The sequence below is a fragment of the Nitrosomonas sp. Nm33 genome, from assembly GCF_900107265.1.
Taxonomy (GTDB): Bacteria; Pseudomonadota; Gammaproteobacteria; order Burkholderiales; family Nitrosomonadaceae; genus Nitrosomonas.
The window spans coordinates 1-57671 of the sequence record NZ_FNPJ01000008.1 but is presented as its reverse complement, the minus strand read 5'-3'; the positions used below and the strand labels follow the sequence as shown (position 1 = coordinate 57671).

General features: G+C 45.5%; 50 protein-coding genes, 3 tRNA genes, 1 pseudogene and 1 riboswitch (1 of these 55 running past the window's edge). Of the genes and pseudogenes, 23 read left to right on the top strand and 31 right to left on the bottom strand.

The window, feature by feature from the left end; all coding sequences use genetic code 11:
* Window positions 1–337: the 5' portion of a sensor histidine kinase gene (locus tag BLV54_RS03140; protein WP_256329070.1), read on the bottom strand. 1754 nt of this gene lie to the left of the window's left edge; 337 of the gene's 2091 nt are visible here — the first part of the coding sequence; it begins with the start codon at window positions 335–337; its stop codon lies beyond the left edge, outside the window.
* Between the two features lie 505 nt (window positions 338–842).
* On the opposite strand from BLV54_RS03140, the gene BLV54_RS03135 reads away from it, so the two are divergent.
* Window positions 843–1469, top strand: a complete 627-nt coding sequence (locus tag BLV54_RS03135; RefSeq protein WP_090567649.1) for a hypothetical protein — start codon at window positions 843–845, stop codon at window positions 1467–1469.
* Window positions 1470–1988: 519 nt separating this feature from the next.
* Here BLV54_RS03135 and BLV54_RS16655 read toward each other — a convergent pair.
* Window positions 1989–2120 (bottom strand): hypothetical protein, encoded by a 132-nt coding sequence (locus BLV54_RS16655; protein WP_256329068.1) that lies wholly within the window; start codon window positions 2118–2120, stop codon window positions 1989–1991.
* 294 nt (window positions 2121–2414) lie between these two features.
* Window positions 2415–3311, bottom strand: a complete 897-nt coding sequence (locus BLV54_RS03130) for a lipase family protein (RefSeq protein WP_090567647.1) — start codon at window positions 3309–3311, stop codon at window positions 2415–2417.
* A gap of 375 nt (window positions 3312–3686) precedes the next feature.
* On the opposite strand from BLV54_RS03130, the gene BLV54_RS03125 reads away from it, so the two are divergent.
* On the top strand, window positions 3687–4031 hold the full coding sequence (locus tag BLV54_RS03125; protein WP_176969653.1) for a DUF6398 domain-containing protein: 345 nt from the start codon (window positions 3687–3689) through the stop codon (window positions 4029–4031).
* Between the two features lie 186 nt (window positions 4032–4217).
* On the opposite strand, the gene BLV54_RS03120 is transcribed toward BLV54_RS03125, so the two are convergent.
* From BLV54_RS03120 to BLV54_RS03110, 3 genes are all read right to left on the bottom strand, one after another.
* Window positions 4218–4292 (bottom strand) — tRNA-His (locus BLV54_RS03120).
* Between the two features lie 67 nt (window positions 4293–4359).
* A tRNA-Arg gene (locus BLV54_RS03115) sits at window positions 4360–4436 on the bottom strand.
* 41 nt (window positions 4437–4477) lie between these two features.
* A tRNA-Pro gene (locus BLV54_RS03110) sits at window positions 4478–4554 on the bottom strand.
* A gap of 590 nt (window positions 4555–5144) precedes the next feature.
* A riboswitch (glycine riboswitch) is annotated at window positions 5145–5248 on the top strand.
* Between the two features lie 42 nt (window positions 5249–5290).
* Between BLV54_RS03110 and gcvT the strand changes: the two genes are divergently transcribed.
* The 6 genes from gcvT (at window position 5291) to BLV54_RS03080 (ending at window position 11746) form a co-directional block, all read left to right on the top strand.
* On the top strand, window positions 5291–6382 hold the full coding sequence (gcvT, locus tag BLV54_RS03105; protein ID WP_176969652.1) for a glycine cleavage system aminomethyltransferase GcvT: 1092 nt from the start codon (window positions 5291–5293) through the stop codon (window positions 6380–6382).
* A gap of 41 nt (window positions 6383–6423) precedes the next feature.
* Complete coding sequence (gene gcvH, locus BLV54_RS03100) at window positions 6424–6813, top strand: glycine cleavage system protein GcvH (protein ID WP_090567641.1); 390 nt, start codon at window positions 6424–6426, stop codon at window positions 6811–6813.
* A 56-nt stretch (window positions 6814–6869) separates the two neighbouring features.
* Window positions 6870–8231, top strand: a complete 1362-nt coding sequence (gene gcvPA / locus BLV54_RS03095) for an aminomethyl-transferring glycine dehydrogenase subunit GcvPA (RefSeq protein ID WP_090567638.1) — start codon at window positions 6870–6872, stop codon at window positions 8229–8231.
* A 64-nt stretch (window positions 8232–8295) separates the two neighbouring features.
* On the top strand, window positions 8296–9741 hold the full coding sequence (gene gcvPB / locus BLV54_RS03090; RefSeq protein ID WP_090567635.1) for an aminomethyl-transferring glycine dehydrogenase subunit GcvPB: 1446 nt from the start codon (window positions 8296–8298) through the stop codon (window positions 9739–9741).
* Between the two features lie 123 nt (window positions 9742–9864).
* Window positions 9865–10800, top strand: a complete 936-nt coding sequence (locus BLV54_RS03085; RefSeq protein WP_090567632.1) for a carbohydrate kinase family protein — start codon at window positions 9865–9867, stop codon at window positions 10798–10800.
* 148 nt (window positions 10801–10948) lie between these two features.
* Window positions 10949–11746: a lysophospholipid acyltransferase family protein gene (locus tag BLV54_RS03080; RefSeq protein WP_090567629.1), complete on the top strand. Its 798-nt coding sequence runs from the start codon at window positions 10949–10951 to the stop codon at window positions 11744–11746.
* Here the strand turns inward: BLV54_RS03080 and BLV54_RS03075 are convergent.
* The 3 genes from BLV54_RS03075 to BLV54_RS03065 all read right to left on the bottom strand — a co-directional run bounded on the left by BLV54_RS03075 (window position 11697) and on the right by BLV54_RS03065 (window position 13922).
* Entirely contained in the window at window positions 11697–12500 is an 804-nt protein-coding gene (locus tag BLV54_RS03075) for a symmetrical bis(5'-nucleosyl)-tetraphosphatase (protein ID WP_090567626.1), read from the bottom strand. The two genes, BLV54_RS03080 and BLV54_RS03075, sit on opposite strands and share 50 nt — an antisense overlap.
* A 32-nt stretch (window positions 12501–12532) precedes the next feature.
* Window positions 12533–13339: a 4-hydroxy-tetrahydrodipicolinate reductase gene (dapB, locus tag BLV54_RS03070; RefSeq protein WP_090567623.1), complete on the bottom strand. Its 807-nt coding sequence runs from the start codon at window positions 13337–13339 to the stop codon at window positions 12533–12535.
* A 133-nt stretch (window positions 13340–13472) separates the two neighbouring features.
* Entirely contained in the window at window positions 13473–13922 is a 450-nt protein-coding gene (locus tag BLV54_RS03065; RefSeq protein ID WP_256329067.1) for an outer membrane protein assembly factor BamE, read from the bottom strand.
* A 52-nt stretch (window positions 13923–13974) separates the two neighbouring features.
* On the opposite strand from BLV54_RS03065, the gene fur reads away from it, so the two are divergent.
* Window positions 13975–14418 (top strand): ferric iron uptake transcriptional regulator, encoded by a 444-nt coding sequence (fur, locus tag BLV54_RS03060; protein WP_090567617.1) that lies wholly within the window; start codon window positions 13975–13977, stop codon window positions 14416–14418.
* Window positions 14415–14960 carry a hypothetical protein gene (locus BLV54_RS03055; protein ID WP_090567614.1) on the top strand — a complete coding sequence of 182 codons (546 nt, stop codon included), beginning with the start codon at window positions 14415–14417 and terminating at the stop codon, window positions 14958–14960. Before fur ends, BLV54_RS03055 begins: the two co-directional genes overlap by 4 nt.
* An 87-nt stretch (window positions 14961–15047) precedes the next feature.
* On the opposite strand, the gene BLV54_RS03050 is transcribed toward BLV54_RS03055, so the two are convergent.
* Window positions 15048–15440 (bottom strand): hypothetical protein, encoded by a 393-nt coding sequence (locus BLV54_RS03050; protein WP_090567611.1) that lies wholly within the window; start codon window positions 15438–15440, stop codon window positions 15048–15050.
* Window positions 15441–15784: 344 nt separating this feature from the next.
* Between BLV54_RS03050 and BLV54_RS03045 the strand changes: the two genes are divergently transcribed.
* Window positions 15785–16738 carry a LysR family transcriptional regulator gene (locus BLV54_RS03045; RefSeq protein WP_090567608.1) on the top strand — a complete coding sequence of 318 codons (954 nt, stop codon included), beginning with the start codon at window positions 15785–15787 and terminating at the stop codon, window positions 16736–16738.
* A gap of 9 nt (window positions 16739–16747) precedes the next feature.
* On the opposite strand, the gene lpdA is transcribed toward BLV54_RS03045, so the two are convergent.
* From lpdA to BLV54_RS03015, 6 genes are all read right to left on the bottom strand, one after another.
* Window positions 16748–18496: a dihydrolipoyl dehydrogenase gene (gene lpdA, locus BLV54_RS03040; RefSeq protein ID WP_090567605.1), complete on the bottom strand. Its 1749-nt coding sequence runs from the start codon at window positions 18494–18496 to the stop codon at window positions 16748–16750.
* 51 nt (window positions 18497–18547) lie between these two features.
* Entirely contained in the window at window positions 18548–19813 is a 1266-nt protein-coding gene (locus BLV54_RS03035) for a glutamate-5-semialdehyde dehydrogenase (RefSeq protein ID WP_090567603.1), read from the bottom strand.
* A gap of 148 nt (window positions 19814–19961) precedes the next feature.
* Window positions 19962–20411, bottom strand: coding sequence for a DUF4124 domain-containing protein (locus tag BLV54_RS03030; RefSeq protein ID WP_090567600.1), 450 nt, complete (start codon window positions 20409–20411; stop codon window positions 19962–19964).
* 502 nt (window positions 20412–20913) lie between these two features.
* The gene (locus BLV54_RS03025; protein WP_143032397.1) at window positions 20914–21135 is read right to left on the bottom strand and encodes a hypothetical protein; all 222 of its coding nucleotides are present in this window, start codon (window positions 21133–21135) and stop codon (window positions 20914–20916) included.
* A 315-nt stretch (window positions 21136–21450) separates the two neighbouring features.
* Window positions 21451–22014 (bottom strand): hypothetical protein, encoded by a 564-nt coding sequence (locus BLV54_RS03020; RefSeq protein WP_143032396.1) that lies wholly within the window; start codon window positions 22012–22014, stop codon window positions 21451–21453.
* Window positions 21911–23869: a hypothetical protein gene (locus BLV54_RS03015; protein WP_090567591.1), complete on the bottom strand. Its 1959-nt coding sequence runs from the start codon at window positions 23867–23869 to the stop codon at window positions 21911–21913. Before BLV54_RS03015 ends, BLV54_RS03020 begins: the two co-directional genes overlap by 104 nt.
* 870 nt (window positions 23870–24739) lie before the next feature.
* Between BLV54_RS03015 and BLV54_RS03010 the strand changes: the two genes are divergently transcribed.
* Both BLV54_RS03010 and BLV54_RS03005 read left to right on the top strand, forming a co-directional pair.
* Window positions 24740–25396: a thiopurine S-methyltransferase gene (locus BLV54_RS03010; protein WP_090567588.1), complete on the top strand. Its 657-nt coding sequence runs from the start codon at window positions 24740–24742 to the stop codon at window positions 25394–25396.
* A 471-nt stretch (window positions 25397–25867) separates the two neighbouring features.
* Entirely contained in the window at window positions 25868–26200 is a 333-nt protein-coding gene (locus tag BLV54_RS03005; RefSeq protein ID WP_090567585.1) for a YceK/YidQ family lipoprotein, read from the top strand.
* Between the two features lie 14 nt (window positions 26201–26214).
* On the opposite strand, the gene BLV54_RS03000 is transcribed toward BLV54_RS03005, so the two are convergent.
* From BLV54_RS03000 to BLV54_RS02975, 7 genes are all read right to left on the bottom strand, one after another.
* Window positions 26215–26676: a carboxypeptidase-like regulatory domain-containing protein gene (locus BLV54_RS03000; RefSeq protein WP_090567582.1), complete on the bottom strand. Its 462-nt coding sequence runs from the start codon at window positions 26674–26676 to the stop codon at window positions 26215–26217.
* Between the two features lie 591 nt (window positions 26677–27267).
* Window positions 27268–27954: a M48 family metallopeptidase gene (locus BLV54_RS02995; RefSeq protein WP_218132303.1), complete on the bottom strand. Its 687-nt coding sequence runs from the start codon at window positions 27952–27954 to the stop codon at window positions 27268–27270.
* Window positions 27944–31084, bottom strand: a complete 3141-nt coding sequence (locus tag BLV54_RS02990; RefSeq protein ID WP_218132302.1) for a type I restriction endonuclease subunit R — start codon at window positions 31082–31084, stop codon at window positions 27944–27946. The genes BLV54_RS02995 and BLV54_RS02990 overlap by 11 nt, the downstream gene beginning before the upstream one ends.
* The gene (locus BLV54_RS02985) at window positions 31081–33171 is read right to left on the bottom strand and encodes a DUF262 domain-containing protein (RefSeq protein ID WP_090567579.1); all 2091 of its coding nucleotides are present in this window, start codon (window positions 33169–33171) and stop codon (window positions 31081–31083) included. Before BLV54_RS02985 ends, BLV54_RS02990 begins: the two co-directional genes overlap by 4 nt.
* A gap of 21 nt (window positions 33172–33192) precedes the next feature.
* On the bottom strand, window positions 33193–33369 hold the full coding sequence (locus tag BLV54_RS15930) for a hypothetical protein (RefSeq protein ID WP_176969651.1): 177 nt from the start codon (window positions 33367–33369) through the stop codon (window positions 33193–33195).
* Window positions 33370–33484: 115 nt separating this feature from the next.
* A complete protein-coding gene (locus tag BLV54_RS02980; RefSeq protein ID WP_090567576.1) occupies window positions 33485–34693 on the bottom strand; it encodes a restriction endonuclease subunit S in 1209 nt (402 codons plus the stop codon).
* 5 nt (window positions 34694–34698) lie between these two features.
* On the bottom strand, window positions 34699–37392 hold the full coding sequence (locus BLV54_RS02975; protein WP_090567573.1) for a type I restriction-modification system subunit M: 2694 nt from the start codon (window positions 37390–37392) through the stop codon (window positions 34699–34701).
* A gap of 438 nt (window positions 37393–37830) precedes the next feature.
* On the opposite strand from BLV54_RS02975, the gene BLV54_RS02970 reads away from it, so the two are divergent.
* Complete coding sequence (locus BLV54_RS02970) at window positions 37831–38286, top strand: EVE domain-containing protein (protein WP_090567570.1); 456 nt, start codon at window positions 37831–37833, stop codon at window positions 38284–38286.
* Window positions 38287–38362: 76 nt separating this feature from the next.
* Complete coding sequence (locus tag BLV54_RS02965; protein ID WP_090567566.1) at window positions 38363–39160, top strand: sulfite exporter TauE/SafE family protein; 798 nt, start codon at window positions 38363–38365, stop codon at window positions 39158–39160.
* A 12-nt stretch (window positions 39161–39172) separates the two neighbouring features.
* Here BLV54_RS02965 and BLV54_RS02960 read toward each other — a convergent pair whose 3' ends face one another.
* The 3 genes from BLV54_RS02960 to purE form a co-directional block, all read right to left on the bottom strand.
* A complete protein-coding gene (locus tag BLV54_RS02960; protein WP_090567563.1) occupies window positions 39173–40063 on the bottom strand; it encodes a phosphoribosylaminoimidazolesuccinocarboxamide synthase in 891 nt (296 codons plus the stop codon).
* A 66-nt stretch (window positions 40064–40129) separates the two neighbouring features.
* On the bottom strand, window positions 40130–41260 hold the full coding sequence (locus BLV54_RS02955) for a 5-(carboxyamino)imidazole ribonucleotide synthase (RefSeq protein ID WP_090567561.1): 1131 nt from the start codon (window positions 41258–41260) through the stop codon (window positions 40130–40132).
* On the bottom strand, window positions 41257–41748 hold the full coding sequence (purE, locus tag BLV54_RS02950; protein WP_090567558.1) for a 5-(carboxyamino)imidazole ribonucleotide mutase: 492 nt from the start codon (window positions 41746–41748) through the stop codon (window positions 41257–41259). Before purE ends, BLV54_RS02955 begins: the two co-directional genes overlap by 4 nt.
* 151 nt (window positions 41749–41899) lie before the next feature.
* Between purE and BLV54_RS02945 the strand changes: the two genes are divergently transcribed.
* From BLV54_RS02945 to BLV54_RS02910, 8 genes are all read left to right on the top strand, one after another.
* A complete protein-coding gene (locus tag BLV54_RS02945; RefSeq protein WP_090567555.1) occupies window positions 41900–42334 on the top strand; it encodes an ExbD/TolR family protein in 435 nt (144 codons plus the stop codon).
* 88 nt (window positions 42335–42422) lie between these two features.
* Window positions 42423–43061: a superoxide dismutase gene (locus tag BLV54_RS02940; RefSeq protein WP_090567552.1), complete on the top strand. Its 639-nt coding sequence runs from the start codon at window positions 42423–42425 to the stop codon at window positions 43059–43061.
* A 12-nt stretch (window positions 43062–43073) separates the two neighbouring features.
* The gene (gene hisG / locus BLV54_RS02935; protein ID WP_090567550.1) at window positions 43074–43721 is read left to right on the top strand and encodes an ATP phosphoribosyltransferase; all 648 of its coding nucleotides are present in this window, start codon (window positions 43074–43076) and stop codon (window positions 43719–43721) included.
* Between the two features lie 63 nt (window positions 43722–43784).
* A complete protein-coding gene (gene hisD / locus BLV54_RS02930; RefSeq protein WP_090567547.1) occupies window positions 43785–45083 on the top strand; it encodes a histidinol dehydrogenase in 1299 nt (432 codons plus the stop codon).
* A gap of 25 nt (window positions 45084–45108) precedes the next feature.
* On the top strand, window positions 45109–45702 hold the full coding sequence (gene greB / locus BLV54_RS02925) for a transcription elongation factor GreB (RefSeq protein WP_090567544.1): 594 nt from the start codon (window positions 45109–45111) through the stop codon (window positions 45700–45702).
* 465 nt (window positions 45703–46167) lie between these two features.
* A complete protein-coding gene (locus tag BLV54_RS02920) occupies window positions 46168–48090 on the top strand; it encodes a GGDEF domain-containing response regulator (RefSeq protein ID WP_176969650.1) in 1923 nt (640 codons plus the stop codon).
* Between the two features lie 171 nt (window positions 48091–48261).
* Entirely contained in the window at window positions 48262–49119 is an 858-nt protein-coding gene (locus BLV54_RS02915) for a DUF4231 domain-containing protein (RefSeq protein ID WP_090567542.1), read from the top strand.
* Between the two features lie 335 nt (window positions 49120–49454).
* Window positions 49455–49778: an ATP synthase subunit I gene (locus tag BLV54_RS02910; RefSeq protein ID WP_090567539.1), complete on the top strand. Its 324-nt coding sequence runs from the start codon at window positions 49455–49457 to the stop codon at window positions 49776–49778.
* Between the two features lie 246 nt (window positions 49779–50024).
* On the opposite strand, the gene BLV54_RS02905 is transcribed toward BLV54_RS02910, so the two are convergent.
* From BLV54_RS02905 to BLV54_RS15400, 5 genes and pseudogenes are all read right to left on the bottom strand, one after another.
* Entirely contained in the window at window positions 50025–50468 is a 444-nt protein-coding gene (locus tag BLV54_RS02905; protein ID WP_090567537.1) for a DUF2147 domain-containing protein, read from the bottom strand.
* Between the two features lie 543 nt (window positions 50469–51011).
* A complete protein-coding gene (locus tag BLV54_RS02900) occupies window positions 51012–52808 on the bottom strand; it encodes a copper oxidase (RefSeq protein WP_090567534.1) in 1797 nt (598 codons plus the stop codon).
* 488 nt (window positions 52809–53296) lie between these two features.
* Window positions 53297–55090: a copper oxidase gene (locus BLV54_RS02895; protein WP_090567531.1), complete on the bottom strand. Its 1794-nt coding sequence runs from the start codon at window positions 55088–55090 to the stop codon at window positions 53297–53299.
* Window positions 55091–55662: 572 nt separating this feature from the next.
* A complete protein-coding gene (locus BLV54_RS02890; protein WP_090567527.1) occupies window positions 55663–56577 on the bottom strand; it encodes a DUF5666 domain-containing protein in 915 nt (304 codons plus the stop codon).
* Between the two features lie 966 nt (window positions 56578–57543).
* Window positions 57544–57671, bottom strand: a pseudogene (locus tag BLV54_RS15400) (IS481 family transposase); the annotation flags it as partial.

Below are 57671 nucleotides of genomic sequence, written 5' to 3'. Positions count from 1 at the left end.
CGATGGCTGCCGAGAAGCCGATCTGTGTCAATGAATTAACATTCCGATCAAGGTCGTGCAGTGCATTGACGTTATCCGGTTGAATATTAAGTTGCTGGATTGGCTGAATCATGAAAGGCCGCATGGCTAACGCACGCGTATCAGCAAGACCCTTTTCAATTTGAATTTCAAATAAATACGTTTTACCTTCTAATGCTACATCGAGTCCTCTACCGAGCGCAGATTCAATCTGCTGATGCATCACATCATAAACTGCAATGCCTGTCGTCAGAGTCAATCCTAGCAACAATAGACCGCCAATAATGCTGATTTTTCGGTGTTCGTAAGTTATAGCCAAGTCGCTCGCCTCGTTTTTTATGTTTATTTTAGTTTATATCTCATGTGCTTATATGGAAGATCAACAAATATAGAGTGTTATGGCTATCATGATTAGAATTACAGGTCAATTACCATACAATTCCAGAAAGGAAAGTCAGTTTTAATATTACAAAAAAATTAAAAATTAATGCCAAAAGATTTTTCTTTAAAGTATTTGTTCCCGTAAAAATTTGGGTAATTGAATTAATACGCATGAGTCGCAAAAACCAATTAACAATGAAAGAACCACGAGATATCTTTTGAAAAATATTTTATTTTGTCAGAATAAAATATTATTTTGTGGATATTGCTGCAGACATAATGTTTATTGCCTGAGTTATTCCATTTTCAAATCAAACCTAACTTTGTCGGCTTCACCTTGCCGTATTATTTATACTGTCTGCGGCTCGTCTTCGTGCCATGTTTGATTTAGAAATAGAATTAGATTACAAAGCACACATAGTCTGTGAGGAAAAACAATCAACATGAAAAAAGCTGCACTCGTTATTTTAATGACTGTCCTTGTATTATCTGGCTGCAGCACAATTTATTACCTTGAAGACGCAGAATACGAAGGCAAGAAAAAGTATATCGCAGCGAGAGCTGCAATGCATACCCGCTGTATCGAGAGTACTGAACCGCTCCCCACGCCGCTTATAGAGCGGAAATTGATCGCTTTGATTCCTTCCCAGGAATTCATCTATACAGCTATTCAGAAGAACTTTAAAGATATATCCCCGGATTTTCCTATGTCCAGGGAAGATCTACGTATTGAACCATTATATTCAGGCGCCAATGAAAATTTCAGAATGGTGGTTGAGCTGATAAAAAAGAAAAACCTGTATAGAACAGTTGAAATGATTGAGTATGAAAGTTTATCAATCCCTGAAGCCAGCGCAGATACAGATATATTTCATGTTGTGTTAGCTACCGCAACTAACCGGAATGATAAGTATTACTTGACCAGAGAGAAAAGAGGAAAGCTAAGAATCGATTATGGTGCGATGAATCCGGATTGTGCCAATGTTCGCATTAGCTTCATGTCCTCGATTCAATGTGAAACATTCCGTGATAATTTGTTATCTTCTCTACAGACGCTTGCATTGCAGTAACGCGTTAATATAAAGCCGATTTTGATTGCTTGCAGGGTAAACAGTTTTAAAGGTACCGCTGGCATGAGGCGAATGGAGATTCCCTTAGAAGCTGTTTGGAAATTCCTGTTTCAGGTAAATTAGACGGAGCCTCCGCAATAACCTGCCTAACAATATGTTGATAGATATTTTCCATCACAGGATCTGCCGGTTTCTCACCAGGTACTCAAGTGACCAATCGACTGATGTAATTCAGATAATCATCCAGAGTTTTGATATGTGCGATTGATGGAATTTGCCAGGAATCAGCCATTCAAATGGCTTCCTCGAAGTCGGCCGCCTAATCGTTCTGTTTAATCAAGCTTATGAGTTCTTCTACAATTGCATGAATAAAATTTCCCTTGTAATGTGGATTAAATAGAGCATGCCAGCCGAAATCGTATGTTATGTGGCTAGAGCATTTAACCTAGATTCCTCAGTTGATCGCTCGTTCTGATGTTAACATTATGAATATAATAATTTTTCCTACATATTTCATTTTCACCCTCTGGGTGTTTCCGCTGCAGGACGGATTGCGCAATTTTGCAAGCGCATGGCTGCGTTGCAACTCTTTGGAATGGAACGACCATTCCGCATCGTTGCGCCTTGCCCTGCACTCGCAAAATCACACACTCCATCCTGCCCAACTGAGGAATCCAGGTTTAACGCATAGGTAAAGTTGTGTCATTCACTAAAGCGTACTTGCTTAAAAGCAATCTTACAGAACCGCATCAATCTGACACTTTCGTTTGCCCCCTGTATTCAAGCTATGCATGAACGTTAGCTTTATTAGCTCATGTAAGTAACGAACTGCATATAGCGGCCTTATTTTCAAAAAATTAATTATGTCCCATTCCAGCAAAGCGATGCGATCAATGAGACATATTCTTATCGTGCCGAATGCCAAGCTTAGCCCCGCGTCTTGTCTTACGTAACCAGAGTACGTGGCACAAAGTTACTGGCCTTTCCATCGACGCGAATCTGGTGAAGCAAGGACGATGACGGCATCGGCCCTTGCGGTTGCGTGGGATTGTTAATGGCGTACCAGTAGCAGCTCGCCATGCTGTGGTTATCGTCGGTCGTGGAGTATTCGGCCGTAAAGTCAACCGGTGTGCCAATGTGCTGATAGATGGTCGAGCCGGTCAACGGAGGCGGAACATCAGGAACGATGTCCTCGGTGTTCACTATGCGGAAGGTCGGTGCTTGCACGCTGAAATTCATCCCGACCGCGAACCCCGTATCCCCGACGCGCGGGCTGGCGAAGTTATAATGGACATAAGAGAGATTGCTGCTCGGCGGAAGCTGCGAGTTAATCGCCACATCTGGCACCGCGAGCGACGACAGCGCCGCACCCATGCTGTGTCCTGCGAAGAACAACCGTGTAACTGTGCCGATTTGGCCGAGCTGCTTGAGTAACGAAGGGCTGATTGTTGTATAGACTTTGTACCAGCCCATCTGAACGTTGCCGAAACCCGACGCCAGCGCGTAGCTCGTCTGATCGATCTCGGCGTCGATAATCCCATCCGCCTTGGTCATTGTGCCGCGGAACACCACGAACGCGCTACCGTTCCCGTCCCACGCTACGAACCCGAAGGGCTCTGGATTCGGGAAGTCGAGGACGGTGACGATTCCCCATAGCTGGCTGTACTGAAATCCAAGTCCTTCCGGAGTCCAGTTGAAATCCGCTTGTGATGGATATCCCTGGTCGGCCCACTGGTTGTACTGATCATATGCGGTCAATACCAGCGACCCGCAGACGGCAGCCTCTGTCTGGACGAAAGACGACGGAAAGTACATCGGCAAGCTTTGCGATATTGTGCTCATATGAATCCTCCTGGGTAATTCAGCGGTAGTGCTTGGCGGCTGAGACCTTTATGTTCTCGAGTAATCCTGGTGCCAGCTTGTGTACAGAAAAAATAAATATTCTTTTTTATATAAATAAATTAATAAATGTCGTCAAATAGAGACAATATAAAAGCATATCTGGAAGTAGATTTTATTAAGCTAGAAAATAAGGGATAAAAATAGGCTTATTCGGCAGACGAAATCTCAAACACTTGAATATTGATGAATCGACTGGCATCCTGCCGCGAGATATTTTGAAACAGAAACCAAACTACATTATTGATTTAAGAAACATAGATTGAAGGCAATCAAAACCAGCATCCCTTTGTAAGAATCACAGGAATAGGAAACAGCATGGGTAAAACAGAGCAGATACCAGCGACGCTGCAGGAAAGATACGATGAGATCACTGGGCTCACAAATCAGTTCTGTCAGCAGCATTTAAACGAAGAATATCGAGACCTTTGTCGGCGCATGGCAGTCAAGCTCTGCCATAAGCGCCCGTCGCCGATCGCCACCGGAAAAACTAATACCTGGGCCTGTGGTATTGTTTACTCAGCCGGTCGAGTCAACTTTCTGTTCGACAAGAATCAAACGCTGCACATGCAGGCGGATGAGCTATGTCAGTACTTTGACTTTAACCCAAAAACAGGTTCGACGAAATCGACGGCTATCATGGAGCTGTTGAAGTGTGGTTAGGCCGACCCAAAAAAGATTGATCAGCGTTATTTATTCAAGCTTTGCCAGGCCGCTGGAATTAGGCGTTTGATCGAGCGAAAATGGCAGCAAAATCAATGGCAGAAAGTGAAAATTAAGGAAATTTTTGTTAGTGCCCCATAATTTATGTGGCAATTGGGTATTAATGATATAACTCTTTGAATTTATTGGGGTGGCTGATGGGGATCGAACCCACGACAACCGGAATCACAATCCGGGACTCTACCACTGAGCTACAGCCACCATCTACTCTAAATCGGTATTCCAATCATTTTTATCAATGATTTTTTATAATTTAAAGATGCAATCTTGGCGTGCCCGACAGGAATCGAACCTGTAACCCCCAGCTTAGAAGGCTGGTGCTCTATCCGGTTGAGCTACGGGCACGACTCAAACCGGGTCTAATCCAACACGGTAACACATAAAACTGGTCGGGGTGGAGAGATTTGAACTCCCGACATCCTGGTCCCAAACCAGGCGCGCTACCAGGCTACGCTACACCCCGAAAAGTCCGCTAATATACCTTCTTAAAAGGTATTCGTCAAATTTCAATTTATTGCTTAGTTCAGCAAATTTTCATTTCTGCGGGATGATAGGTTAAAACAAATACCTCTTTCAGCTCATTTGCAGCAGAATCGATATACCGGTAAATGTGGCTAATTCCATGTTAATTAAAAAGCGCCTCCCCTCTTTTGCCTCTATTCAATGGCCTTTCTTCACTCATTTGCCATTAGGTCTTCCATAAGTACCGATTATATCTACGCCCTTCCTTTTGTATTATATTTTTACTTCTAATATTTCTTCATTAATACAATATATTATCTATTTTTTAGAAATTTTCAATTGCATGAGAAAAATATACAGAAACGTTGTTGCATACTATAAGAAATATTTTGATATCCTGGCGCGTAAAAAGAGAAAATGATTCATATAACCATCTTGTTTCGCTAACCTAGCTGAGGTATAGTGGCGTCCTGCCATTTATATATCCAAGCAGGAGAGCGCGCTTTTTTTTAAGCGCCGCCGAAGGCGTAACCCCCCCGGAATCGCTCAGGTATAGTTAATAGCAACAACATCGACTAAAAAACTGCTTGCGACAGGCAATCTGGAGAGCGCCGAACAGTGAGTTCAGCCACCGAAGGGGCACGCGGACAGAATTCTACCGTAAAACTCTCAGGTAAAAGGACAGAGGGGTGAAGTCATAAGAGATGGCTTCATTTTTTATCTTAGGGAGAAAATTTGTGCTAAAAATAACCCCTCTTAATCAGACTCACCGAGACATGAACGCAAAAATGGTTGATTTCGGTGGCTGGGATATGCCGCTTCATTATGGATCACAATTAGAAGAACACCATAAGGTTAGGCAAGATGCAGGCATGTTCGATGTATCACATATGCGGGTCGTTGATATTCATGGAGAAAATGCTCGTAATTTCCTGCGACAACTGGTTGCTAATAATGTAGATAAGCTCACTGTATCAGGTAAAGCGCTGTATACCTGTATGCTTAATCCAGATGGTGGAATTATTGATGATCTTATTATCTATTTTCTATCCGAATCCTGGTTTCGATTGGTAGTCAATGCGGGGACTGCAGATAAAGATATTGCATGGATCACTTCACAACGTGATAAAACCACACCTAATCTCGAAATAAAACCTCGCCATGATTTGGCAATGATTGCCGTACAAGGCCCCAATGCACGCGCTAAAGTTTGGCAAGTCATCCCCGGTACTCAGGCAGTTACGGAAAATCTGAAGCAATTCCAATCAGCAACGTTCGAGCAATATTTTATTGCACGCACTGGTTATACCGGGGAGGATGGTTTTGAAATCATTCTGCCCGCCAATGATGCTGTGGATTTCTGGAAAAAACTCCACGCAGCTGGCGTAGCGCCAGCAGGATTAGGTGCTCGCGATACACTACGTTTAGAAGCAGGGATGAATCTCTATGGCCAGGATATGGATGAAACAACTAACCCACTCGAATCGGGATTAGCCTGGACAGTCGATCTAAAAAGCGAGCGGGATTTTATTGGTAAGCAAGCGCTCTTGCAAGCTACAATCAGACGACAATTAATAGGTCTATTATTATTGGATAAAGGCGTACTTCGTAGCCACCAGAAAGTCATAACACAACATGATCAAGCTGGGAATGAGGGAGAAATTACCAGCGGTGGTTTTTCACCCACGCTTAATCAATCAATCGCTTTGGCACGTCTGTCAACAGAAGTAGCCATCGGCGAAGAAGTTCATGTATTGGTACGAGATAAAAAGCTCGCTGCCAAAGTCGTAAAATATCCATTTGTGCGGAACGGCCAAATTTTGATTTGACACCGAGATCACTAAAATCTTTCCTAATTTTGGAGTAAAAAATGAGTATCCCAACACAACTAAAATATACAAAATCACATGAATGGGTAAAATCCGAAAGTGATGGTACAGTCACGATAGGTATCACCCAGCACGCTCAAGAGTTACTCGGAGATATGGTATTTGTTGAATTACCAGAAATCGGGCGTACTCTCGCACAAAAAGAGGAATGCGCCGTGGTAGAGTCTGTCAAAGCCGCTGCCGATATTTATTCACCTATAGCAGGTGAAGTTGTTGCAGTGAACTCCGAATTGGAATCTGCACCAGAGCAAATCAATCAAGATCCCTATCAAGCGTGGATATTTAAATTGAAGCCAGCCAATGCTGCTGACCTGGCAAATTTACTTGATGCGCAAGGGTATGAAAAAACATTGGAAAGTGAAGAACATTAACGTTAAGTTCTTTCTTTCTGATTCATTGCGTTAAATTATTTTAGAAGCTACAAATCATGCCATTCATTCCTCACACTGAAGAAGATGTCAAAGAGATGCTTGCAAGTATCGGAGCAAACTCTATTGAAGAATTATTTGATGAAATTCCTCCTGCTTTAAAAACAGGCGCATTAACACGTGTTCCTCCAGGCATGTCTGAGATGGAAATATCAAGACTCATGCTTGAGCGCGCGCAAGCTGATGGATTTTATCTCAGCTTCATTGGCGCTGGTGCCTATGAACACCATATTCCTGCAGCAGTCTGGCAAATTACGACTCGCGGTGAATTCTACTCTTCATATACGCCCTATCAAGCCGAAGCGAGTCAAGGTTCGCTCCAGCTATTGTATGAATACCAAACGATGATGGCTTCATTGACCGGTATGGACGTATCAAACGCAAGTCTATATGACGGTGCAACAGCACTTGCTGAAGCTGCTTTGATGGCTGTCCGCCTACATAAGACATCACACCGGATTCTGGTGCCGCGCACTGTTCACCCTGTTTACCGTGAGGTATTGCGCGCTATTGTCAGAAACCAGAATATCGAGGTTGTGGAAATTCCTTTTTGCCCTGAGTCAGGACAGGTTCTCCTTGAGCATCTAGAACCATTTGGCCAAGAAGATTTTGCTGCACTCGTCATTCCTCAACCTAACTTCTTTGGTGTTCTTGAGCAAGTCGATGCAATTACAGATTGGGCTCACGAAAAACATGCATCAGTAATTGCCGTCGTTAATCCAATGTCACTTGCGATGCTGGTGCCCCCAGGCGAATGGGGCGCTCAAGGTGCAGATATCGCAGTAGGTGAAGGCCAACCTCTGGGCATTCCTCTTTCCAGCGGTGGACCTTATTTCGGGTTTATGGCATGCAAGCATGACTTGGTTCGCCAGATGCCAGGACGTATCATCGGTCGAACCGTTGATTTGGATAATAAACCAGGTTTTGTATTGACCTTACAAGCACGTGAACAGCATATCCGTCGCTCCAAAGCTACCTCTAATATCTGTACTAATCAAGGATTAATGGTGACAGCAGCGACCATTTATATGTCTTTATTAGGTCCTGAAGGATTACGGCGGGTAGCGGCTCAATCACATGCCAATATGTTACAGCTGACAGAGCAATTGGAGAAATTACCTGGTGTAAAACGGGTCTATAGCGGACCTTGTTTTCATGAAGTCGCACTGACACTACCGGGACCGGTTCATGAAATTCTGCAAGCGCTTAAGGAGCAGCGGATTCTTGGTGGGTTAAATCTGCAAGAGCATTACCCTGAATTAAATAATGCTTTGCTGGTATGTGCCACCGAAACGAAAACAGCTGATGATTTGAATAAATACAGCGAAATGCTCGGGAAGATTCTTAAAAAATACGGATGAACCGAATCCAATTAGGATGCAGCTTTAGTTGCTTTGAATTAACTTCCAATTGTGTAAAACTTATATGTTGATATTTGAACATTCACGCCCGGGACGGCGTAATTACTCGCAATCTCCAACCACCAAAGCGGAAAAACAGAATATTCCACAAAATCTGCTACGCAAGTCGCCTATGCTTCTACCAGAGGCTTCTGAGATGGATGTGGTGCGTCATTACACCCGTCTTTCCCAAAAGAATTTTTCGATCGATACGGAATTCTACCCCTTAGGTTCCTGTACCATGAAATATAATCCGCGGGCTTGCAATGCGCTCGCTATGTTACCGCAGTTTCTGACACGACATCCTTTGGCGCCCGAAGACACAGGGCAAGGCTTTCTTGCCTGCATGTATGAATTGCAGGAAATATTGAAAGATGTGACCGGGATGGCAGGTGTCAGTCTGACACCTATGGCAGGTGCACAAGGTGAGTTAATTGGAGTCATGATGATACGCGCCTACCATGAAGCGCGCGGCGATAAAGAGCGCACTGAGATCATCGTGCCTGATGCCGCTCATGGGACCAACCCGGCTACTGCTGTCATGTGTGGCTATAAAGTCGTCGAAATAACTACGGATAAAGAAGGCAATGTCGATATGGCCGCATTGAAAGCAGCGGTCGGCCCACAAACTGCTGGCTTAATGCTGACTAATCCCTCAACCTTAGGAGTTTTTGAGAAAAATATTTCGGAGATGAGTCGCATTGTTCATGACGCAGGTGGGTTACTGTACTATGACGGTGCCAACCTTAACGCTGTTCTCGGTAAAGTCAAACCAGGCGATATGGGTTTCGATGTTATCCATATCAATCTCCACAAAACTTTTTCAACGCCACATGGTGGAGGTGGTCCTGGTGCAGCTCCAGTAGGTGTTGCGGAGCGTTTACTGCCATATCTACCTGTTCCCATGGTTGCATATGAAAAGGGAGCCTATCGCTGGATGACAGAAAAGGATGTGCCGCAAACAATCGGTCGATTATCAGCACACATGGGTAATGCGGGGGTATTATTGCGCGCTTATATATATGTACGTTTGCTGGGCGCAAAAGGAATGAATCGCGTTTCCGAATATGCCACACTTAACGCCAACTATTTGATGGCGGAATTGCGTAAAGCCGGCTTTGAGATTGCATTCCCGACTCGACGCGCAAGCCATGAATTTATCGCCACACTAAAAGATATAAAAGAAAAAACAGGCGTCACTGCGATGAATCTGGCCAAGCGACTACTAGATAAAGGCTATCATGCACCTACCACTTATTTTCCGATATTGATTCCTGAGTGTCTGCTCATTGAGCCTGCCGAAACAGAGTCAAAAGAAACGTTGGATGCATTCGTTGCCGCTATGAAGGAAATTCTGGTAGAAATTCAAGAGCAACCAGAAATGGTGAAAAGTGCACCTCATAATATGCCCGTACGCAAATTGGATGACGTCAAAGCTGCCCGGGAATTAGATTTAACCTGGAAGCCATAATCAATTGCGTTGGTACTTTAGATATTAGCTGACTCCCCGACTGATTCGTTTGAATATCAATCTGTTCGGGGAAAAGCTTTTCGAATGTACCTCAGATATTTCCAGCACCAAAACTTATAAACAATGCATACACTTATATGCGGCTCTATTGCTTATGACACCATAATGGTGTTTCAAGACTATTTTAAGCACCATATTCTACCTGACAAACTTCATGTGCTAAATGTAGCCTTTCTTGTTCCCGATATGCGGCGTGAGTTCGGGGGGTGTGCCGCCAATATTGCGTACAATCTACACATGTTGGGTGGAAATCCAATGATGATGGCAACAGTAGGTAATGATTTCCAGCCTTATGCATATCGACTGGAAAAATTGAATTTGGCAAATACCTATATTCGTCAAATAAATGATGCATTTACTGCGCAAGCGTTTATTACTACTGATTTAGATGATAACCAGATTACGGCCTTTCATCCTGGGGCTATGAATTTTTCGCACTTTAACTCTGTAAAAGATGCAGAAGATATCAATCTAGGCATCATTGCTCCTGATGGTCGCGATGGCATGATTGCTCATGCATGCGAGTTTCAAGAATGCGGTATTCCCTTTATGTTTGATCCTGGCCAGGGGCTACCTATGTTCAGTGGTGATGAATTGATTGATTTTGTCGATAAAGCTGACTATATCGCAGTCAATGATTATGAAGGCCAATTGCTGCAAAAACGAACGAAATACACTTGGAGTGAGCTTGCCGATAGAGTTAAAGCCCTGATCATTACTAAAGGCGCGCAGGGCTCTACAATTTATGCGGAAGGCCGCCAGTTTGAAATTCCCTGTGTTAAACCCGATGCAATTATTGATCCCACTGGTTGTGGTGATGCGTATCGAGCTGGGTTACTCTATGGCATCACTCATGATATGGATTGGCAAACAACTGGTCAGCTCGCTTCACTGTTAGGTGCCATCAAAATTGGACACCGTGGCGGTCAAAATCATCGGTTCAGTCGCGATGAAATCGATCAGCTTTATTTTGAAGCATTTGGAAATCGAATCTTCTAGAAGCTCAAATTAAAATCAATATTAATCTACTCTTCCCTTCCTAATATAATAAGCTACTTTATGAGTTTAATAGAAGCCAGTCGCAGATCCCGAAAGAAGGATCAGGTTTTGTTTGAGCGACATGGTGCATTAGCCATTTTATGATCTCATGAATAGCACCCAAACTTCTAAAATAATTCAGATCATCCGGCTTAGCAGGTTATTGCTGCATATCTTTTCTGGCTTGCTCCAGTCGATTCCTTATCCCTATTTTAGTCGACCTAGACAGAAATATATGGTGCAAAAATGGGCGAGAAATCTGCTTGAAATTCTGAATATCCGATTAAGCTGCAGTGGTTCCTTGCCTCCTGAAGATGAGCAGCGCGTCATATTAATTGCCAATCATATCTCTTGGCTGGATATTGTTATTATTTTAGCGCTGTATCCTGTCAGGTTTGTAGCTAAAACTGAGATTCTTAGCTGGCCACTGCTTAATATCTTATGTCGTAGAGCGGGTACGATTTTTATTGAACGCGAGAAACGTAATGATACGATGCGCGTTAACCAACATATCGGCGAAGCACTTGTTGCCGGGGATGGTGTTGCAATCTTTCCAGAAGGTAGAACCAGCGATGGAACAGTTCTTCTGCACTTTCATGCCTCTCTGCTCCAAGCTGCAGTAACCGTACAAGCAATACTTTACCCAATGGCGATCAGATATCGCGATATGGCAGGAGCGCGTACTGCAAGCGTAACCTATGTTGACTTGACTATTGTAGAGTCCCTGAGACTCATACTGAAGCAACCCACCATTAAAGCTGAAGTATATTTTCTGGATCCGATTAGCTGCAACGGCAAGAATCGGCGAGAATTAACGCGCTTATCAGAACATGCTATTGCTGAAACGCTGCAACTACCTATTGTGCACAAGGCACCTGAAAAACTCTCCGGTCTTCCAGGCGAATAGCAGTAAGCTTCCCTCCCCAAAAACAACCTGTATCCAACGCTATCAAATTTTCCCTAATCTGTAGGCCAAGCGCAGACCAGTGGCCAAAAATGATGGTAGTTGATTTACTGGCACGATTAGGCACCTCAAACCAGGGTAAGTAACCATGGGGAATGGACTGAAGCGGGCCTTTATATGAGAAATCCATCCTACCATCTGATGTACAGACGCGCAGGCGAGTCATCGCATTAATGATGACGCGCAAGCGTTCATAACCAGCCAAACCGTGATACCAGAAATTTGGTTTATTGCCATACATATGTAAGAAAAATTCATGATAATTTTCTTTGCATAGTGCGGTTTCTACTTCATGTGCAAGCTCCGCTGCTTGAGAGATATCCCAGGATGGTAGTAGACCAGCATGGACTAAAGCATATTCATCCTCAACATAAAGCAATTTTTGATGGCGCAGCCAGTTTAGCAAATCATTACGATCAGGCGCATCCAGAATATCCTGCAGAGTATCACCTGAATGCTGTTTGCTTAGGCCTTCTGCAACCAGAAGCAGATGTAAATCATGATTACCCAATACCGGAATGACTGCGTTACCCAGTTTTATGATAGAACGCAATAAAATGAGTGAATTTGGCCCACGATTGACGAGATCACCCGCTAACCACAATTTATCTCTTGTAGCGTTAAATCCAATTAATTCAACAAGCTGTTGAAATTCCTCATAACAACCTTGCACATCGCCGATAGCGTAAGTCGCCATAATGAGATCGGATAATTAAGATTTGATTTTCTTTACCGCAAACCTAGCACATCTTGCATATCAAACAAACCACTACGTTGTGTAGCAAGAAATCGGGCAGCGCGTAATGCTCCGACAGCAAACGTTTTGCGACTGCCGGCCTTGTGAGCTATCTCTATACGTTCACCCGTACCTGCAAAAATAGCAGTATGGTCACCTACAATATCGCCACCACGAATAGTAGCAAAACCAATCGTTTCAGAAGAACGCTCTCCGGTAACCCCTTCACGCCCATAAACAGCAACTTTCGTCAGATCTCTGTTCAATGTTTGCGCAATAATTTCACCCATACGCAATGCTGTACCAGACGGCGCATCTACTTTGTGCCGATGATGCGCTTCTACAATCTCTATATCGTATTCATTGAGTAGCGTGCTTGCAACAACTTCCAGTAGTTTGAACATGACATTTACGCCCACACTCATATTAGGCGCGAATACGATGGCAATATCCTCCGAGGCCGCCTTGAGTACCTCTTTCTCGGCTGACGAAAACCCAGTCGTGCCAATAACCATTTTTATGCCGGCATTACGACAGATGGCAAGATGGGCAAGTGTGCCAGTTGGCCGGGTAAAGTCTATCAATACATCACTCCCAGGTAGCGTTGACGCAAAGTCACTCCTAATCGGAATACCACAAGGCGCTCCTATCAGCTCACCCGCATCCTTCATCAGAAATGGACTATCTTTTTGTTCTAATGCAGCAAATAATCGCATATCTGATGACTCGGCAATCATTTCCAGGAGCACTCTTCCCATGCGTCCGGTACTTCCGGCTACAGCAATATTCAGAATTGTCATTTTATCTATAGAAAAACTGTCTAATTATTTTAATTCCATTCTACCCTTTCTGGAGTTGAACTGACTGGGTATCTGCAAATCAAACAATATGGTTAATAATTTTCACCACTAACGAATATAATATTTTGATAAATTAATCATTGGGATCCTTATTACTTTCATCCTGATCCTCTTTCAAGTATTGCGGGCGCTCTTCTTCTTTTATAGGAAGTGGAGCTGACAACAAATTATCTGAAGAGGTGGAAAGTGAGAAATCTCCTTCGATATGAGAAAGCCGATCGCCATCAAAAATTACAGTGAGCTTTCGCTTCTCAGATAATGCTCCGCGTGGTGCAAAATAATAAAAATAATCCCAGCGGTTGTTATGGAACACATCGGTAATAAGTGGCGTACCCAAAACAAAACGCACTTGCGATCGGGTCATACCCTGTTTTAATTTCTCTACCATTTCTTGAGTAACTACATTACCCTGTTGGATATCGATTTTATAGGGAAGAGTTGGGATATAAGTACAACTAAACAATAAAGAAGCAACAAATAATAATAGTATTTTTAGATGCATACTAAGTGCAAGTGTTTTCAAAGCGAACTAAGCGCTATATGATACAGCAAATAATTTATGGACTGATTAAACCATGAGCAAATACGAAGATCTCAAAGGCATTGACCTCAAAACAATTGGCTTAAAAACGACCCTACCCCGTCTAAAGATACTCAATCTATTTGAGAATAGCCCGGTTCGTCACTTATCAGCAGAAGATGTTTATAAGGAATTACTCAATGAAGGCGAAGATATTGGTCTTGCAACAGTCTACCGTGTATTAACGCAGTTTGAGCAAGCTGGTTTACTTGAACGCCATCATTTTGAAAGTGGCAAAGCTGTGTTTGAGCTAAGTAGTGAGTCGCATCATGACCATTTAGTTTGTTTACAATGCGGTCGTGTAGAAGAATTCTATGATGCGGAAATCGAGAAACGTCAAATCAAAATTGCCAAAGAACGTGGATTCAGTCTGCAGGAGCATTCACTATCCCTCTATGCTGATTGTACTAAACAAGATTGTCCTTATCGAAAATTATGAAATACTTGCTATTCAATACTACTAACAGAGCATTGCGATTTATCGGTATTGGTTATGAGTGGAGCGCAAAGTTTGCTGTCCTTCTTTGCTTGTTGCTGATTTCATTTTCAGCACAAGCAGAGTCCGCTATTGACGAGCAAATTCGTCAGCTAGAAAGCGAGTTGTTACAAATACACCAGAATCAACAAAATGTCTATCAGCAATTCCAGATGACACAAGAGCTTCGTCGTCATGAATTACAACAGCAAGAAGAAGTTGCTACCATTCCTCCAATGGGAACATATCCTCCAACGGGGACATTTCCTGAACTTGGAACAGCTAAAATGAGTGAGTTTTTGCCTGAAGTAACGATAGGCGGCTCTCCACCGAGTTACGAAGAAATGGTCAGAAAAAAGCAAGAACGTCAGAAGAGGATACGACAATACACCTCGGATCTAGATCGACTCCGTACACAATACCAAGAGCTAGAAACTGAGAAAAAAACCCTGATGGAACAAATAGCCGACTTGAAGCAAAGTAAACAATCAGAGCTTACCAGATAAAATAAAATGGCGCGACCCAAGCTAAATAAGCCATTTAGTCACGCCCCAGTTAGAACTAGATTTTATTATTATTAATCTATTTCCTTCTCAGTATTGTTTAGCGATATTTCCTGGTCTTGCACAGCGATAAGCATCGCCAGAAGCATGTGGATAAGAATCAGATTCTACTGAATTTTCTCGCCATACGAGATGGGTAGCATTAAGTTCAGCAGCCATTCTCAAAGCCTTATCTTCCGCCTTGTGCTTCCTTGCATTCTTGGATGATTTACCCCAATCCGAGCTTCCCCAAACTTTTCCCAAATAACCACAGTTCTCATCTTCTACTTCGGCTCTGGCAACTTCGGTAATGTTATATGTATTCCCTGTTTTCCCTGCTGCTATGGCAACTGCTGTCAAGCTAAGAGAAATAATAAAAGCCAGTATGCCGATCAGAAGTATCCGAGGTAGCACAATTGCGAGATTAAATAATTTAATTTTCATCTTACTTATACCTTCAAATTTTATTTACTCTCTACCTAGAACAATTACTCATTAGCAATACGTGCTTATCTTTCTACAGTAATATGTTCCGCTTTATAGCGATAAAAATATTACCTCCTCATCTTTATTAACAGGCATATCATATGCACCAGTGAATATCACCTTATATTCCACTAGAAACAAATGAAATTATTATGATCTAAATGATATTCTCTTTTCATGGGTAAATATTATTGATAAAGCAGTGAGAAAATAAGTAGGCCAGAATGAAATATATTGTATATAATTTTGATACAATAAAATAATTTATAATTTTAATTTTGGCTATATTAGGAAATTTATTTATGCAAGATCTAAATCTTATTGCTACCTTTGCACGTGTTGTAGAAGCAGGCAGCTTTGCTGAAGCAGCCCGCCGTATGGATACTTCTCGCTCGGCGGTAAGTAAAGCTGTCGCTAAACTTGAAGTTGATCTGGGTGCAAGATTACTGAATCGCAGTACACGCCATCTCAGCTTGACCGAAGTAGGTAGCGCATTTGCAGAACACTCAGTACGTATCCTGGAGGAAGCTGAACATGCGGAGCAAGTAGTTACCAGCTTACATGCCGAACCGCGGGGCATGCTCAGAATTTGTGCATCAGTGGCATTTGGTACACTTCACGTTGCGCCCGCCCTGGCTGATTTCCTTGCTCGATATCCTGAAATTCGAATTGATTTGACTATTACAGATCGTCCAGTGGATATCGTAGAAGAAGGATACGATGTGATCATCCGTGTAACTGGCGAACCAAATCTTAATTTGGTTGCTCGTAAGCTAGCTCCTGTACGTCGGAAATTAGTTGCCACGCCGGATTACTTTCGTAGGCGCGGTGTACCGCTAACGCCGAGTGACTTGGTCCAGCATAACTGCCTTGATTATACACTCTCAGGCGAACAGGGTTACTGGCGCTTTAAAGGGCCAGAAGGAGAAATTGCAGTGCCTGTTTCAGGAACACTGCGTATCAACGATGACGATGCACTTTCTCAAGCAGTGCTGGGTGGTCTGGGTATTGCCCTCCTACCCACCTTTACCATCGGAAAAGAGCTGCAAAATGGTCATTTACAAGCAGTATTGTCTGAATATATACCAGTAGAACGCTATGTTTATGCTTGTTATCTTCCTAATCGTTATTTACCAGCCAAAGTTCGCTCATTTATTGATTTTCTTTCAGCACGTATTGGCAGAGAGCCTTATTGGGACAGTCCATCAGCACAACCCGAACCCAAGAACAACAAATCAAACTCAAATGAAATATAAATAACGAAACTATCGCTTAGGCAGATATAAGTCAGTTATCGTACCCTCTCCTATTTCTGCAGAGAAAAGAATCGTTTCAGACAGAGTCGGATGAGGATGAATGGTCAAGCTGATATCCTGTGCGTCGACGCCCATTTCAAGCGCAAGGACTGTTTCTGAGATCAGCTCACCAGCATGTACACCTACAATGCCAGCGCCCAGTATTTGACGAGAATTTTTATCTAGCAATAGCTTGGTGAAGCCTTCTTCACGTCCCATGGCAATCGCGCGCCCACTGGCTGCCCAGGGAAACGCTGCTTTTTCATAATCAATTCCTTGCTTCTTGGCTTCAGTTTCAGTCAAGCCCATCCAAGCAATTTCTGGATCGGTATAAGCAACTGAAGGAATAGTACGTGCATCAAAGGCTACTTTATGCCCAGCAATCACCTCGGCAGCAAGTTTGCCTTCATATGTTGCTTTATGTGCCAACATAGGCTCACCTGCAATATCACCAATTGCAAAGATATGCGGGATATTGGTTCGCATTTGCGTATCCACTGGAATGAAGCCACGCTCGTTTACCTGCACATGCGCATTTTCTGCACCAATCATTTTCCCATTGGGACGACGCCCGACTGCAACCAGAATACGATCATATAATTGCGGCTCAGCTGCTTGATCGCCCTCAAAAAACACCCTCAGCCCTTTTTTCTCAGTTTCGATTTTACTAACCTTGGTGTTGAGATAGATCGCCTCATAGCGTTTCGTTAAATGCTTGTAAAGCGGTTTAACTAGATCATTATCAGCTCCTGGAATGAGTTGATCCATCTGCTCAACTATGCTTATTTGACTGCCAAGCGCATCATATACTGTCGCCATTTCTAGGCCGATAATGCCCCCGCCGATAACCAGCATCCTTTTTGGAATATCGGGCAATTTCAATGCATCGGTAGAATCCATCATGCGAGCATCATCGTAAGGAAAGCCCGGAATACGCGCGGCAGTGGAACCCGCAGCGATAATGCAATGATCGAATGAAACCGTTTTGATACCGTCTGCGGTATCCACTTCCATCATGTGAGGAGAAACAAACTTACCGGTGCCCTGGAGAATTTCTACCTTGCGCTGTTTGGCGAGTGCTACCAACCCTTTAGTCAGTTTGCCCACAGCCGATTCCTTCCAGGTTCGCAGCTCATCGATAGCAATCTTCGGTTTGCCAAAAACGACACCGTTCTGCTCGATTTCTTGAGTCTCAGTAATTATTTTTGCGACGTGAAGCAGCGCTTTAGAAGGAATACAACCAACATTGAGACATACTCCACCCAGTGTTGGATAACGTTCTACCAACACGACTTGCTTACCCAGATCAGCGGCACGAAATGCTGCCGTGTAACCACCAGGTCCTGCCCCCAGCACAACCACTTCGGCATGTACGGCCCCACGCGTGGTCGTTGCTGGCTGAGCCTCAGTCGAAGCAGGTGTCGGTATCGCAGTCCCAATAGCACCGGCTTGCATCGCTGCCTCTTCGGGAGCAGGAGCGATAGCTTCTACCGTGACAATCAGCGATCCCTGCGATACTTTATCTCCAATCTTGACGTGCATTTCCCTGACAATCCCTGCTTCAGGGGAAGGCACTTCCATCGATGCCTTCTCCGTCTCCAGGGTAATCAATGAAGTTTCTTTTTCAATCTTATCACCTGGTTTAACCAGCACTTCAATGACGGAAACATCTTTGAAATCGCCAATATCGGGAACTTCCACTTTAATTAGATTTGCCATACTTCTTGTTATTTTTAAATTGAGAAGATTTTAGAGTGATCAATCAATCCATTACTGCCGTATCTGGCCATCGCCTAACACGACAAATTTCTGACTCGTGAGCCCTTCCAATCCTACCGGACCACGTACATGAATTTTATCGGTGGAAATGCCAATTTCTGCACCCAACCCATATTCAAAGCCATCGGCAAAACGCGTAGAGGCATTGACCATAACTGAACTCGAATCCACTTCGCGCAGGAAACGGCGCGCATGGCTATAGTTCTCTGTCACGATTGCATCGGTATGCTGAGAACCATAGGTAGTGATATGTTCGATTGCCTGATCCAGACCACTCACAACGCCGATATTGAGAATAGGCGCTAGATACTCAGTACGCCAGTCTTCTTCTGTGGCCAGTTTCATTTGCGGAATGATGGCACAAGCTGCCTCGTTACCTCGTAGCTCGACACCTTTATCCAGGTAAATTTTGCAAAGAGGAGGCAGAATTTGTTTTACAATCCCTTCATGCACCAGCAAAGTTTCCATAGTATTACAGGTGCCATAACGCTGTGTCTTGGCATTGTCAGCAATACGGATTGCCTTTTCCAGATCAGCTTGATCGTCGATATAAACATGGCAAATCCCATCCAGATGCTTGATCACAGGGATGCATGCCTCATTGGAAATGCGCTCGATTAACCCTTTCCCTCCGCGTGGCACAATAATGTCGACAAATTCTTTCATGGTAATAAGTTCACCGACTGCCGCACGATCGCTGGTTTCAATCACTTGCACGGCTGCTTCTGGTAGGCCTGCTGCCCTTAGTCCTTCTTTCACACATGCGGCAATGGCTTGATTGCTGTGCATCGCTTCCGATCCTCCGCGCAAGATCGCGGCATTACCTGCTTTCAAGCATAAACCCGCCGCATCCGCCGTCACATTCGGTCGTGCTTCATAAATGATGCCGATCACTCCCAGCGGCACGCGCATTTTGCCTACTTGAATACCGGAAGGACGATAATTCAAATCACTCATCTCGCCAATGGGGTCAGGCAAAGCCGCAATTTGCAGCAAACCATCTGCCATACTCGCAATACTCCTGGAAGAAAGCGCCAAACGGTCGACCATGGCTGAGCCTAATCCTTTGGCTTTAGCATTTTCGAGATCGCGTGTATTTGCCTCTAACAAATTTTTCTCATCGCGCCTAATTGCTTCGGCCATCGCAATAAGTGCCCGATTTTTGCTTGCTGTATCCGCCTTTGCTATTAAACGCGAAGCGGTTCGGGCATTCTGTCCAACTGCTTGCATGTAAACTTTAATATTTGTGATATCCATCCAGTAACTCCAAAGTGAGCAGTATTCTGAAATTCCGCCAACCTATAAAACTAGCCTATTATTTTACATGGCGTCTTCATACGTCACATGCTTTTTTGGATAGCGATGGATCTAATCAAACTAATTAACCCTATATTACTGACATTTTCTACTGACAATAAGTCGCAATATTTTTTAATGCTTCATTCATATAACTCTGGCGAAGCTGGTCGTCCGCATCAATTACACCTCCATTCCCATCCGCAACTGACAAGCGTTCTGAATTTTTAAGCAGGTCCAGATTGCTTTGTGCTCTAAGGCAATTCTCTTTTCTCATTTCCGCTTCAGCCAGTTGTTTGTTTCTTGCTTCCTCACGTGCAGCGCGCCTTTCTTTAAATTCTTGCTTTTTTTCCATTAAATCTTTTGTGATACTTTCACCTTCATTGACAGGCTGTGGCGAGGACTGAATATCCAGCATTTTTTCATTTTTGCTAACCCCCAGTGGAGGTGGTTGATCGGAGTATTGTACTTTTCCATTTCTATCTACCCATTTGTAAATCTGACTGTTTACAGGCACAGCAAATAAAAGTAATAAAGTCAGAAAAATAAAATTTCGCATGACTTTTCTCCTAAAATAAAAAGGTATCGATTGTTTTTATTTAAACTTTATTAGGTAATTAAAAAACCTGATCAATCTTGGAGAATGTAAATGCGCTACTGGCTATTGAAAGAATAAATTTAATATAAAATATCGTAATACATTGTTCTTATAAGATGAATGATTAAAATGATCTGATCAAAAAATTCATTATCCTTTTATAGGTGGGATTCTGAGTGAGAATTCTTCCATTCTTGTCTAGAATAGGAAATATTTTTCCCACGACTGGTACAGCTGATTTTTCACCTCGGCAAGTGATCACAGCTTTACTCATAATGTTGTAGAACTTGCCCTTGATCATGTCCATAGCGATGAAGTAACCTGTGCCTATGTTCGACTAGGTGATTTAATGAGCGAATCAAGCTCTACCAATGGTTAGGGAAACAAATTTCTTCTGTACGATACGAAGCTACAATTATTCCATCCAAAGCAAAATAGCTCGGTACCTTCGCGTAACGCGCTGCTAATACATCCGATCTTCATGCCGAACTGGCCATCTGTTGAGCTCATCCCTATAAAACTGCCATTTCGGCAGAATTGATCCATCAATGCAACAAACCGGTTGGATCGGGCTCATCACGTCAATTTTAACGGTACGCAGATCGGGAGAGTCGACAAGATGAAGATTCTCCTCGGGCGCGGCCTCTCGCTGTGTCGGTACGTCCTTGCGACACCTTTTCTCCACTCCATCCGACGACCGGGAAATGAGAGAATCACGGTTGTTGCTGCTGCAGGACGCGGGAACCAGCTTCATCGGCGCGCTCCTCGCGTGCGGCTGCTTCTCAGTCGAACGATGCCGGATGACGCCACGATCGCGATCAACATAACATGCGACGAACATGTCGCGAGTCTGACGCGGTCTCGGTGGCACACACGATCGGGCCGTGCGCGCCGTGCCTGAAGAGCGCGACGTTCAATGCGAGTACCGATCGAGCGGGATACCACACCGAAGTTCCACGCGTTCCACGACCTGGGCTGCGTCGCCCGGACTGCGAATGCGTCACACCTGTGGCGGGTAGCCGCCGCGGCGCACCGTGGTGCGGAGTGCCCACGCGTGGAGCGCCTCAATGACAGCGCGGGTGTGTGCATCGAGAGAGCGCTCGGCTAGGCGTGCCTCCATCGCGGAGAACGTGGGCACGCCGAATTGCTGTTGCACGAGCGCTGTGGTCGTGAGTCCCTCACCGCGGAGTACCTCTACGTGTGACCGCACGAGGCCGTACCGCTCCAGCTCCTCGACGAGCGAGTTGGAGCGGTAGTCTGTAACCACATAGAGGATCTTCCACGCTTCCGATCCGCGATCAATCTCGGCGAGTAGCTCGGTATCGGAGCAGAGCTGGAACAGCTCCTCAGTCCACCGGCGATCGGCCGGCATGAAGTAGAGGCGGAATGCATACGACTGCACTGCGCCAGGAACGTCGAGTGCTGGCGGCACCGTGAGCATCAGCGAGATGCCGAGCTGGTCAAGCGAGATGTCCTGATCGATGGTGCGCTGCGACCAGCTCCCGCCGGCGAGTACCTCGTTTTCGAACGTCTTCAGGATCTTGAACTTGACGCCGGCGTACACCGACGTGTCGTACGACCACCGGCTCTCCTGGAACGTCGTCGTCGCGAGCGCCACCTGTGTATCGGTCGATCCCGACGTAGCCCAGCTGAACATCAAGTAATTGCGGCGCGAGGCCCCCCTGCCCGACTACCAGCGCGCGCGGCTCGATCACGTCGGTCATATAGTCGTCGGAGATTCCTGCCGCCTTCATGCGCGCGTTCCATGCGTCCCAAGTATACGAGGCAAGATCGCCCGGCGTGGCGGTGAAGACGTTCGTCGGACGTACCAGCGGGCCGCCGAACTCAGTGTAGAGCGCGTTGTACTGCGGTCCATCGGTAACGGGCTCGGTCTGCCCGGACGGAACGAACTCGAATGCATCGGCATGGAGATAGATGTCGCCGACGAATACGGCAGTGAGCGGCGCGACCACAGTGCCGTCGGCAGTGACGGTAAGCTTCATCGAAGTGATGGAAGTCTGCACTTTCGATTCGGTGAAGGTCTCACCCGTGCCAAGCTTGAACGACGCCTCCCAGGCGGGGCTCACCGGGCCGAGCTTGAGCTGCCCCTCCGTCTTTACGCCAAAGACCCAATCCTGCACGGTAGTGAACGCTTGCGTGCTGCTGCTCGTCGCACCGTAGGCGACATTCCCGACAAGCTTCGTCGGGTTCGAGGCCACGTTCACCGCCAGCACCGGCGGCGGCCCGTCGATGAAGCCGCGCAGCGCGCGTAATCCGACGCCCTTCTGATCCTGCGCCACCTTCGTCAGATCAATGACATCCACGCCGACCATGCGCCGGAGCGTGCCGTACTCATACGCCCAGCACCCGATCTCCTCGCTCAGCCCAGATGGTCCCTGGAAGAAGGACCAGAAGGACGCCTGGAACTCGAGCGGGCCGTGTGCGCGTGTGACGAAGCAGCACGTCGGCCGTACTATCGGGACCACAGTGCCCGGGAGCCATTTCGTCGGTTCCGACCACGACGGCGGGGTGTTGGCTGTCGAAAGGAGCTGTGTCTGCGGCCCCGGCTGGAGGTAGTCCATACGGACACGCCCACCAGGGTCGCGCACGAGTGAGACGGAACCGTCCCACGAATAAACGAGCCAGCCAGCGGAGAGATCGGTCACGCGCGGGAGCCCGCGCGCGTCGGTCTGGAGCAGACACACGAGCGTCTGGAAGATCCCGTCTACGCGGCAGGTCACGCCTGCTACTACGTACGTTGACGGATATCCGTTTGCCTCGAGGCCGCCGTCGCGCGTGAATATCGTGAGCCCAAGCCCATGGCTGGTCAGCTCGAACGTAAGCGATCGCACCGACGATAAGACCAGTGGCTTGTAATCGTTCGCGTAGGCTCTACTTTCGCTGCGCGCTGTCCACGGCTGCCCCGCCTGGAAGTCTTCGACGTTGAAGACGCACCAGCGCGCCGAATCCGCGTCCACCACCATCACTAAGATCCTGGAATCGTCGAGTGCAGTCGCCGCAACGGGTGAGTTCTCGTTGCCGATGGTTGCACCGGAGGTGTCGTGCAGTATGACGTAGCTGCACCATTTGCGATCGCTCCCTGCGCGTGTCACCGCAACGTACTCCCAATCCTCATCGATCCAGAAGAGATAGAGATGCGAGCCGAGGACGAGCGGTGCGGGTGGGAACCCGGTCTCGACTTTCGCGCCGACCTGGTCCTCGTCGATCTTTCCATTGCTCCACGACGTGGGCGCAGTGACGTCGTCGAACGGGCTGTTGCAGATCGCGTCATAGAGAGTGCTGCCGTCACTTCCGACGTTGAAATAGTGAACTGCGCCGGCGAACCAGACCGGGAGTCCTGGCAGCGGCGTCGAGCCCGAGTCGGGCGGGTGAAAGATGCCGGTGTCGAACTTCGCCATTGTGTAACCTCCGGAAATATCGTTGTAGTTTTTCTCGACGCTAACGCGCCGGTATATAGGAAAAATAAGCGCTCTTTTTCATAGCAAATGAAAGTATAGGAAAGCGGATAAAGCGTCAAATACTTGACAAGCGATCAAAAATTCAAGAAATTTTTGTTTGATCGTTAGTAAAAGGGGTTGGATTTAGATCTTTTTTTGTCTTTCGACGAAAAGCGCGCAGAAAAAACACTCGTCCCAGTTATGAAGTGGGATGAAAGCAGTAAACCTGGGATCAGATAAATCCAAAAGGATCAAAGATCTGCACAGATGCTTGAGGTGGTGCTCAAGAAAATAAGCTCAGATACTCAAGAATTTTAGTGATTGTACCGGACCCCAGGATAGCAGCAATGATTTTTAGAGTCTTACCACAATGGCGGGCAATGTTTAATCTAGATCGTCTGATGAATGCAATCGTCGCCACAGGATGATGTGGTCCAATAGACCCGGACAACCCAGTTAAGGGAAAATAGTCTTAAGTAGAGCGTCCGGATCTATTGAACCACATCACTTCATTGAGGCCTCAGTGGCAGGAATAACGCAGCGATTTAAGCAATAAATCGGTAATTTGCTAGCCTTGGGCTTGATAATGATTTTAATGGTGACAACTAAATCTGTTTCGCAAAATGAATATTTAATTCAATTTATTGGTTTACGACTAAATAAAGCACCCCGCGCCGTAAGTGGCGAAGTATTAAATGCGCTCTTCAAGCTGAAGGCTTTCAACCAGCTTACGCCCCAAGGGGCGAGGAATTAAACCCGAAGAGATTAAAGCATGATCAGCTTTTAAACTAATTGATCGTTGTTTGTTAAATAAGGCTTAGTAAATAACATATGGAAAATGATTATTGGCTAGATCGATGGAAACACAGAGATATTGGTTTCCACCAGAACGAGATTAATCCATATTTACGTCAATACTGGCAGGAGTTACATCTTGCTCATGGTAGTGAGGTATTTGTCCCCCTGTGTGGCAAAAGCCGCGATATGCTATGGCTGCACGAACAAAAACACTCAGTGCTCGGGGTTGAATTGAGCGCTATCGCTGTGCATGCATTCTTCGAAGAAAACAGACTCTCTCCTCATCACATGACCAGTGGAAAATTCGATCGCTATAGTGCTAATGGTATCAGTATCCTATGCGGTAATTTTTTTGATTTAAGGAAGAACGATCTGGCGAAGGTAAGTGCAGTTTATGACCGTGCATCACTGGTTGCACTGCCACCAGAAATACGTAAAAGTTATGTATGCCATCTGCAGAACATCTTACCACCCGCAACAAAAATTCTACTCATTACTTTTGACTATCCCCAGTCAGAAATGATTGGCCCACCGTTTGCTGTTTCTCCCAGCGAAGTAGAAGCACTCTACCAAGAATACGCTGAGATACGGCTATTGGCTCAATTAGATGTACTCGCACAGGATCAACGCTTTCGAGAACGTGGACTGAGTCAATTGCAGGAAAGCATCTTTCTGCTTACCTTACATTAAAAAATAGCTTGGATCGGTATCACCATCGAATGGAAAGATAATATATGAATTAGAAAAAATATTTCTTGACAATATAAAACAATCCACATTAATCCATTAAGTAATATTTAATATCAATTAAATTCATTCTGATAATCAATATATAATATTAATATATTGATTATAAACAATATTTCTATATGTATAAAATTTAATCAAATCAGAAAAAGATATTATAAACAGCTATCTTAACTATGATATTTACAAATTAACCACAAACTTATCCACAAAAATTGTGGATAAAATATATATTCAACCTGACGTCTTTTATGAAATATCTAATAACGATCCTATTACTGTTTTTTTAATACTATTTTCACCATTATCCTGGAGCCAATTTTCGGCTAGCTATTGAGAATTTTTAGTTTTGTAGATTCCAAAATAATATCGATTCTTTCTCGCATTCTCTTGTTTACTCAGTGATTTTTGCTAATGAAGAGCAAATTAAAATATGCATTGGTTTGCTCAATAGCGGTATTTTTGGCCGGATGTGGCACAACCAATACAGTTATTCGGGGTGATTGGGTTGCAAAGCGCAATCTCAATCAGATTGAAACTTCCTGTGAAACGATACCACGCATTTATAGTGGTGTTTCTTACGATATTTGCTTGCTGCGGGGAAAACCCTCTCAAATGGCGCTATGGGTAGCACCGATACCCCAGTTAATATTCTTAGATATTGCATTATCAGGAGCTTTTGATACGGTTATTCTTCCCTATACAGTCTACACGCAAATCAGCAACGGCGATATTAGGCTCAAGTAGTAAAGATATAAAAATTATTCTGGATTTTTGGGAGTTGGCCAAAGCAGCGTAATTTTTTTATGCTTTTTTTGAAGATTTAAGTCACGATGCAGTGTGTTTCCTTCATACGTAGCATCAAGGGAATATTTTCCGGGGGGAAGTTTGGCAAGTAGGTAAGATCCATTCGTAATTGTCTCCAGCACAGTAAAACCGGATGCATCCTTGATGATAATCTGGACATCACTGATATATGCCGCCCGAGGTGTACCAGCTTTGGCTAGCTCAAGCATCAGTGGCCATTTTCCTCCTTCCTGCAATATTGCCTGGGATTCATCCAGGCCGATGCCTCCTGTCAGAAATTCTATTTGCCCCTGGTTCTGCACCGGTGGAAGCGAAGAATCCGTCGACGAGGGTTCCATCTGAGAAAAGACGGAAGTATTGATGATACCAAGTAAAATCATCACTGATGCTGCTCGAATGAGTTTAGTTGTTTTCATTATTTAATCCTCTCAGGTTTATATAATGCATTCAATTCAAGAATCATGTGTTAAGCAAGCCAGGCTCATTGCACCGGCAACAAAATCAAATTTGTTGCCTTTGATTATCATCAGGCAAGGCAAATGAACTTTAATACCACCACAGAAAAAACATCTAAACACTGAGCCTCCTCTAATAGGACAATGCATTTTTTTCCATTACTCGAATTAATATCTAGTATTGCTAAAAGGTTATAGATCTTAAATCCAGATTTTCCATTAGGAACCTAATTATTTGATTCTTAGGAATATTATCAAAAAGGAACGTTAGGATAATCTGTTGATCTTATTGAAATTTGAGTTTCTAATGGAAAATTTGGTTTAAAACTTCCACAGCTTATACGATACAAATAATAAGTCCAAATATAGAGAAGGTCCGAGTTTATTTACATAGTTATAGACTAACAGATTGATTCTGCTAGTCTAAAACACCATAAAAATAGTGCATGTTAACAGCAATAAAATTGCTACATTAATGCTAGAACTCAGAATTTACATCGAGAATAATAGATATTCATCTGATTATGAAAGGAATTTTGCACACATTCTCACTTACAAATCTTGCTCCAGCAGCACCCCATTCTTGAGTAACCACGCCTTTGCCTTCTCCATGGCAGGGATTTGCACTCGCACAATATTCCAGAAACGCGGTGTATGGTTTTGCTCGATCAGATGAGCCAATTCATGCACTAACACGTAATCGATCACGAACATCGGGGACTTGATCAGCCGCCAGTTCAGAATCACGTTATCACTTGGTGTACATGAGCCCCAGCGATATTTGCCATAACCGATCTTGGCTTCTTTGAACTTCACGCCCAAATTCTTGGCATGCATGGCCACACGCGGCAGAATCTTGTCCTCAGCCCGTGCAATAAACCAATTTCGTAAAGCTGGTGATTTGTTTGCAAGCATGCGAGGAACGATGAACTTCTGCTCAAACCGAATCTCCCCACTACCCTCCACCAGCTCAATACGATAATTCCGCCCCAAGTACAGCAGCGATTCACCGGTTATCAGCTCCTTACCAGGAGGGTGAGGCAATGGGTTGTATTTCTGCGCGTGCCGGGTCTTCTCATAGATCCATAGTTTGCGCGATTCCACAATCTGATGGATTTTCTGCGGTGACGTGCCTGTGGGTGCAGTTACAACGACGGAACGATCCCGTTCCACCGTGATGGTGAGCGTTTTGCGGCGCGAGAAGACGATTTTGTAATTCAATTCCATGTCAACTGGCATACATAATTCGGTCGTTGTTCTTCTCGGCGATTTCCATCACCCGCGAAATGATCTGGTTACGCTTAGCTATTAAATTCGGCAATGTGTGAAATGTTTCTGAAAGTAAAATTTGCTGGATTTCTGCTTTCAACTTATTGCGGGCAGGCACACTCTCCCAGAAGCTGGCCAGCTTTAACTCACGCTCTACTACCAAATAGATCTGTTGCGTCAAATTTACCAATAGCGCAATTCGCTCGTCAGGTTTCCCCAGATAGCCTGGTTGTTGCTCCCATATAGCACTTAGTTCAGCTTGAAACATGCGGAAAAACGGCATTTGCTTTTTCTTGTGCAGACCATAGGTAGGCTCGCTCTCCGCATTGATGATGCGCTTACGTAGTTTCTCCAGTTCTTCGTAGATCTTCTGCCAGTTGTCTTTGAATGCTTGCAGGATGTCTGCCAGCGCTTTAGAGAATGAGGCTTGTAGTTCCGGGTCGTCGTTCAGTTCGATATCCAGATGATGGCGGATGGCGTGCTCCACTTGGGCCGCCTTGGTTTTGGTGCGTTTACGTTTGGCAACTTCACTCTCGAAATCCTCGTCAAGGATCGAGATCGGCTTGACCTTCTGTTCGATGCCTTTGGACGCCAGATATTGGTCCGTCAGCGTCCGCAGCTTGGGCGGAATACCCTTCATACTCAGTCGCTGGTCATTCAAATGCCGTCCGGCCAGTACGTTGATTTCCGTCAGTGCGTTATAGTCAGGAAGATATTCAAGCGCCTTCTTGGCGGGGAAAACCAGATCCAGGCTGCGCGTCAGCTTCTTGTAGGCCAGCATGACCTCGAAGCGGATATCTTCGTCGTAGAACAGATCAAAAAAAGCGTCATGGTCATTCAGGTTCGTGAGGCCATGCTTCTCCAGTAGCGCCATGATGGCCTTGTAATCTGCTTGCAGCTCTAGCAACTCGTCATCGGGAAAGCTCAGCGTATCTAATACCTCCTTCTGTTCGCGTTCGTCGTAGTTGTCGATGGCCTTCTTGAGGTGGTGACCAATGCCGACATAATCGACAATAAAGCCTTTTTCCTTGGCCGAGCCCGCCACACGGTTCACGCGCGCAATCGCTTGCAGTAGGTTGTGAGCGATAATCACCTTGTCCAGATACATCACCTGCTCGATGGGGGCATCGAATCCGGTGAGCAGCATGTTGTTGACGATCACAATGCCGATATCGCCGGTCACCCCTGCATCTTCCTTGTCGAACGGCAGCTTGAAGCTCTTGATAGTGCGCGCGTGGCGGCTGCTATCAGTGAACTCCTTGATGTGCGGCAGGTCGTTGTGGTTGCCGGAGATCACCACATCAGTCTTGAGCTTCTTTAGGCGCGCCAAGTCGAGATTTAGCGGATTGGCCTGCTCCAGCTTCTGGGTTGCCTCCGCCAGCGCCGCCTTGTAGCGCACCGCAGCCTCGCGCGAAGTCGCCACTACCTGCGCCTTGAAACCATTGGGGAACACATGCTCCAGATAATGCGCCACCATGTCACGCGCTTTGGCTTCAATGGTCGACTTGGCCTCCAGATAGGCATCGCGCGAGCCGTAGCCCATAATTTCCAGCCGCTGTTGCAAATTGTAGTCGCTGAACACATCGGCGAAGGCGGCATCCATGCCTTCCTGATCAGGCGCCTCAGCGTTGTGGGTACGGCCTTCATAGACGATTTCCAGTGTCACACCGTCCTCTATGGCTTGCCGCATGGTGTATTTGTCGATATAGTCGCCAAACACTTTTTCGGTCTTGTCTATCGGTGTGCCGGTGTAGCCGATACGTGCCGAATTGGGAATAGCCTTGTCCAGGTTCGCTCCCAACCGTGTGTACTGGGAGCGATGCGCTTCGTCGGTCATCACCAGAATGTTATGGCTTGTATTCAGCTCTGGAAACATCTCTTCCAGATCTCGATCCTGGAATTTCTGAATCATTGCCATCACCAAGTCGGAGGAATCGCTGCGCAGCAATTCCTTTAGCTTGACTATGCTGTCCGCGACCTTCACCGTGAAACCGATTCTGCCGCCAGTCTCGCCGAGCTGCTGCTCCAGTTGCGTGCGGTCGGTGACGAACACCACCTTCCACTTGGAAAGCTGAGCGTGGCGGTACATCTCGCGCACCATGAACATCATGGTCAGTGACTTGCCCGAGCCCTGGGTATGCCAGACGATGCCGCTGCGCGTCCGCGGCGTCTTGCCGGTGAGCAAGCGCTGCACCGCTAGCTTTACGGCGCGGAACTGCTGATAGCGTCCGACGATTTTAATCCGATCGCCCTTATCCGATTCCGAGAAAATGGTGAAGGTGCGGATAATGTCGAGCAGGTTCTGCCGGTCCAGCATGCCCGCTGCCAGCCGCTGCTGGTCGTTGGGACTGCTGCCGCCGTGGCTCAGATCCTCCACGGTGCGCGGCCAAGGGTCGGACCAGCGGTAGAAGTGCTTCTCAATGTGTGTGGTGATGGTGCCGAACTTAGCCTCGTTGCGGCAGGTGACTATCACGAACTGGTTGAAGTAGAACAGCGGTGCGCTGCCCTCGCCCTTGGCGCCGCGCCGCTCGCTGTAGCGCAGCATCTGGTCGATGGCCTCGGGGATCGGCTCCTTCACCCTGGGTGACTTGCACTCAATCACCACCACCGGCAACCCGTTCAGGAACAGCACGATGTCCGGGCAAATATGGTGCTCGGTGCCAAGGATGCGCACCTTGAACTGGCATACGGCGATGAAGCGGTTGTTATTGATGTGCGTGAAGTCGATGTACCGCACCGTCGGGCTCTTCTCGCCATTTTTTCGGTTCTCCGCGACGCTGGTGTTTTCCAGCAGTAGGTTCAGCACATGGCGGTTGTTTTCAAGTAGGTTGGAACCAGGGAAGCTGGCGATGAGGCGCTTGATCATCTCCTCCACCTGATCGTCTTCCAGCCAGGGGTTGATTATCTTAAGCTGCTCGCGCAGCACCGACTCCAGTACCACCTCGTCGAAACTTTGGCGGAAGCTGTCTTTCGGTGCCTGCTTGCTCTCCAGGTCCCACACCTCCCAACCCAGCCCGGCCAACTGGTCGAGCAGCGGCTTCTCAACGTGGTTGCGCTCGTCGAGGCGGATAAGTTGCGGTGTTTTATCGCTTGGCATCATTCTTCTTCTTTCTCCCCATCAAGAAACAAAAGTTTCCGCTTTGCTTTCTTGCTGGAAAATTTGATGTCCCAGCGCTTCTCCATGAAGTCCAGCAATTTCAGGCCGCGCGTGCGAATATGATTTGCGCCCCATGTTTTGCTGCTTGATACCTCGATCTCAGAGTGTGAACCATCAGAATATCCATTGCGCAGCTTATTTCCTGCTTTGTCATATTTAGGCTTCTTCTTGCTCGAAAAAAAATCATTCTGTAACGAGGAGTTAATCGAGGCTGACAAAAGCAACAGATTGCCGAGACTGCCAGAGTAATGCTTTTTCGCCAATTCAGAAAAACCTTCTAATGCAGCAGCCCACTCATCTGTTTCAGTTTGTGGGTAGATATGCTCAATAGAAATCTTGTCCTTGCCTGTCTTCAAAAGTGATTCCCAGCTTACTTTCTGTTGACGGCTATCTTCCAGAAGGTCCAATTCATATTCATATAAAAAATAGCGAAGACCATTCCAGCCGTAATACCCAGTACCATTCTTGAATTTCTTGGAAAGAATGGTGTAAAACTCTTCCTCCGAAAAACTGCCGTCATCCCAAAACAAATAGTCGGATGAATCTTTTAGCTTTTCGCCAAGTTCGTCAACAGTCAGCTGCTCTCTGTCAACGTCTCTGGCAGCGTTGTAATAGACGCTACTTTGATAACTGGCATTTGCAGTACCAAGCCTGAACACAATAAAAATGAATCGCTCGATATGCTGAAATGCTCTTATTCTCTCCTTTTCATCTCCCACGTTTTTCAAGATGGACATAACCAACGGCCTAAAATACATCATGCCAAGACGATTAAGTCGTTCGATCCACAGTCGTTCCTCATCTGAAATGCCATCAACCATGGCTGGGTAGAAAGATTTAAACCAGTAGACCACTGAGGATTTCAGACTGTTCACATAGTCGCGAATGCTGCTGGCCGGTAAGTCAACACTGGAAACAGTTGCAGCCTGCTCCAATGAGTTCTCGACATTGTCATCATCAATCTCTATTTCTTCATGCACCTCCTCTACCGCCTCTAATTCGACCTCGCGTTCAGCTTTCTTGTATACGCGTTTCGGCGCAAACTCTTCATCGAGTAAAAAGCGGATATAGTCATTTCCCTTTTGGCGTGAGTACTTGAAGTACATCGACCAGTGCGCCTTCAAGAAATCATCATCGTTCAGCGGATGCTGCTTATTTCGTCCCAGCTGGTGATAAATCTCTTTCCAGGCATTATTGATTGAATCTCTCAGATTGGAACGGCTTGCTGTATCCAGCTCGCCATCACTGTATAGCGTGGTCAGGTAGATGAGGCGATTTTTCAACAATTCCAGATCGGAAAGTTTTTTACCCCGATTGTTCATAGTTTCAAAAGCAACGAATACATCAAACTCGTCACGAATAATATATTCGTTAAACAGGAATCGTTTTACGAGGGTTTTATAGACAGACTGCAAACCTTCAATACTTTCTTTTGAATGCAGCTCAGCAAGCTGCTCGTGGAAGTAACGCTTGGCGTTGGAAAGATTGAGTGTGTAGAAGGTCTCCTGAATGGATCCGGACCCAGATTCCCCTAAAATACGGTAACGCAAATAATCATAACTTGGATTGTCCTTGGTATAGCCGAATTTATAGGTGCGAAACTGATCGCCGGTCGGCTTTACTTTGAATAGGTAGCGCTCCTGAAGAGCGGCTATGTTTAAACTGTCAGTAATATATATTTCTTTATCTGACTTTCTGGTATTCTCAGGCAGTGCCTTAATGAAATCAGCAAATGCCTGCAAGAAGATTACAAAGGTCGTTAAACGCTGCTGCCCATCCACAATATGGTAAAGCTGATAAGAGTGATCATCGACAAGCCAAAACTCTTTTTCCTCTTTCGCAATTTGGTCTTTTGGAATCGCTTTAAGAGTCAATACACCGGTATAGTGTGAGCGATTCTCCGCAAGATTAACCAAATCTTCCCAAAAGTCGGTTAATTGCTCACGTTGCCAGGCATACCCACGCTGATAATCCGGGATGCGAAATATTTTTTCCTTAAAAAGACTATCAAGTGATTTTGGCTCATCCATTTTAATTTGACCTAATTGTGTTTATTTAGATATGGCCATCTCATCCACATCTCGTTTATCGAACAGTAACCTGGTCGCACGACGATCGCCTGTAGGGGTTATTACCTTCACCAGCTCGTGTGTATCTGCTCCAGCACCAACTGGTCGAAGCTCTGACAGAAGGTTTGCCTTGGTTCCAGCTTCATTTCCAGGTCCCACACCTCCCAGCCCAGCCGGGCCAACTGATCAAGCAACGGCTTTTCGACGTGATTGCGTTCGTCGAGACGGATATGGGCGAGGGTCTTGTCCTGGTAGAGGCCATGCGGTGTCCTTGTTACTGTGGCGTAGCTTGCATGAGCAGGTTAGTCACACGCCGACGCCCGGAAAGCAAGTCTGCGAGTAAACCGACGCGAATAGACTGAAGCTTGTGACGACGACTTTGTGTATCGGATTGATCAACTCGGACCTTCTCGATTACTTCACAAATGCGTCCCTGCTCAACTACCGATTCGGGAGCGGCTAACGGCAGATCTAGCAATGTTGCCTTGTTTAACTTGAATCTTCCTGCTCCTTGACGAGTGAGGTAGTAAGTGATGTCACGATGCAAAAAATAAAAATGAAGCCAATCCGTGAGAACTGCATCGTTTCCTTTTAGTATGTGCGCGTGGTTATTAACATTACATGGGTCATTGATCAGAATTGTCATTTCCTGCTTGTCCCACTTCAGAAAATGGTCGCCGTCTTCTCCAATCAAAACGTATTTTCCATTCACACGAAATTTATCAATGTAATCGAGCACCCCAGTAGGCCCATAGTAGGGGTAGTCGCCCTGCATAGTTTCCCGCACCTGTGCAGATAAAGGCTTTCGCAGGTTGTTACATACTTCTGCACTATTCCGAATAGTCCGGGAATTCCACTCCATTGGAATCCGCCCCAGCGGGGAATCCTTGAAAGCGTGGGTGGCTTCAGAGCGGATATTGCCGTGCTCGTCGATGCCCTTAGTGAGCAGGTCCTGCATCAGGCCGGTCTTTATGCGCTGCTGCTTGGCGATGATCGCCTCAGTTTGCTCGATAATGTGGTCGAGAGCAGTAATAACATCTGCAATATTTTTTTGATCTGCCTCTTCGACCGGAAACTGTGCAGCAAAATTTTTCAGCTCCTTACGGGTGATATGCTGCATTGTCGAGCCATGCGAAGCCTTCATTAAATCCGGCAAGTAGAACTCGATAAATGACTTGAGAAATGTCCGGTTAACTCCAGCCTTTTCGACAACCTTGAATAGGTGTTGATTAAGTGCGGCCTTCCCATCATTCCAGATCCGCAGGAAAAGGGACGCGCTCCAAGAAAAAACTAGATCTCCGTCGTCGATAATATTTTTCTCCGGAAGCCTTCCGGCGTAATAGTCAGTTGGTGCGCCTGGATTTTTTAGTTGTTCGATTCGGACGATCGGTAACCCTTCTGTACCCCAATCTTCAGGTGCAAAAGAATAGCCATTGATATATTCGGCTAAATCGATGAGTTTTCGGAGTTTCCAAGCACTCATTCAAATCATCCTAGGTATTTAAGTTTGGCTAAGAAGCCATTTAGGATGTTCAAAGACTCTTGCCGTTCTGCCTCCAGCGTCTGACTCGACACCGCATACTTGTCCCACAGGTTCTCGACGATGGCATACAGAGCGCGCTTTTCGGCGTTGAGGTAGCGCAGCAGCTCCTTGTTGGCGATGTCGTGCAGTTTTCTGAGGATCAGGCGCTTGGCGTCTTGCTCGCTGCTCTGGCCGCCGATGGCCTTTAACAGGTCATCGATGCGGGCGAGGCGTAGCATGAGTGTCGCCTTGTTTTTTTCTAGCGCGGTGCATTTTTTCTTGTCTTTCTTCACTGCCGGGTTCAAGCCTTGCATCGCGGCCTCGGCCTGGGCGATGAGTTCCTTTGTTTCCGCCTTGGCTTCATCACCGCCAGTACGCTTGAGGCGCAGCTTCAGTTCCAGTTCATCCTGCCTGGTCTTCAGTACGGTTTTGTGGGTTTTGATGCGGGTTTCAATGGCGCTGATGCCATCGCGTAGCTCTTCGTAATTCCTGCGCTCCTTCAGTGCGGAGTCGGTCTTGCCATCGGCGAGGTCATCGATTAGTGCCTTCAGGTATTTCTTGATAGCGGCGGTGGTAAGTTTGGCTTCCCCTTCCTCACCTTCGGCTTCTTCCGGTTCGTAGCACGCCGCTTCGGCAGCGGCTTCGACGGCCTCAGTCAGTTCGCCCTGGATTTCGTTGGATTTTCCCTCCAGCGATTCAATTTCGTCGGCCTCGGCCTGAAAGTATTCGGCGATGAGGTAGCTATCGGGAATCAGGGTGTGGTGCCAGCCGATGGAGATGACAGTCTTCAGATCATAGCGGATGACCTGCCACCAGTTGACGAAAACACCCGCGCTCTTGAATTCGTCCAGCACGTCCAGTGGCTGGAGTTTTTGTTTGAGCGTGGCGAGCAGCTCAGAGCGCACCTCGGGCAGCTTGCGCCCTTCGCGCAGTTGCGCGAAGTCGTGCTGCGCCACCTGCCACCACTGTTCCAGCGTGCTGTAGTGAGCGGCAAGCTTGACCTGCAAATTCGCATCCGCCTCCAGTATGGTTTTGATAGCAGGCTTGGTATCGAGCATGGCGCGGAAGGCAAAGTAGTTGGGGCGCAGCGGCTCGAAGAAGATTTCGGGCTGTACGCCGAACTTGTCGAACTCGCTCTGTTTGGCGGCGACCTCGACCTGCGGGATACCGCCGATCAGGTGGGCCTGCACGTCTTCCGGCTCTGGCTCAGGGGTATTGTCCACATAGCGGCGGATATTGAGGTTGTAGTCGTGCTGATTGACGATCTCGTCCTTGTCTACCAGTCGACTGTATTTGGGAATGGTGAGCTTGTGAGTGAAGACGTAGTCGATCTTTTCGATGTCTTCCGGGCGTAGCTTGTTCTGGTTCTTGCCCTCGGCGTATTCGCGGTCGGCGTTGATGAACAGCACCTTGTTACGCAGCGCGTCGGGCTTGCTCTTGTTGACTACCAGCACACAAGCCGGGATGCCAGTGCCGTAGAACAGACCGGGCGGCAAGCTGATAATGGCCTCAATGATGCCGTCATTAATCAAGAGTTCGCGGATGAGCTTTTCTTTGCCGCCGCGGAACAGCACACCGTGGGGCATAATGGTGGCCATGTGGCCATCGGACTTGAGGCTGGCGATCATGTGTTGCACGAACATGAGGTCGGCCTTCTTGCCGGTTTCCGGACAGAACTCACGGAAACGGCTGGCGAACTGCATGTTGGTGCGGCTGTAATTCTGCGAAAACGGCGGGTTAGCGAGCACGCGATCGAACTTGCGCGGCTGGCTGTTTTCCAGAATCAAAGGATCTTCCAGCGTATCGCCATTTTCAATGGTGAAGCGGGTGATGTTGTGCAAGATCATGTTCATGTTACAAATGGACCAGACCGTGCCGTTAGAATCCTGGCCGTAGAGGGCCAGATCGTTGGGGTCTTGGCCCTGCTCTTCGACGTATTGATGCGCCTGAATGAGAAAACCGCCCGAACCCGCCGTGGGATCGTACACGGTATTCCCTGCCCGAGGCTTGGTAAGCTGCACCAGCAGCCGCACCACCTCGGCGGGCGTGTAGAACTCGCCGCCCTTCTTGCCGGCGCTGTCGGCAAAATACTTGATCAGGTATTCGTAGGCCGCGCCCAGCAGATCGGGAAACTCAAAGTTGTCGTTAACCAGCACGAACTGAGGCTGGTTGAAGTGGTCGAGCAGGTCTTTCCATTTCTGGTCGGGAATCTTGGTCTTGCCCTTGACCGCATTGAAATCGATATTGCTCTTCAGCACCCCGGCGAGTGCATCGTTCTCCTCCTCGATGGCGGCGATGGCCTTGTTGAGCATGGCGCCAATATCATGCTTGAGATGCTTGAGCGGCGGCACTTCATTGTCTTCCTGGTCATTCCAGCTCTCGTGCCAACGCGCACGTGGCGGTACGAAGAAGGTGTCGCCGTAGGAGATCTTGTCGTTGAGCAGTTCCTCCAGCAGCTCGGGCTGGTCCTTCAGGTGCGCAAAGGTGGTATCGCGCAGTATCTCACGCCTGCGGTCGAATTCATCGGACAGGCGCTTGATAAACAGCATGCCGAAGATGAATTCCTTGAATTCACTGGCGTCCATCTTGCCGCGCAGGATGTCAGCGGCCTTGAACAGAAAGTTTTCGAGTTGAGAAAGAGTAATTTTTTCTTGCTTCATGGATAAGTTATGCTCTGCCTTCTAAATTTGGCTTATCCCTTTCATTAAAGAGTTAAGAGATCGCCTGACTCTGGAAATTTGTTTTCATCCGTAATACTCACGCATCCGTAGCACGGCTCTATTAGCAAACAATATTCACAGACCATGGTAGTGTGTAATACCTGTTTTAGGCTTGGTTTCTCAGGAGATCCGTTCGTGGATTTGAACATGATTCTTTTACTGAGGAACCTAGAATTGCGCTGAAATGTACACCAAAGTTTCATATAATCCAAGCTAACTAACCATTGAGAGAGAAAACAAACATTGCTTGACGCTGTTCACCAAGGACTTTTTCCAGCAGATGCCAGGTGCATCGTTTGCATACGGCAGACGAAAGTATCGACCGTTTTTAAACTTTATTGGCCTATTAAATGGCCTGATTCGTTAGGGAGAAATTAAATGCGTTACTGGTTAATGAAATCAGAGCCAACAGAAGTCAGCATCGATGATCTGGCAGCAAGGCCCGGACAGACCGTTGCATGGGATGGGATAAGAAATTATCAGGCGCGTAATTTTATGCGCAATCAAATGCAGATTGGCGATCATGCATTCTTCTATCATTCCAGTTGCGCCGAACCCGGTATCGTCGGCATCACCACAGTTTCCAAAGTGGCTTATCCCGATGCTACGCAGTACGATCCCAAAAGCAAATACTATGATCCCAAAGCCACGCCAGAAAATCCCCGGTGGTTCAATGTCGAAGTCACACTCGTCAAAAAAACTCGCTTGCTTTCCCTCAAGGAATTACGCAGCCACTCTGAACTTGCCAGCATGAGAATCCTGCAAAAGGGCAATCGCTTATCAATCACACCCGTCGATCCGGCAGAATGGGCATTTATTATGAGTATTTTATGAAGATGTTGCTTTTATTATTCGCATCGATGCCATTTTTATCGTTAAAAACTCAAGCTAGATGCCATAGCTAAAGAGTATGGAATGGTGGTTAATTTATTTATTGCTCGGAAGTGTGGTTGGCTTTCTCGCTGGTTTGCTGGGAATTGGCGGTGGTCTGATCATTGTACCCGTCCTCGCTTACATCTTTACGGCACAGGATTTTCCGTCGGACCGTATTTTACATCTGGCACTAGGCACCGCCATGGCGACGATCATTTTCACTTCACTTGCCAGCTTGCGCATGCATCATGTGCATGGGGCGGTTAATTGGTGGATCGTCAGGTATCTTGTTCCGGGCATTATCCTGGGAACGATGGCGGGTTCTACGCTTGCCGGATGGCTATCCACCCAGGCATTGAGCATCATCTTCGTCATCTTCATTTATTATGCGGCAACGCAGATATGGCTTAAAATGACGCCCACTTCCCGTCGTGCCTTGCCTGGCAAACTTGGAATGGTGGCAGCAGGTAGTCTGATCGGTATGTTATCCAGTCTGGTTGCGATTGGCGGAGGTATCTTGACAGTGCCCTTCCTTTCCATGTGCAATGTCAAACTGCAATATGCGATTGGAACAGCAGCTGCAGTGGGTTTTCCCATTGCGGTAGCAGGCACTATTGGCTACATCATCAATGGCCTGTTACAGACGCAGCCGCTACCCGATTATAGTCTGGGTTATGTTTATCTGCCCGCGCTCGGCTGGATTGCGGTAGCAAGCATGTTCACCGCTCCACTTGGGGCCAAAGCGACACATAACATGCAAACAGCAACACTTAGAAAAATATTCGTAGTTCTACTTTATTTCCTGGGCACTAAAATGCTGTTCAATCTATTTTGAGATTAATAAGTTTTACTTAGTCAATCGATTGAGCGCTTCCTCATATCGCTCTATCGTTTGTGTAAGAATGTCATCAGGAATAACGGGTGCAGGTGGTTGCTTATTCCACTTGATCTGTTCCAGCCAATCCCGCACAAACTGTTTATCATAACTTGGTGGATTTTTCCCAGGTTGGTACTGATCAGCCGGCCAGAAACGCGATGAATCCGGTGTCAATACTTCATCGATCAGATAGGGATTGCCTGCGCGGTCCTGACCAAATTCGAATTTGGTATCGGCGATGATCACACCCCGAGTAGCGGCATAATCGGCGGCTTCGGTATAAAGCGCAATCGCTTTATTGCGCACTTCTTGAGCAAGTGTTTGCCCCAGTAATTGCTCACATTCTTCAAATGAAATGTTTTCATCATGTGCACCTGCCATCGCCTTGGTAGAAGGCGTAAAAATGGCACCCATCGGCAATTTTTCTGCTTCTTTCAAACCTTGCGGCAGCATGATGCCACTGATGGCACCTGTTCGCTGATAATCCTTCCAACCTGAACCGACAATATAACCCCGCACAATCGCTTCAATCGGCAAAGGCTTTAATCGTTTGACGACAAAGGCACGATCGATCACCTGTTCGCGCTCTTCCTGTGCTACCACAGATTCAGGTGGGATGCCTGTCAAATGATTAGGTAGAATGTGGTTCAGTTTTCTGAACCAGAAATTGGATAATTGCGTCAGCACCTTACCCTTGCCAGGTACCGGTGTTGGCAACACTACATCAAATGCTGAGAGGCGATCTGTCTGGACAATCAATAGATTATTCTCATCGACTGCATAAATATCGCGTACTTTGCCCCGGTGGAGCAAAGGAAGGCTTTTCAAGTTGGTTTCAAACAGGGCAATGGAATGAGTCATGGATCGATTTCAGTTAAATTCTTCATAAATAATCCTAAAAACCGCTTTTAGGATAATAGATTAGCGCTATTTTAACGATGCCTTGATCGCTTCAGCTTGCTGTAAAGCCTGTTCAACTGTATCAGCAAGCACGGTAAAATGCCCCATTTTCCTACCCGGCCTCGCCTCGCGTTTGCCGTATAAATGGAGCTTGGCATTGGGATTCCTGAGTACTTTACTCCAGGCCGGTTCTCCCGATTGCCACAGATCGCCCAGCAAATTCACCATCACAACAGGCGTGAGCAGCGCAGTGCTGCCCTGCGGCAAACGGCACAATATTCGTACTTGCTGCTCGAATTGCGAAGTGATACACGCATCAAGCGTATAGTGACCACTATTATGCGGACGGGGAGCAATTTCATTGATAAGCAATCGTCCATCGGTAAGCACAAAGAACTCGATGCAAAGCACCCCGCAGTAATCAAGTTTGATCGCCACCTCGGCAGCCATTTTTCTGGCTTGTTGGGCAATCTCTGCCGGTATCCTGGCCGGAACGATACTTATATCGAGAATACCGTGTACATGCTGATTCTCAGCTATCGGAAACAGGCTGATCTCACCATCAAAGCCACGCGCAACGATGACAGAAATCTCACATGCGAGTGGTAACAATTGCTCCAGCACACAAGGCTGTTGTTGCAGGCTGGCAAAAGCATTCGGCAATTCACGAGAAGCATTGATTCTCACCTGTCCTTTGCCATCATAACCAAACTGGCTGACCTTAAGGATACCAGGAAAAAATATTGATTCGATTTCAGCCGACAAATCATCGTTATTCTTAATAGCCAAAAAGGGAGCAACCGAAAAACCATTTGCTGCTAAAAACTGTTTTTCCAGTATACGATTCTGCGCAATAGAAACACTTCTCGCAGGTGGACTCACCACACAATGCTGCTCCAGAAACTGCAGCGCATCAGCAGGCACATTCTCAAATTCCGTAGTTACTCCTGCACAGGTAGTGCTTAGCTCATGCAAGGCAGTAGGATCATGATAATCTGCACACAAATGCCGTTCAGCAATACTGCCAGCAGGACACTCCTCAGCAGGATCCAAAACAGTCACGCGATAGCCAATACTCTGAGCGGCCATGGTAAACATGCGTCCAAGCTGGCCGCCGCCCAGCAGGCCAAGCATCGCTCCAGGTATAATACCACTCATGATTCAGGCAAAGTCATAGCAGCAACTGAGGCTGCTTGCGCTGCACGAAATGATTCGAGACGCTCGGCAAGCGGGCTGTTTCCGATCGCCAATAATGCAACAGCAAAGAGCCCGGCATTGGCTGCGCCTGCTTCACCAATGGCAAAAGTAGCAACTGGCACGCCTTTGGGCATCTGCACAATGGAAAGTAGCGAATCAACGCCTTGCAGGTGCTTGGAAGTAACTGGCACACCGAGTACCGGCAAGGTCGTTTTGGCTGCAATCATGCCAGGTAAATGCGCCGCCCCCCCTGCCCCTGCAATGATGCATCGAATACCCCGTTCTATCGCTGTTGCAGCGAATTCAAACATACGATCTGGCGTACGATGCGCTGAAACGATCATAGTTTCGTGCGGAATATTAAAATCTTTGAGAACCTGGGCAGCCTGCTGCATAACACTCCAATCACTGCTACTGCCCATGACAATACTGACTAATGGGTTATCCATTCAAACGGAATACTGGATTAAAAATCATAGATAATGACGAAAGTGGTAATAATAAACTAGAATTCAGTTTTTAAGCCGGATGTTTTAACAGTTTACTGCGCATCTTGTGGTAATCTCACTTATTAGTAACTATTAACTGGCAATCAACTCTATGAATTTTCAACGCGGTCAGAAAAAAGAAGAGCCAGAGATTAATCTTGTTCCCATGATTGATGTCCTGCTGGTCATCCTGATTTTTCTGGTGATTACTACGACCTACTCGAAATTTTCCGGACTCGAGATTACGCTGCCAGAAGCAACCGCTACGGAAGCTGATAAAAAAAGCGAACGGCCCAATATTATTGATGTTACCGTGGGCGCAACGGGTAGTTACACTATCAATCGGGTACCGATAACCTTTTCCAGCGTTGAAGGGTTACGTAATGAATTACAAGCAGCCGCCAAGGATGAGAAAAATCCGGTTATCATTATCACTGCAGATGCAAAGGCTACCCATCAATCGGTAATAACGGTCATGGAAGCCGCTCGGCTTGCCGGGTACAATCAGGTTACATTTACTACTGAAACAAAAAATAACAACGAGTAATTTAACTTTGGATAATACTTTTTCTTGATCAATTATTATTCATACGCTAATGGCTTCTTTATTCAATTTCATTTTTAAAGGAAGAAAAATGAGCACTAATCTGGAAAATTTTTCTAAAGCCGCACAATCTGGCAGCACTTATGTCCTGGCTCCCCTACCCTATGCAGATAATGCATTGGAGCCGGTTATCTCTGCCTATACCTTGAGCTTCCACTATGGCAAGCATCACAAAGCGTACGTCGATAATTTGAACAAACTGGTGGCTGATACTGCATTGGCAGGACAATCACTGGAGAACATCATCACCGCTACAGCAGGCCAGGCAGATAAAGCAGGCATTTTCAATAATGCCGCCCAAGTCTGGAATCATATGTTTTACTGGCATAGTCTCAGTCCTAAAGGTGGTGGCGAGCCCCCTGCAAGCTTGAAACAAAAAATTGAAGCCTCATTTGGTAGTGTGGATGCTTGTAAAAAGGAGCTTGCCAATGCAGCCGTTACTCAATTTGGCAGTGGCTGGGCCTGGCTAGTGCAGGAAGGGGATAAGCTTGCTATCGCCAAAACCAGCAATGCGGATTCACCACTTACAAAAAATAGCAGACCCTTGTTAACCATTGATGTTTGGGAGCATGCCTATTATCTGGATTATCAGAATCGACGGCCTGATTATGTCAATACGATTCTCGATAAACTAGTCAATTGGGAATTTGCTGCTGCAAACCTGCGTTAATTTCTTGGATTTATGACAAATATCACCATTGCGCTTTCAAAGGGACGTATTTTCGAGGATACAGCTCCTTTTCTGAAAGCAGCCGGGATCGTCGCGCAGGACGATCCCGAAAACTCACGGAAACTGATCATCACAACCAATAATCCGAAGGTGCGCCTCATCATGGTACGCGCTTCGGATGTCCCGACTTATGTGCAATATGGCGCAGCTGATCTGGGGGTTGCTGGAAAAGATGTCATGTTAGAGCATGGCGGCGCTGGTCTTTATCAGCCGCTCGATTTACAGATTGCCCGCTGCCGCATGATGGTTGCCGTACCTGAGGGTTTCGATTATGAATCAGCAGTTTTTCAAGGTGCCCGGTTACGGGTCGCCACCAAATATTTAAAAACTGCGCGTGATCATTTTGCTGATAAAGGGATGCATGTCGACCTCATCAAATTATATGGCTCAATGGAGCTCGCGCCGCTAGTTGGTCTGGCTGATGCCATTGTCGATCTCGTATCGAGCGGTAATACCTTGAAAGCCAATCACTTGAAAGCGGTGGAAGAAATTATGCCCATTTCAGCACGATTGATCATTAATCAGGCGGCACTCAAACTAAAACGTGAAGCAATTCAACCCCTGCTTGAAGCATTTAAAACAGCCATTAAAACAGCTTAAAGCAAGTACACGTATCATTGTATCCTCGTTGCTCAATATCATTATTCTTCAAAGCACACAGTTATGATCAAACTCAACCGATTGTCTTCCACCGACGCCAAGTTTGAGGAAGCACTGAGCGCCTTATTGGCTTTTGAAAGTACGCAGGATGAAACTGTTAATGAAACTGTCACCCATATCCTGGCCGATATCAAAAAACGTGGAGATGACGCATTACTTGATTATACCCGTCGCCTTGATCATTTAGAGCTCTCCTCGATTACAGAGATTGAATTGCCTAAAAGCGACTGGCAACAGTCTTTACAACGACTTCAAACTGCCGAAAGAGAGGCACTGGAACAAGCTGCACGGCGGATACGTGCTTATCATGAAAAGCAATTATCACAATCCTGGCAATATACCGAGTCAGACGGTACATTACTGGGACAAAAAATCACCGCGATCGATCGCGTAGGACTGTATGTACCTGGTGGCAAAGCCTCCTATCCCTCCTCCGTGCTGATGAATGCCATCCCGGCCAAGGTAGCAGGTGTTAACGAGCTGATTATGGTCGTTCCCACCCCTCGTGGTGAAAAAAATGATCTGGTCCTTGCTGCCGCAGCCATTTCTGCAGTAGACCGTATTTTTACCATAGGCGGTGCTCAGGCAATCGGTGCTTTAGCCTATGGCACGGCGACCATACCAAAAGTCGATAAAATCGTAGGACCTGGTAATGCTTATGTGGCAGCAGCCAAACGTTTTGTTTTTGGCCTGGTAGGTATCGATATGGTCGCGGGTCCTTCGGAAATCCTGGTGATTTGTGATGGCAATATTGATCCAGATTGGGTCGCCATGGATTTATTTTCACAAGCCGAGCACGATGAACAGGCACAAGCCATGCTGCTTTGTCCTGATCAAGATTTTCTTGATGCAGTTGCAGCAAGCATTACCCGGCAGCTTGAAGCCATGCCACGAAAAGAAATCATTCGCGCCTCACTGGAAGCACGGGGAGCCTTGATCAAGGTACGCGATTTAGAGGAAGCGTGCACGATCGCAAACCGCATTGCGCCAGAACATCTGGAGTTATCGGTGTCTAAACCAGAGCAGTGGATCGACAAATTGAAGCATGCCGGTGCAATTTTCATGGGACATTATACTTGTGAAGCGCTGGGAGATTATTGCGCTGGACCCAATCACGTGCTACCGACTTCCGGTACGGCACGTTTTTCTTCACCCTTAGGCGTTTACGACTTTCAGAAACGCACCAGCCTGATCCAGGTATCACCACAAGGCGCCACCACACTAGGTGCTATCGCTTCCACTTTGGCCAGAGGAGAAGGACTACAAGCCCATGCCATGTCTGCTGAATTCCGCTGTAAATAGCTCTCTGAAATAGGACAGTACACCCATGAGTAAAGCATTTATAAAAGAAATGGATACAGCTGACGAGTTTGATGAAGAAGCATCTGCTTCTCCGCTACCTATTGGTAGCAAGAACTATATTACTCCAGGCGGTCATGCTCGCCTGACCGAAGAATATTTATGGCTGCTCAATAAAGAACGACCCGATGTTACCGCAACAGTCGCATGGGCTGCTGGCAATGGAGATCGTTCAGAAAATGGTGATTACATCTATGGCAAGAAACGTCTGCGTGAAATAGACAAGCGGCTACGCTTTCTATCCAAACGACTGGATATGGCTGAAATAGTCGATCCGACAACACCACGTGAAGATCCATCACGCATCTTTTTTGGCGCAACCGTCTGCTACGCTGATCAGAATAGTCATGAAAAAACTGTTTCTATCGTTGGGGTAGATGAAATCGATCCTTTGAGAGGCTATATCAGCTGGATATCTCCGGTAGCACGCGCGTTGATCTCTGCTCGCGAAGGCGATACTGTCACTCTGCTTACCCCTGCTGGCATTGAAAAACTCGATATCCTGTCAGTTGATTATCAACAGATTTTTATTCCGCCTTTTGAACCTGTTACCTCAAAATAACTATCTTTCCAAATGCCCCTTGCCTATTCAGGCAAACTTAAATTTTTTCGTAAAACTTTTTTCTTATATTGCTCATGTTTTACCTCAGTGATTCCATGTTAATTGAATTTCCTGATCTATTGAATCACATCCAGTTTTATCACCAAACTAATTAAATGAAGTCTAATTAACCATCGAATCATCGATTTGAGAACTATTTATCTTTGTATACTTAACTTAGATAATGCATTATGTATAATTAAATTCGAATTACATAAGATAATTTTGATACAGATCATAATTCCATGAATTACTCAGAATATCTCTCTTAATAATATCAAGATTGATTAAAGCGTTATAAATAGTTTGCTTGATGATTAAACTCATCTTCTTGCTATTGTTTGAGCAATCATCACTCGGTCAAAAACCTTGATTTCACCGCAACTGTACAGGGAATTAAAATAATCGAATTAAAGGAATCACGCTATGAAAATAGCTGATATCGATCAATTAAAAATTAACTCATTACTCCCGAGTTCCAAGGGAATCGCACAGGCGTTATTAGAGGCTTGCCAGCAAAAAGATGTTACCTACAACGAAATTGCCAAGCTCATTCAAACTGATTCGGCGCTCTGCAGTTACCTCATTCATCTAGTTAATGTATCAAATCAGACTACCCATGTTATTACTTCTCTATCAGAGGCTGTTTCTCGTGCTGGTTTACCCGTTATCAAACAGCTAGCAAGAGGATTCTCACTGATAGATCAATATCAGAATGGCTCTTGTAAAGGATTTAACTATCAAGAATTTTGGTCACATTCGTTGTTGATGGCGCTTGCTATGCAGGAGTTAGGCAAAACGACTCGAGTTTGTGCGCAAGATGAGCTATTTGCTTGTGGTTTAATGGCACGTATCGGGTGTTTAATGCTCGCTACAACTCATCCAGAAGAATATGCAGAGCTGGCAGAAAAACAAAAACAAGACTCGAGCATTTCTCTGGTTGCACTTGAGCAGCAGTCTCTGCAAACGGATCACAACCAATTGACCGCGGCCATGCTGATCGATTTTGGCATTCCCATGATTTTAGTAGAAGCGATTTATTATCATGAAGTACCCACAGAATCGGGTTTTTCTGAAGGCTCTTGTCCATTTCAACTCGTGAACCTGGTGCATTTAGCCAAACAAATCGCTGATTTGGGATTAGCTTCGGAATCAGAGCGCACTGATCGAATTTCTGAGCTTATGTTACTCGGTAGCAAAATTGGCCTTGACACAGAATCATTTAGTAGCCTTATAGACCAAATTACTCAGGAATGGCACTCTTGTGGAAAAATACTTAAGATAAAAACTGCAAATCTTCCATCTTTTCATAAGATGGTCAGCGCTTCTGCACCTTCCCTGGAAATGACAACGAACGACACTTCCTTGAGGGTACTTTTAGTTGAGGATGATCCATTCGGCCTTGAAATTGCTGAAGAGGTGTTGTCCAACACTCTCGGTCACACCGTATTCTCAGCCAGTAATGGCAAACAAGCATTGTCAATAGTTATGGATATAATGCCCCATATTATCGTAACTGACTGGGCCATGCCAGTCATGGATGGTCTGGAATTAACTCGATCGTTACGTGCTGCAGATTGGGGTCAAAATATCTACATCATCATGCTTACGGGTTACGAAGATGATAAAAAGATTGCAGAGGCTTTTGAAGCAGGGGTTAATGATTATGTGACAAAACCGATCAATGTTCCTGCCTTTCGTGCCAGATTGCGTGCTGCCTGGCATTATAAAAAGCTGCGGGAAACTTGGGAGCGCGATCGGGCATATCTCAAACGCTTCGCCGCTGAATTGGCCATAACAAACCATAAACTAAAACATGCTGCATTGACTGATATGCTAACAGGAATACCCAACCGTCGCGCTGGCATGAAAGCATTAACCGGAATCTGGAATAACGCGAAACGATCTGGTCAATGCATAGCAGTCATGCTGATCGATATTGATCATTTCAAAAAGATCAATGACACCTATGGTCATGCTATAGGCGATAAAGTACTCAAGGAAGTTGCTACTTCCATACGAAATATTACACGTAAAGGCGAAATTTTTTGCCGTATAGGGGGAGAAGAGTTTTTGATGATTTGCCCGAATGGATGCACAGATGCGAAATCTGTTTTTCCTCTTGCAGAAAGACTACGCCAGCATGTAAGAATGCAAGAAATTAATATTGACGAAATCCGTATTCAGATTTCTATCAGTATCGGTATTGCCTTGAAAGATGCAGCTATGAAAAGTGACGAGCAGTTGGTAAAAGCAGCAGATAAAGCACTTTATGCGGCTAAAAATGCTGGAAGAGACAGAGTTTATTTAGCAATTGAAAATCAACTTATTAGCTCTAATTTTTACTGAGGGATTTTTTACATATTGATTGTCAAAAAAGCTCTATCAAAGATAATTCTAAGAAGTTGACAAGATAGTAGCATTGTATTCTTGCAAACTTTGTTTTTAAGGCAAAATACCGTTTACCGCACCTAGCAGCTTTGCTTGCAACAACTTGTTAAAAAGAAAAAAGCTCCTATAATGTCCATCTTAGAATCCGTTGCCAATCGTCAGGCAGTCTGGTCAGAAACAGCCAATGCCCTAAAATCTGCTACCGATCGCGCACGCTATTCAACATTTATTGCTTCAATCCTGGGCGCTTTGTTTGCAGCGTTTGCAACCCAGCAAATCAGTCCAAATATTGCGAACTATCTTGCGGTAATGAGCGCGATAAGTCTTACGTTTGTCACGTTTATCACTGCAAGGTGGCTGAACAAAGATATCATCGACCGCCATTTGCAGGCGCGCATGGCTTCCGAAGCATTAAAAAGAGAAGCTTTTCTCTACGCTACCCAAGCCGGCCTATACACTGATCTTCATACACGCGACAGTATTCTCCTTCACCAGAAAGCCAAGATTGAAAATAAGGTGAGTGATCTGCTCCAGTTTGAGAGAAAAGCCAAAAATGATGGTAGCTGTCCCAGAAAAGATCTGGATCTAAATGAATACATGGAACAGCGAATTGATACCCAAATCAAGTACTATCGTGATCGAGCCATCCAATACGACAAATATTCTCAACGATTACATACCATGGAATGGGTACTTTCGTTCGCAGCTGCTTTCATTGCAGCAATAGCAGCCACACCCTTTATCGACATTGATTTGGCAGCCCTTGCTGCTGTTCTAACTACGCTGGGAGGCATAATAGTATCGCATCTTGAGGCTGCCCGCTTTGATAAACTCATTCCAAACTATCGCGCCAAGGCCAATCAGCTTGAAGAGCTTAAGCTGAAAATGTTGATTGATAAGACTGCAGCGGCTGATTGGATAATGGAATGTGAAACAGTGCTGGCAGCAGAAAATAGCGCGTGGCTGGAATTATGGACAAAATCATAGATGATCCTACAAACAGTTTTTAGGATGATTCACATCCACCATGCCTTTCTAATCTGAAGAAGGAGTCACTTCTTTTTTAACACGTATTCTCGCAGGAATAGCAATTGAAAAAAGATTCAAGAGTTTTAAAACAATCTCAAAGAATCTTATTCCATTTCCAAATCAAACATGGCGCAAGAACGAACTGCAGACAGTATAAATAATACGGCAAGGAGAAGCCGATAAAATCAGGTTTGATTTAGAAGTGAATTAATACACCTATTCCCAGGAATGCTCATCGATTACACTCCTATTCATCTCAATCATACTGGCATATTTTCACAAGTCAGCACAGCATGACAAATCTGATTCTGACATTAATGATTGCATTTGCTGCAGGCGTGATGCTTGGATTGCTGTTCCTCCTGGCGCTGTGGCATTCTCTACAAACATTATCACGTCGCTCCTATCCCGTTCTGCAGATGGCAGCAAGTATGGTATTTCGCATAGTACTGGCAACAGTGGCATTGTTTGCCACCATGCAATTTGGTGACTGGCATCATTTGTTGGCCTCAGTCACCGGGTTTACCTTGGTACGATGGCTGATGACTCAGCGTCTATCACAATTGAACAATCTTATTTCCAATAGGGAAAGAAATGGAGCTACGGAAAATAAATAATACGGCAAGGAGAAGCCGACCAAGTCAAGTTTGATTTAGCAGGCTGTTGAAAAACGTATTTGAGGCAGTCAATGATAGGCAAAAACAGGCGAGAAAAACAGAGTTTATACCTGATAAATGAGCATTTTGAGCCTGTTTTTAACACCGCAGCGGCAATGCAGATAGTTTTTCAACAGCCTGTTAGAAATGGAATAAATTGGCAACGCCCGATCAACTCCACTACTTGATAAGAATTGAATAATAATCTTAATCTTTAGCCAACAAATGGCAAGGTGGATGTGTGCTTTCTGTTATCCGGGTTAGTTTTTTGGTTTTGCCAAGTATCGGAATACCAATATAGACGCGCAGATCTAAGGTATTTGCATCTGCCAGACGGAGATTAGCACTGTAATACTTATCTTCATCAGCTTTGTAAAGGGTTCCTCCTACCCATTCAGTAGGATCATCTTTTTTTGATCGCATATCCCACAATACTTTGGTGCCACACAGTGTCGGATTTTCTGAGCTTTCTTTAGGGTTGAGCCAGGCAATATGACCGCACAAACTCTTATCATTGCAGTACTCTAATCGCACGGCGACATCCTTTTTTTTGGTTAACCACAAACCCGTCACTTCCTTACTGCTGTCAGCATAAAGTATTGCGGGAAATGTCAGGAGGGCAAGTAATATGATAACAATTGAGTATGGCATGGCTTACTGTCTATAAAAATTATTTTAGAAAATAAAACTACCTTATTAAATCAGACATTCCTTTATAGGAATCAGTTCTTCCCTGCGCAATATATCAAAAAAGAAAGGGGAAGATCATAGACTTTAACTTCGCATGCAGTAATCCTATTTTCCACGATTAAGCCTACAAAATCTGCCTCAAACATACTACTATAAAGTTTTTCCGGTTAAACGAAGGAGTCACCCAATGAGTGAAACGGAATTTGAGTAAAGAAACATTGACATATACTGCATACCTACTAGATCAGCACCATGTGTTTGGTGCTTGATGTCGAAGTATAAAGTGACAAATCTTAGGTTGAAAGGAAATAACCCCGAAGCAGTTACGAAAACTGTAGCGAAACACAAGATAGAAACTGCAAAGCCAACCTGAATACGAAGAAATATCAGTAAAAGCTAAAACCACACGTCCAGTGGGAGAAGGATCGGGCACAATCTATTAACCTGAGCCGATCATCCTCCCCCGGAAAAAAGGTTTTTAGCGCAAAACCTTTGATAAAACGATTATTTCAGTGGATCGCGCTGCTTCACAGTCAATTGGTCTTTCCATTCCTGGGGCAATTTTTGCACCCAGCCATTGTAAACCACAGGAACACCCAGCACCCCTTGCCCACCCATTCCTGAGTGAGCTGTAATAGTGTCATCCATGGCTGTGTTTGCACCCGGTGTCAGCAAAACTCTGCCTACTAGTGCTGCGTCAGCCGGATTGCCATCACCATTTGGGTCGATATCCACTACTTGCAATACATTAGCTGACTGACTGCTCACATGAGCATAATATCCACCTCCTTTTTTGGCGCCAAACTGCACGCCATGGCAGCCAGCGGCACAAGGAAGTGCGGCGACCAGCTCATCAGTTTTGGTATTTATGATAGTGATGGTATCGGTCAGAATATTGGCCGTGACCATGGCAATCCCATCAGGACTTACTGGTGTTTGGATCGGCAAAGCGCCAACTGGGCCAGTTATTTGTCCGGAAACAGGATCATAATTTTGCAGTAGATTGATTGTTTTCAAGATGTTTCCAGTTGCCGTTTCAATCACAGTTATGGTACTGTCGAGAAAATTAGCCACATAGTATTTACTGGAATCTGGCATCATACCCGTGGCAATCGGATGAGCCTCAGGACCGCCGGTCGGAACAATATTACGTATGCCATCTCGAGCAAAATCAAAAATTGTTGAGTCCCCCGTGAACACATTGGGCGTTACCATGGTGCCGCCATCATGTCCCATCCAATGCCCATGGGGACCTGGTCTGCCAATATCGATTCTCCGTTCCACATTACGGCCAAGTGGCGATAGTTCAACTACTGAGTTCCGATCGTTGGAACCATTGATCGAAACATGGAGTTGATCGGTGTCTACACGCGTCATCACATGTGCCGGTGCATCACCCACCGATACCCGATCTACAGACTGGCCACTGCGGCGATCAAAGATTGTCAGCCTGCTACTAAACCATTCAGTGGCAAAAATCAGATTTTGTGCGCGATCGGTCCACATATTATGCGGGTTGTTCATCTGCAAAAACACTTTGCGACTCACTTGCCAATCAGTGGCATTCACTGCTGTGGCAGCCCCCGGTTTTTTCTTGTTGGCTGTCAATTCAAACTGGGTATTAACCCACACTTCCCCTACCCCTTGTTGAGACGGCGTTAAAAGTGCCGGTAGCGTAATATCGTTACCATAGCGTGCTGTCAAAACCTCAGCCAGATTAACAACACCGCTATCGGTACGTACATTCACATTCGGATAATTGATATGCCACGGCTTTCCTGATGCAAAATTCTGCCAGTTACCTGGTTCGGTCAATACTAGAAAACCGCGCAATAAACGTGTTGCCAAATCACTGCTGGTAGGCACAGTGATGCCATTGGCCAACGTAACGTTATCTCCCAGATCCAATCCTTCTGTAGCTGGATCATCCACGATTACGGTACCCAACATAAAAGGGTGAACCTGACAGACAAATACATATAAACCGGGTGTGGTCAATTCAACTTCCGCACTGCCCTTTTGCGCATCAGTATCAAACGGCATATTCTGGGCGCCCTTCGGAAACAGCAAACTGGTCATAGTATGTACGGTATCAGAATCCATCCCGAACTTAACTCGGACGCCAGGCGTACCAATTCCTAATGAGCCTGAGCCAGCAACTGGCCCATTGGTGTTTCTGAACCAGTTACCTGGCATATCATTGAGTTCAAATCTTATTTCGTTTGAACTTGTTAAACCTGCCCAAACCACCAAGCCAGATAGAACAACTAGTAAAGTTAAAAAGTGTTTAATGGTAAACATGATTTCCTCACTTTTAAATTAAAAGCTAAAATGCCACTATCTATTTTCTAGTGCCTCGTACTCATGAGGCAAGGATCGGAATCCGTGGCATCGATCTGGGCGATAAATGAACTCAGCCATTTTTTCGTCCAGGACTTCGATTGTTTGCACCATCGATACTTAATAGACAATAAATCTAGATTTCAGTTGTGCGGGATGCATTGATATTTGATAGACAACAAACCTAGATAAACCTAGATTTCAGCTGTACGGGATGGAGTGTGCGGTTTTGCGAGTGCCAGGGAAGGCGCAACGACACGGAATGGTCGTTCCATTCCAAGGAGCTACAACACACAAGATAGAAACTGCAAAGCCAACTTGAATACGAAGAAATATCAGTAGAAGCTACTACATGTCCGATGGGAGAAGGATCGGGCACAATCTATTAACCTGAGCCGATCATCCTCCCCCGAAAAAAGGTTTTTAGTGCAAAAACCTTGATAAAACAATTATTTCAGCGGATCGCGCTGCTTCACCGTCAATTGGTCTTTCCATTCCTGGGGCAAATTCTGCACCCAGCCATTGTAAACCACAGGAACAGCCAGCACCCCTTGCCCACCCATTCCTGAGTAAGCTGTAATAGTGTCATCCATAGCTGTGTTTGCACCCGGTGTCAGCAAAACTCTGCCTATCACTGCCGCGTCAGCCGGATTGCCATCACCATTTGGGTCGATATCCACTACTTGCAATACATTAGCTGCTTGACTGCTCACATAAGCATAATATCCGCCTCCATTTTTGGCGCCAAACTGCACGCCATGGCAACCCGCGGCACAAGGAAGCGCGGCAACTAGCTCATCAGTTTTAGTATTTATGATAGTGATGGTATCGGTCAGAATATTGGCCGTAACCATGGCAATCCCATCAGGACTTACTGGTGTTTGGATCGGCAAAGCGCCAACTGGGCCAGTTATATCTCCAGAAACGGGATCATAATTTTGTAGTAAATTGATTGTCTTCAAGATGTTTCCAGTTGCCGTTTCAATCACAGTTATGGTACTGTCAAGAAAATTAGCCACATAGTATTTACTGGAATCTGGCAACATACCCGCGGCAATCGGATGAGCCTCAGGACCGCCGGTCGGAACAATATTACGGATGGCATCTCGAGCAAAATCAAAAATCGTTGAATCTCCCGTAAACACATTGGGCGTTACCATAGTGCCACCATCATGTCCCATCCAATGTCCATGGGGACCTGGTCTGCCAATATCGATTCTCCGTTCCACATTAGCGCTAAGTGGCGATAGTTCAACTACTGATTCCCGATCGTTGGAACCATTGATCGAAACATGTAGTTGATCAGTGTCCACGCGCGTCATCACATGTGCTGGTGCATCGCCCACCGATACCCGGCTTACAAACTGGCCATTGCGGCGATTAAAGATTGTCAGCTTGCTACTGAACCATTCAGTGACATAAATCAGATTTTGTGCGCGATCGGTCCACATATTATGCGGATTGTTCATATCGATGTTCGGCAAAAATACTTTGCGACTCACTTCCCAGTTAGTGGCATTCACCGCTGTGGCAGCTCCCGGTTTTTTCTTGTTAGCTGTCAGTTCAAACTGGGTATTGACCCACACTTCCCCTACTCCCTGTTGAGTCGGCGTTAAAAGTGCCGGCAGCGAAGTATCGTTATCATAGCGTGCTGTCAAAACCTCGGCCAGATTAACAACACCACTATCGGTACGTACATCCACATTCGGATAATTGATATGCCATGGCTTTCCTGATGCAAAATTCTGCCAGTTATCTGGTTCGGTCAACACTAGAAAACCGCGCAATAAACGTGTTGCCAAATCACTGCTGGTAGGCACGGTGATGCCATTGGCCAACGTAACGTTATCTCCCAGATCCAATCCTTCTGTGGCCGGATCATCCACGATTACGGTACCCAACATAAAAGGGTGAACCTGACAGACAAATACATATAAACCGGGTGTAGTCAATTCAACTTCCGCACTGCCCCTTTGCGCATCAGTATCAAACGGCATATTCTTGGCGCCCTTCGGGAACAGCAGACTGGTCATGGTATGCACCGTCTCTGAATCCATCCCGAACTTAACTCGGACGCCTGGCGTACCAACTCCTAATGAGCCTGAGCCAGCAACTGGCCCATTGATGTTTCTGAACCAGTTACCTGGCATATCATTGAGTTCAAATCTTATTTCGTTTGAACCTGCCCAGACCAGGCCAGGTAGAACGAGTAGTAAAGCTAAAAAGTGTTTAATGCTCGACATGATGTCCTCATTTTTAAAGTTAAAAACTAAAATGCCACTATCTATTTTTTAGCGCCTCGTGCTCATAAGACGCGGATCGAAATCCGTGGCATCGATCTGAGCGATAAATGAACTTAGTCATTTTTTCGCCCAGGATTTCGATTGTTTGTACCATTGATACTTAACGAACAATAATCCTGGATTCCAGTTGAGTGGGATGGAGTGAACGGTTTTGCAAGTGCAGGAAAGACGCAACGACGCGGAATGGTCGCTCCATTCCAAGGTGTTACAACACAGCCATGTACTTGCAAAATCATGCAATCCACACCGAAGCGGAAACACCCATAAGATGCGAATGAAAGTGATAATAAGAATCATTATATTCATAATGTTAATTCCAGGATGAGCGATCAACTGTTTATCTAGGATAATGGGTGATACTTTGATACTGCATCTAAAATTGGCTGCAATACCGATGATTCTTGATCGAGCTTGCTATCATCCAACTCAAAATTGAATTTCACTTTTTCCTTCAAGTCAGCGATACCACTTAATATTTAGAGTGCTGCATCAAATACTACTTTGTGTTTGCATCACGATCTTCGGCTAAAATCATGATCGTCGCCAGTATGGCCGTTACGGTTAACGTCGACCTTGATTTCTTCGGCAACTACCTGCATATTTTTATTAAAATGGCCTTTTACTTCGATAAGCTCTCCTACGGCTAGATTTCCACGTACTTTGGTTGTGTCATTCGGAACCACAGCCATATTCACGCCGCTAACATTGACGATACTGACCGAGCCATTCGCTACGCTTGCTACAGTGCCCTTCAACTTGATCTCCCCTTCAGGACGGTGTCCTACTTCGATGCGCTCGGCAAGAAACACACCATTGTTAAATACACCCTTGATATCAACGCTTTGCCCAGGTTGCAATGCCTCCATAGTCAAACCGCGAGAGACACCCATCTCTCTCCTGCGAATAGCTGTGTTTGTATCAACTTGAACAGGAACGTCGATTACCGTAATGCGCCTGCCATTTGGCATGAATTCCACTGTCGGAGCGCTCATGATATCGTCGTGCCAGACTGTAACGAGCTTATCATTTGGCGCTTCTTCTACCTGCTCGATCAAGCCTCGAATGCGGTATTCTCCAAGGTGGCTATCCAACGCATCGATTTGATTAGCAACTACTATTCCAGAAGGTCTAAAAAAACCATTAATCTTGACAAAATATCCGACCCTTAACTCAGATAAAGCTATTTCATCACCATGTGATTCAATTTCTGTCGCCCCTGTAACCATGACGGGAATTTCTACATTATTCTCAAGGTTGCTCAATAATTTGACGCGAACAGAGCTTTCACCTTCGGAAGGCAGATTTATTTCTGTTACTATTGCTTTGAATTCTAGCTCGGCGCTTTTGGCCAACGCAGTTGTGGTCATAACAATCGATAACACTAATAAAAGCAAACTAGTGATAAATGTTTTATGACGAAAATTCATTATATTTCTCCAATAAAAGATAAAAATATGCCCTTATACCCTTTCCAATTTAATTAATACTTGATATGATATTTAGATAAATATTTTGCTAATAAAGGCTCATAACAACATAGATTTTTGATTAATTGCAATAATTGCTTATAAATTTTCGTTTATTGTTATAACTATTTGTCATAGTTATAAGTATTGGTTCATGCTAAATAAATATTCCAATTAATCAATAAGTTTTGTTGTAAATAGTTGTAAAGCATAAAAATAGCAGCATTATCGTTGAATCGATAAAAATTCCACTGACGGTCTATGCAGTCACCTATTTTTTAGAAGATATTAAACTTTCTATCTTCATCGATTACTTTCTGTAGTTCTATTTTTTCCTTTTCTTTCTTGATCCTCCTTGTTCCATTTCCTTGCCTCAAATTTTTTAGAAATTTAAAATTCGATAGTTACAGTAAAGTAAAATTCCTTTTTAATTCATTTTATTATATTTTTTTACTCACTAATATTTATAACATACTGATTATTAATATGAATTAATGATATTTAATTAATTATCATTCTCATCATCATTCTCATTACTAGTATCAGTGTTATTAATCTTTTTTATTAATACCATTAACATTAATTATTTGTCAACTCCCAGAAATCATTTTATTGCTTTGCCATGCGCAATATCATGAATAATCAATTTTTGGTTTACTCGGCCAATGCATGCTTCGCATTCAACTGACTAGAACATAATTGGTTTCATGCATCGCAATGAATTTTAGCTTAAAGAATTTGGCATCTCTAAAGCTATAAGCCATTTTATGTAACGTTTTGATCTTGTAGTTGATGCCTCCAACGGTCTGGTTGATAAACCATTTCTGTCGAAATAGGCAAGGAAGCCTGAGCGAGGAGTGGCAATGGTTTCAGAGAATTGCTTGAGCATGTTTACATTAGAAGCAACCGCCTTTTTTACCTACTCATCTAGGTGTTTAGTCCCACGGTGTGCTGGAATGAATTAACATTAAAACGTTCCGGCTCTTTTGTCCATATTTTGCAGATGTATTCATAGGGTGTAAGCCCCTTCAAAATCTTAAGCCGCTTTGCGAAGT

Excerpts from the sequence above, each read along its gene's own strand:
- hisD (WP_090567547.1), top strand. The coding sequence starts at position 43,785 with ATGATCAAACTCAACCGATTGTCTTCCACCGACGCCAAGTTTGAGGAA.
- BLV54_RS03015 (WP_090567591.1), bottom strand. The coding sequence starts at position 23,869 with ATGGCGAAGTTCGACACCGGCATCTTTCACCCGCCCGACTCGGGCTCG.
- BLV54_RS02960 (WP_090567563.1), bottom strand. The coding sequence starts at position 40,063 with ATGACTCATTCCATTGCCCTGTTTGAAACCAACTTGAAAAGCCTTCCT.
- BLV54_RS03035 (WP_090567603.1), bottom strand. The coding sequence starts at position 19,813 with ATGGATATCACAAATATTAAAGTTTACATGCAAGCAGTTGGACAGAAT.
- BLV54_RS03055 (WP_090567614.1), top strand. The coding sequence starts at position 14,415 with ATGAAATACTTGCTATTCAATACTACTAACAGAGCATTGCGATTTATC.
- BLV54_RS03080 (WP_090567629.1), top strand. The coding sequence starts at position 10,949 with ATGAATAGCACCCAAACTTCTAAAATAATTCAGATCATCCGGCTTAGC.
- hisG (WP_090567550.1), top strand. The coding sequence starts at position 43,074 with ATGACAAATATCACCATTGCGCTTTCAAAGGGACGTATTTTCGAGGAT.
- BLV54_RS02975 (WP_090567573.1), bottom strand. The coding sequence starts at position 37,392 with ATGAAGCAAGAAAAAATTACTCTTTCTCAACTCGAAAACTTTCTGTTC.
- BLV54_RS03135 (WP_090567649.1), top strand. The coding sequence starts at position 843 with ATGAAAAAAGCTGCACTCGTTATTTTAATGACTGTCCTTGTATTATCT.
- BLV54_RS02940 (WP_090567552.1), top strand. The coding sequence starts at position 42,423 with ATGAGCACTAATCTGGAAAATTTTTCTAAAGCCGCACAATCTGGCAGC.
- BLV54_RS03075 (WP_090567626.1), bottom strand. The coding sequence starts at position 12,500 with ATGGCGACTTACGCTATCGGCGATGTGCAAGGTTGTTATGAGGAATTT.
- BLV54_RS03010 (WP_090567588.1), top strand. The coding sequence starts at position 24,740 with ATGGAAAATGATTATTGGCTAGATCGATGGAAACACAGAGATATTGGT.
- purE (WP_090567558.1), bottom strand. The coding sequence starts at position 41,748 with ATGGATAACCCATTAGTCAGTATTGTCATGGGCAGTAGCAGTGATTGG.
- BLV54_RS02915 (WP_090567542.1), top strand. The coding sequence starts at position 48,262 with ATGTCCATCTTAGAATCCGTTGCCAATCGTCAGGCAGTCTGGTCAGAA.
- BLV54_RS03000 (WP_090567582.1), bottom strand. The coding sequence starts at position 26,676 with ATGAAAACAACTAAACTCATTCGAGCAGCATCAGTGATGATTTTACTT.
- BLV54_RS02985 (WP_090567579.1), bottom strand. The coding sequence starts at position 33,171 with ATGGATGAGCCAAAATCACTTGATAGTCTTTTTAAGGAAAAAATATTT.
- BLV54_RS02990 (WP_218132302.1), bottom strand. The coding sequence starts at position 31,084 with ATGATGCCAAGCGATAAAACACCGCAACTTATCCGCCTCGACGAGCGC.
- gcvPA (WP_090567638.1), top strand. The coding sequence starts at position 6,870 with ATGCCATTCATTCCTCACACTGAAGAAGATGTCAAAGAGATGCTTGCA.
- BLV54_RS03005 (WP_090567585.1), top strand. The coding sequence starts at position 25,868 with ATGAAGAGCAAATTAAAATATGCATTGGTTTGCTCAATAGCGGTATTT.
- BLV54_RS02920 (WP_176969650.1), top strand. The coding sequence starts at position 46,168 with ATGAAAATAGCTGATATCGATCAATTAAAAATTAACTCATTACTCCCG.
- lpdA (WP_090567605.1), bottom strand. The coding sequence starts at position 18,496 with ATGGCAAATCTAATTAAAGTGGAAGTTCCCGATATTGGCGATTTCAAA.
- BLV54_RS03130 (WP_090567647.1), bottom strand. The coding sequence starts at position 3,311 with ATGAGCACAATATCGCAAAGCTTGCCGATGTACTTTCCGTCGTCTTTC.
- BLV54_RS03085 (WP_090567632.1), top strand. The coding sequence starts at position 9,865 with ATGCATACACTTATATGCGGCTCTATTGCTTATGACACCATAATGGTG.
- BLV54_RS02895 (WP_090567531.1), bottom strand. The coding sequence starts at position 55,090 with ATGTCGAGCATTAAACACTTTTTAGCTTTACTACTCGTTCTACCTGGC.
- BLV54_RS02955 (WP_090567561.1), bottom strand. The coding sequence starts at position 41,260 with ATGAGTGGTATTATACCTGGAGCGATGCTTGGCCTGCTGGGCGGCGGC.
- gcvPB (WP_090567635.1), top strand. The coding sequence starts at position 8,296 with ATGTTGATATTTGAACATTCACGCCCGGGACGGCGTAATTACTCGCAA.
- BLV54_RS02965 (WP_090567566.1), top strand. The coding sequence starts at position 38,363 with ATGGAATGGTGGTTAATTTATTTATTGCTCGGAAGTGTGGTTGGCTTT.
- BLV54_RS02900 (WP_090567534.1), bottom strand. The coding sequence starts at position 52,808 with ATGTTTACCATTAAACACTTTTTAACTTTACTAGTTGTTCTATCTGGC.
- gcvH (WP_090567641.1), top strand. The coding sequence starts at position 6,424 with ATGAGTATCCCAACACAACTAAAATATACAAAATCACATGAATGGGTA.
- BLV54_RS02980 (WP_090567576.1), bottom strand. The coding sequence starts at position 34,693 with ATGAGTGCTTGGAAACTCCGAAAACTCATCGATTTAGCCGAATATATC.
- BLV54_RS03050 (WP_090567611.1), bottom strand. The coding sequence starts at position 15,440 with ATGAAAATTAAATTATTTAATCTCGCAATTGTGCTACCTCGGATACTT.
- BLV54_RS02970 (WP_090567570.1), top strand. The coding sequence starts at position 37,831 with ATGCGTTACTGGTTAATGAAATCAGAGCCAACAGAAGTCAGCATCGAT.
- BLV54_RS03125 (WP_176969653.1), top strand. The coding sequence starts at position 3,687 with ATGGGTAAAACAGAGCAGATACCAGCGACGCTGCAGGAAAGATACGAT.
- BLV54_RS02995 (WP_218132303.1), bottom strand. The coding sequence starts at position 27,954 with ATGCCAGTTGACATGGAATTGAATTACAAAATCGTCTTCTCGCGCCGC.
- fur (WP_090567617.1), top strand. The coding sequence starts at position 13,975 with ATGAGCAAATACGAAGATCTCAAAGGCATTGACCTCAAAACAATTGGC.
- dapB (WP_090567623.1), bottom strand. The coding sequence starts at position 13,339 with ATGACAATTCTGAATATTGCTGTAGCCGGAAGTACCGGACGCATGGGA.
- BLV54_RS02905 (WP_090567537.1), bottom strand. The coding sequence starts at position 50,468 with ATGCCATACTCAATTGTTATCATATTACTTGCCCTCCTGACATTTCCC.
- BLV54_RS02890 (WP_090567527.1), bottom strand. The coding sequence starts at position 56,577 with ATGAATTTTCGTCATAAAACATTTATCACTAGTTTGCTTTTATTAGTG.
- BLV54_RS02945 (WP_090567555.1), top strand. The coding sequence starts at position 41,900 with ATGAATTTTCAACGCGGTCAGAAAAAAGAAGAGCCAGAGATTAATCTT.
- BLV54_RS02910 (WP_090567539.1), top strand. The coding sequence starts at position 49,455 with ATGACAAATCTGATTCTGACATTAATGATTGCATTTGCTGCAGGCGTG.
- BLV54_RS03045 (WP_090567608.1), top strand. The coding sequence starts at position 15,785 with ATGCAAGATCTAAATCTTATTGCTACCTTTGCACGTGTTGTAGAAGCA.
- greB (WP_090567544.1), top strand. The coding sequence starts at position 45,109 with ATGAGTAAAGCATTTATAAAAGAAATGGATACAGCTGACGAGTTTGAT.
- BLV54_RS03030 (WP_090567600.1), bottom strand. The coding sequence starts at position 20,411 with ATGCGAAATTTTATTTTTCTGACTTTATTACTTTTATTTGCTGTGCCT.